General features: G+C 54.1%; 55 protein-coding genes (2 of these 55 cut by a window edge). 23 read left to right on the top strand and 32 right to left on the bottom strand.

Features of this window, described 5'->3' with window-relative positions; translation table 11 throughout:
* The 3 genes from Q8W22_RS08260 to Q8W22_RS08250 all read left to right on the top strand — a co-directional run.
* Nucleotides 1-459 carry the 3' end of a phosphoglycerate kinase gene (locus Q8W22_RS08260; RefSeq protein ID WP_303433107.1) on the top strand. Its footprint begins 702 nt before the window's first position, so 459 of the gene's 1161 nt are visible here — the last part of the coding sequence; its start codon lies off the left edge, out of view; its stop codon occupies nt 457-459.
* 73 nt (nt 460-532) lie between these two features.
* Nucleotides 533-1597, top strand: a complete 1065-nt coding sequence (gene fba / locus Q8W22_RS08255) for a class II fructose-bisphosphate aldolase (RefSeq protein ID WP_303433108.1) — start codon at nt 533-535, stop codon at nt 1595-1597.
* Between the two features lie 445 nt (nt 1598-2042).
* The gene (locus tag Q8W22_RS08250) at nt 2043-3074 is read left to right on the top strand and encodes a hypothetical protein (protein WP_305452048.1); all 1032 of its coding nucleotides are present in this window, start codon (nt 2043-2045) and stop codon (nt 3072-3074) included.
* A gap of 223 nt (nt 3075-3297) precedes the next feature.
* On the opposite strand, the gene Q8W22_RS08245 is transcribed toward Q8W22_RS08250, so the two are convergent.
* The 3 genes from Q8W22_RS08245 to Q8W22_RS08235 form a co-directional block, all read right to left on the bottom strand.
* Nucleotides 3298-3729 carry a SufE family protein gene (locus Q8W22_RS08245; protein ID WP_303433110.1) on the bottom strand — a complete coding sequence of 144 codons (432 nt, stop codon included), beginning with the start codon at nt 3727-3729 and terminating at the stop codon, nt 3298-3300.
* Between the two features lie 10 nt (nt 3730-3739).
* Nucleotides 3740-4957, bottom strand: coding sequence for a succinyldiaminopimelate transaminase (dapC, locus tag Q8W22_RS08240; protein ID WP_303433112.1), 1218 nt, complete (start codon nt 4955-4957; stop codon nt 3740-3742).
* Between the two features lie 127 nt (nt 4958-5084).
* Nucleotides 5085-5948, bottom strand: coding sequence for a Tim44 domain-containing protein (locus tag Q8W22_RS08235; RefSeq protein WP_305452047.1), 864 nt, complete (start codon nt 5946-5948; stop codon nt 5085-5087).
* Nucleotides 5949-6295: 347 nt separating this feature from the next.
* Between Q8W22_RS08235 and Q8W22_RS08230 the strand changes: the two genes are divergently transcribed.
* From Q8W22_RS08230 to Q8W22_RS08210, 5 genes are all read left to right on the top strand, one after another.
* Entirely contained in the window at nt 6296-8179 is a 1884-nt protein-coding gene (locus tag Q8W22_RS08230; RefSeq protein ID WP_305452046.1) for a TonB-dependent siderophore receptor, read from the top strand.
* An 11-nt stretch (nt 8180-8190) separates the two neighbouring features.
* Complete coding sequence (locus tag Q8W22_RS08225; RefSeq protein ID WP_303433115.1) at nt 8191-8451, top strand: hypothetical protein; 261 nt, start codon at nt 8191-8193, stop codon at nt 8449-8451.
* Nucleotides 8451-8744, top strand: coding sequence for a hypothetical protein (locus Q8W22_RS08220; RefSeq protein WP_303433116.1), 294 nt, complete (start codon nt 8451-8453; stop codon nt 8742-8744). Before Q8W22_RS08225 ends, Q8W22_RS08220 begins: the two co-directional genes overlap by 1 nt.
* Nucleotides 8741-10381, top strand: coding sequence for a PepSY domain-containing protein (locus tag Q8W22_RS08215; protein ID WP_305452044.1), 1641 nt, complete (start codon nt 8741-8743; stop codon nt 10379-10381). Before Q8W22_RS08220 ends, Q8W22_RS08215 begins: the two co-directional genes overlap by 4 nt.
* 207 nt (nt 10382-10588) lie before the next feature.
* A complete protein-coding gene (locus Q8W22_RS08210; protein ID WP_303433118.1) occupies nt 10589-10768 on the top strand; it encodes a hypothetical protein in 180 nt (59 codons plus the stop codon).
* A gap of 42 nt (nt 10769-10810) precedes the next feature.
* On the opposite strand, the gene Q8W22_RS08205 is transcribed toward Q8W22_RS08210, so the two are convergent.
* Together Q8W22_RS08205 and Q8W22_RS08200 are read right to left on the bottom strand one after the other, a co-directional pair.
* The gene (locus Q8W22_RS08205; RefSeq protein ID WP_305452043.1) at nt 10811-11404 is read right to left on the bottom strand and encodes a glutathione S-transferase family protein; all 594 of its coding nucleotides are present in this window, start codon (nt 11402-11404) and stop codon (nt 10811-10813) included.
* A gap of 50 nt (nt 11405-11454) precedes the next feature.
* A complete protein-coding gene (locus tag Q8W22_RS08200) occupies nt 11455-11904 on the bottom strand; it encodes a VOC family protein (protein ID WP_305452042.1) in 450 nt (149 codons plus the stop codon).
* Nucleotides 11905-12017: 113 nt separating this feature from the next.
* Here Q8W22_RS08200 and Q8W22_RS08195 point away from each other — a divergent pair, with 113 nt between their 5' ends.
* Entirely contained in the window at nt 12018-12914 is an 897-nt protein-coding gene (locus Q8W22_RS08195) for a LysR family transcriptional regulator (protein WP_305452041.1), read from the top strand.
* Between the two features lie 72 nt (nt 12915-12986).
* On the opposite strand, the gene Q8W22_RS08190 is transcribed toward Q8W22_RS08195, so the two are convergent.
* The 3 genes from Q8W22_RS08190 to Q8W22_RS08180 form a co-directional block, all read right to left on the bottom strand.
* The gene (locus tag Q8W22_RS08190; RefSeq protein ID WP_370694167.1) at nt 12987-13430 is read right to left on the bottom strand and encodes a CreA family protein; all 444 of its coding nucleotides are present in this window, start codon (nt 13428-13430) and stop codon (nt 12987-12989) included.
* A 98-nt stretch (nt 13431-13528) separates the two neighbouring features.
* Nucleotides 13529-14581, bottom strand: coding sequence for a MalM family protein (locus Q8W22_RS08185; protein WP_305452040.1), 1053 nt, complete (start codon nt 14579-14581; stop codon nt 13529-13531).
* 102 nt (nt 14582-14683) lie between these two features.
* Nucleotides 14684-15565, bottom strand: a complete 882-nt coding sequence (locus tag Q8W22_RS08180; protein ID WP_305452039.1) for a dienelactone hydrolase family protein — start codon at nt 15563-15565, stop codon at nt 14684-14686.
* Nucleotides 15566-16053: 488 nt separating this feature from the next.
* Here Q8W22_RS08180 and Q8W22_RS08175 point away from each other — a divergent pair, with 488 nt between their 5' ends.
* Nucleotides 16054-16743 carry a hypothetical protein gene (locus tag Q8W22_RS08175; protein WP_305452038.1) on the top strand — a complete coding sequence of 230 codons (690 nt, stop codon included), beginning with the start codon at nt 16054-16056 and terminating at the stop codon, nt 16741-16743.
* Nucleotides 16744-16804: 61 nt separating this feature from the next.
* Here Q8W22_RS08175 and Q8W22_RS08170 read toward each other — a convergent pair whose 3' ends face one another.
* Nucleotides 16805-17353, bottom strand: a complete 549-nt coding sequence (locus tag Q8W22_RS08170) for a VF530 family protein (RefSeq protein ID WP_305452037.1) — start codon at nt 17351-17353, stop codon at nt 16805-16807.
* 62 nt (nt 17354-17415) lie between these two features.
* Between Q8W22_RS08170 and Q8W22_RS08165 the strand changes: the two genes are divergently transcribed.
* From Q8W22_RS08165 to Q8W22_RS08155, 3 genes are all read left to right on the top strand, one after another.
* Nucleotides 17416-17577, top strand: coding sequence for a hypothetical protein (locus tag Q8W22_RS08165; protein ID WP_303433127.1), 162 nt, complete (start codon nt 17416-17418; stop codon nt 17575-17577).
* Between the two features lie 69 nt (nt 17578-17646).
* Nucleotides 17647-19635, top strand: coding sequence for a transketolase (gene tkt / locus Q8W22_RS08160; RefSeq protein WP_305414759.1), 1989 nt, complete (start codon nt 17647-17649; stop codon nt 19633-19635).
* Between the two features lie 262 nt (nt 19636-19897).
* Nucleotides 19898-20326 (top strand): hypothetical protein, encoded by a 429-nt coding sequence (locus Q8W22_RS08155; protein ID WP_305414757.1) that lies wholly within the window; start codon nt 19898-19900, stop codon nt 20324-20326.
* A gap of 116 nt (nt 20327-20442) precedes the next feature.
* On the opposite strand, the gene Q8W22_RS08150 is transcribed toward Q8W22_RS08155, so the two are convergent.
* The 3 genes from Q8W22_RS08150 to bioB all read right to left on the bottom strand — a co-directional run bounded on the left by Q8W22_RS08150 (nt 20443) and on the right by bioB (nt 23441).
* Entirely contained in the window at nt 20443-21480 is a 1038-nt protein-coding gene (locus tag Q8W22_RS08150) for an NAD(P)-dependent alcohol dehydrogenase (RefSeq protein WP_303433130.1), read from the bottom strand.
* A gap of 218 nt (nt 21481-21698) precedes the next feature.
* Nucleotides 21699-22223, bottom strand: coding sequence for a Crp/Fnr family transcriptional regulator (locus Q8W22_RS08145; RefSeq protein ID WP_303433131.1), 525 nt, complete (start codon nt 22221-22223; stop codon nt 21699-21701).
* A 138-nt stretch (nt 22224-22361) separates the two neighbouring features.
* Nucleotides 22362-23441 (bottom strand): biotin synthase BioB, encoded by a 1080-nt coding sequence (gene bioB, locus Q8W22_RS08140; RefSeq protein ID WP_303433132.1) that lies wholly within the window; start codon nt 23439-23441, stop codon nt 22362-22364.
* Between the two features lie 332 nt (nt 23442-23773).
* Here bioB and Q8W22_RS08135 point away from each other — a divergent pair, with 332 nt between their 5' ends.
* Nucleotides 23774-24463 carry a fumarylacetoacetate hydrolase family protein gene (locus tag Q8W22_RS08135; RefSeq protein WP_305452036.1) on the top strand — a complete coding sequence of 230 codons (690 nt, stop codon included), beginning with the start codon at nt 23774-23776 and terminating at the stop codon, nt 24461-24463.
* Nucleotides 24463-25698: a gephyrin-like molybdotransferase Glp gene (gene glp / locus Q8W22_RS08130; protein ID WP_305452035.1), complete on the top strand. Its 1236-nt coding sequence runs from the start codon at nt 24463-24465 to the stop codon at nt 25696-25698. Before Q8W22_RS08135 ends, glp begins: the two co-directional genes overlap by 1 nt.
* Before the next feature lie 219 nt (nt 25699-25917).
* On the opposite strand, the gene Q8W22_RS08125 is transcribed toward glp, so the two are convergent.
* The 9 genes from Q8W22_RS08125 to Q8W22_RS08085 form a co-directional block, all read right to left on the bottom strand.
* The gene (locus Q8W22_RS08125; protein ID WP_305452034.1) at nt 25918-26874 is read right to left on the bottom strand and encodes a PDR/VanB family oxidoreductase; all 957 of its coding nucleotides are present in this window, start codon (nt 26872-26874) and stop codon (nt 25918-25920) included.
* A 124-nt stretch (nt 26875-26998) separates the two neighbouring features.
* Complete coding sequence (locus Q8W22_RS08120; protein WP_303433136.1) at nt 26999-27790, bottom strand: phytanoyl-CoA dioxygenase family protein; 792 nt, start codon at nt 27788-27790, stop codon at nt 26999-27001.
* Between the two features lie 38 nt (nt 27791-27828).
* Entirely contained in the window at nt 27829-28644 is an 816-nt protein-coding gene (locus Q8W22_RS08115; protein WP_303433137.1) for an ABC transporter permease, read from the bottom strand.
* A gap of 12 nt (nt 28645-28656) precedes the next feature.
* On the bottom strand, nt 28657-29925 hold the full coding sequence (locus Q8W22_RS08110; protein WP_305452033.1) for an ABC transporter permease: 1269 nt from the start codon (nt 29923-29925) through the stop codon (nt 28657-28659).
* Between the two features lie 63 nt (nt 29926-29988).
* Nucleotides 29989-31002, bottom strand: coding sequence for a polyamine ABC transporter substrate-binding protein (locus tag Q8W22_RS08105; RefSeq protein ID WP_305414747.1), 1014 nt, complete (start codon nt 31000-31002; stop codon nt 29989-29991).
* Nucleotides 31003-31067: 65 nt separating this feature from the next.
* On the bottom strand, nt 31068-32222 hold the full coding sequence (locus Q8W22_RS08100; protein ID WP_305414745.1) for an ABC transporter ATP-binding protein: 1155 nt from the start codon (nt 32220-32222) through the stop codon (nt 31068-31070).
* Nucleotides 32219-33301: an aromatic ring-hydroxylating dioxygenase subunit alpha gene (locus Q8W22_RS08095; protein ID WP_305452032.1), complete on the bottom strand. Its 1083-nt coding sequence runs from the start codon at nt 33299-33301 to the stop codon at nt 32219-32221. The genes Q8W22_RS08100 and Q8W22_RS08095 overlap by 4 nt, the downstream gene beginning before the upstream one ends.
* Before the next feature lie 844 nt (nt 33302-34145).
* Nucleotides 34146-34904, bottom strand: coding sequence for a single-stranded DNA-binding protein (gene ssb / locus Q8W22_RS08090; RefSeq protein WP_305452030.1), 759 nt, complete (start codon nt 34902-34904; stop codon nt 34146-34148).
* Nucleotides 34888-36261, bottom strand: coding sequence for an MFS transporter (locus Q8W22_RS08085; protein WP_305452029.1), 1374 nt, complete (start codon nt 36259-36261; stop codon nt 34888-34890). The genes ssb and Q8W22_RS08085 overlap by 17 nt, the downstream gene beginning before the upstream one ends.
* Nucleotides 36262-36521: 260 nt before the next feature.
* Between Q8W22_RS08085 and Q8W22_RS08080 the strand changes: the two genes are divergently transcribed.
* The 3 genes from Q8W22_RS08080 (at nt 36522) to Q8W22_RS08070 (ending at nt 40835) form a co-directional block, all read left to right on the top strand.
* Entirely contained in the window at nt 36522-37190 is a 669-nt protein-coding gene (locus Q8W22_RS08080; RefSeq protein ID WP_305414741.1) for a LuxR C-terminal-related transcriptional regulator, read from the top strand.
* A 220-nt stretch (nt 37191-37410) separates the two neighbouring features.
* On the top strand, nt 37411-40257 hold the full coding sequence (gene uvrA / locus Q8W22_RS08075) for an excinuclease ABC subunit UvrA (protein ID WP_303433146.1): 2847 nt from the start codon (nt 37411-37413) through the stop codon (nt 40255-40257).
* Nucleotides 40257-40835 carry a tRNA-uridine aminocarboxypropyltransferase gene (locus tag Q8W22_RS08070; RefSeq protein WP_305452028.1) on the top strand — a complete coding sequence of 193 codons (579 nt, stop codon included), beginning with the start codon at nt 40257-40259 and terminating at the stop codon, nt 40833-40835. The genes uvrA and Q8W22_RS08070 overlap by 1 nt, the downstream gene beginning before the upstream one ends.
* A 29-nt stretch (nt 40836-40864) precedes the next feature.
* On the opposite strand, the gene Q8W22_RS08065 is transcribed toward Q8W22_RS08070, so the two are convergent.
* A complete protein-coding gene (locus Q8W22_RS08065; RefSeq protein ID WP_305452027.1) occupies nt 40865-42205 on the bottom strand; it encodes an adenylate/guanylate cyclase domain-containing protein in 1341 nt (446 codons plus the stop codon).
* Between the two features lie 273 nt (nt 42206-42478).
* Between Q8W22_RS08065 and Q8W22_RS08060 the strand changes: the two genes are divergently transcribed.
* The gene (locus tag Q8W22_RS08060) at nt 42479-42649 is read left to right on the top strand and encodes a hypothetical protein (protein WP_303433152.1); all 171 of its coding nucleotides are present in this window, start codon (nt 42479-42481) and stop codon (nt 42647-42649) included.
* A gap of 34 nt (nt 42650-42683) precedes the next feature.
* Nucleotides 42684-43925 (top strand): phosphoserine phosphatase SerB, encoded by a 1242-nt coding sequence (gene serB / locus Q8W22_RS08055; RefSeq protein WP_303433153.1) that lies wholly within the window; start codon nt 42684-42686, stop codon nt 43923-43925.
* 68 nt (nt 43926-43993) lie between these two features.
* On the opposite strand, the gene Q8W22_RS08050 is transcribed toward serB, so the two are convergent.
* Nucleotides 43994-46096, bottom strand: a complete 2103-nt coding sequence (locus tag Q8W22_RS08050) for an EAL domain-containing protein (protein WP_305452026.1) — start codon at nt 46094-46096, stop codon at nt 43994-43996.
* Between the two features lie 211 nt (nt 46097-46307).
* A complete protein-coding gene (gene epmB / locus Q8W22_RS08045) occupies nt 46308-47333 on the bottom strand; it encodes an EF-P beta-lysylation protein EpmB (protein WP_305414735.1) in 1026 nt (341 codons plus the stop codon).
* A 35-nt stretch (nt 47334-47368) separates the two neighbouring features.
* On the opposite strand from epmB, the gene efp reads away from it, so the two are divergent.
* The 3 genes from efp (at nt 47369) to Q8W22_RS08030 (ending at nt 49522) form a co-directional block, all read left to right on the top strand.
* Entirely contained in the window at nt 47369-47935 is a 567-nt protein-coding gene (gene efp, locus Q8W22_RS08040) for an elongation factor P (protein WP_303433158.1), read from the top strand.
* A gap of 127 nt (nt 47936-48062) precedes the next feature.
* Nucleotides 48063-48989: an EF-P lysine aminoacylase EpmA gene (gene epmA, locus Q8W22_RS08035; RefSeq protein WP_305452025.1), complete on the top strand. Its 927-nt coding sequence runs from the start codon at nt 48063-48065 to the stop codon at nt 48987-48989.
* Nucleotides 48990-49087: 98 nt separating this feature from the next.
* Nucleotides 49088-49522: a hypothetical protein gene (locus Q8W22_RS08030; protein ID WP_305452024.1), complete on the top strand. Its 435-nt coding sequence runs from the start codon at nt 49088-49090 to the stop codon at nt 49520-49522.
* A gap of 16 nt (nt 49523-49538) precedes the next feature.
* Here the strand turns inward: Q8W22_RS08030 and asd are convergent, their stop codons facing one another.
* From asd to Q8W22_RS07990, 8 genes are all read right to left on the bottom strand, one after another.
* Nucleotides 49539-50678, bottom strand: a complete 1140-nt coding sequence (gene asd, locus Q8W22_RS08025) for an archaetidylserine decarboxylase (RefSeq protein ID WP_370694166.1) — start codon at nt 50676-50678, stop codon at nt 49539-49541.
* 70 nt (nt 50679-50748) lie between these two features.
* Entirely contained in the window at nt 50749-51573 is an 825-nt protein-coding gene (locus Q8W22_RS08020; protein ID WP_305452023.1) for a sulfurtransferase, read from the bottom strand.
* Between the two features lie 68 nt (nt 51574-51641).
* Nucleotides 51642-52670: a small ribosomal subunit biogenesis GTPase RsgA gene (gene rsgA, locus Q8W22_RS08015; RefSeq protein ID WP_305452022.1), complete on the bottom strand. Its 1029-nt coding sequence runs from the start codon at nt 52668-52670 to the stop codon at nt 51642-51644.
* Nucleotides 52671-52807: 137 nt separating this feature from the next.
* Entirely contained in the window at nt 52808-53995 is a 1188-nt protein-coding gene (gene argE, locus Q8W22_RS08010; protein ID WP_305452020.1) for an acetylornithine deacetylase, read from the bottom strand.
* The gene (locus tag Q8W22_RS08005) at nt 53988-54662 is read right to left on the bottom strand and encodes a DUF1028 domain-containing protein (RefSeq protein ID WP_305452019.1); all 675 of its coding nucleotides are present in this window, start codon (nt 54660-54662) and stop codon (nt 53988-53990) included. Before Q8W22_RS08005 ends, argE begins: the two co-directional genes overlap by 8 nt.
* Entirely contained in the window at nt 54659-55105 is a 447-nt protein-coding gene (locus Q8W22_RS08000) for a RidA family protein (protein ID WP_305452018.1), read from the bottom strand. The genes Q8W22_RS08005 and Q8W22_RS08000 overlap by 4 nt, the downstream gene beginning before the upstream one ends.
* A gap of 13 nt (nt 55106-55118) precedes the next feature.
* On the bottom strand, nt 55119-56363 hold the full coding sequence (locus Q8W22_RS07995) for an NAD(P)/FAD-dependent oxidoreductase (RefSeq protein WP_303433168.1): 1245 nt from the start codon (nt 56361-56363) through the stop codon (nt 55119-55121).
* A gap of 153 nt (nt 56364-56516) precedes the next feature.
* Nucleotides 56517-57371 carry the 3' portion of a LysR substrate-binding domain-containing protein gene (locus Q8W22_RS07990; protein ID WP_305452017.1) on the bottom strand. The gene runs 78 nt beyond the window's last position, so 855 of the gene's 933 nt are visible here — the last part of the coding sequence; its start codon lies beyond the right edge, outside the window; it ends in the stop codon at nt 56517-56519.

Raw genomic sequence — 57371 nt, 5'->3', positions numbered from 1 at the left:
GAAGACGAACTGATTCCAGCCGCCAAGGCTCTGATGGAAAAAGTTTCCATCCCGGTACCTAGCGACGTGGTATGTGGTAAAGAATTCTCTGAAACCGCCGCTGCTACATTAAAACCGGCAGCAGATGTCACCGAAGACGATATGATTTTTGATATTGGCCCGGATTCTGCCGCCGCTTTGGCCGAACAACTGAAACAGGCCGGTACTATTATCTGGAATGGCCCGGTGGGCGTTTTCGAATTCGACCAGTTTGGTGAAGGTACCAAAGCCCTGTCATTGGCCATTGCCGAATCCGATGCTTTCTCGATTGCCGGTGGTGGTGACACCCTGGCAGCTGTTGATAAATACGGCATTGCCGATAAGGTGTCTTATATCTCCACTGGTGGCGGCGCTTTCCTGGAATTTGTTGAAGGAAAAGTACTGCCTGCGGTTGCGGTACTGGAACAACGCGCCAAATAAGAATCACAACATATAAACGGACTGACCTGATGTGCAGGTCAGTCAGCATAATCAGTTAGAAGGATAGTAATTTATGGCACTTATCAGTATGCGTCAGATGCTGGATCACGCCGCCGAATTCGGCTACGGCGTACCGGCGTTCAACGTCAACAACCTGGAACAAATGCGCGCCATCATGATGGCCGCCGACAAAACCGATTCGCCAGTGATCGTGCAGGCATCGGCCGGTGCACGTAAATACGCAGGTGCTCCTTTCTTGCGCCACCTGATTCTGGCCGCGGTGGAAGAATTTCCACACATTCCGGTGTGTATGCACCAGGATCACGGCACCTCGCCAGACGTATGTCAGCGCTCCATTCAACTGGGCTTCAGCTCCGTGATGATGGACGGCTCGCTGGGGACAGACGGCAAAACCCCCACCAGCTATGAATACAACGTTGACGTTACCCGTCGTACCGTTGAAATGGCGCATGCGTGTGGTGTGTCGGTTGAAGGTGAGCTGGGTTGTCTGGGTTCTCTCGAAACCGGTCAGGCCGGTGAAGAAGACGGTATTGGCGCAGAAGGTATTCTGAGCCACGACCAGATGCTGACCGATCCGGAAGAAGCTGCCGATTTTGTCAAGCAAACTGGCGTGGATGCTCTGGCTATCGCCTGTGGTACTTCACACGGTGCCTACAAATTTACGCGTCCACCAACAGATGACATTCTGGCCATCGACCGCATCAAGGCGATTCACCAGCGTATCCCGGGCACTCACCTGGTGATGCACGGTTCATCGTCTGTGCCGCAAGAATGGCTGGCCATCATCAACGAATTTGGTGGTGATATTCCAGAAACCTACGGTGTGCCGGTTGAGCAAATCGTTGAAGGTATCAAGTATGGCGTGCGCAAGGTGAATATCGATACCGACCTGCGTCTGGCTTCTACGGGTGCGATTCGTCGTTTTATGGCGGCCAACCCGAGTGAGTTTGATCCACGTAAATACCTGAAAGAAACCGTTACTGCGATGTCTGACATTTGTATCGCCCGTTACGAAGCCTTTGGTACCGCGGGTAACGCCAGCAAAATCAAGGTGGATTGCCTTGATGTGATGTATGAGCGTTATTTGACCGGCGAGCTGGATCCAAAGATCGTTTGATCTGAAGCCCAGCCCTGGCTGGGTTTATGATGAGCTGATGGTGGGCCGTATCCTTGCGGCGCGCCAATATCAGCAGCCATGCTGGCAGTCAGGGAGGTGTTTGAGCGCCTTGACTGTCAGCGGCGTTTGCATGATTGTCCTCTGAATATTTATCTTTCCCGCTTTGTATCACTGCTCGTATTGCTCCTGTCGATTACCCCTCACAACTGCCAATCACAACTCTCGATAGCAACTGCCAATAACGACCGTAGCCAGCTTTCTTCCTGCCGCAATTCGGGGAAGGTGTGATCCTCTACGCATAAAACTGTATTTATTTGGTAATGAATTGTATTGATATGTAATTACTGGTTATTATTTGGCCACCATAAACATTGGAATATATCCCCATTTACCGGTGCCCAGGCCCAAATAAAGCACCCTGTGATTAGCAAAAAGGAATCAAATCATGAACTGGACACATTCATTGACGAGCTGGATGTCTGTCGCTCTGCTCAGTAGTACGTTGGCCATCACTGGTTGCGGTGGTAGTGATAGTAGTGGCAGCAGCAGTGACGACAACACATCAGATGCAACATTGGAAGGTACGGCGGCCACCGGTGCGGCGATTGACGGTTTTGTATATGTCACCGATGCCAGTGGTACCGAGGTCAATGTCGCGACCGAAGATGATGGCAGCTACACCATTACCGTTACCGGCATGACAGCCCCTTTCTTGCTGCGTGCTATTCCTGATGATGGCTCGGACGTACAGTATTCGTTTGCCGCAAGCGCCAACAGCGTTGCCAACATTACACAGTTGACGACACTGGCGATGTTCCTGGCCAATGGTGAAATCAGCCTGGAAGTGCTGCAGCAACGCTGGTCTGATGCCGCTGCCAGTTTCTCCAGCGATGATCTTGAGGATGCCCAGGCGCAGGTTAATGCCAATTTCAGCGAACAGTTTTCTGACAATGGCCTGAATGCCGACAGCTACGACTTTTTTACTGCGGAGTTCAGCGCCAACGGCACTGGCTTCGATGCGGTACTGGATCTGATCAGTATTGATATCAACTTCAGCACCGGTTCTTTCACCGTGGCGGTGGATGGTGTGGTGTATGACTACGACATGGATATTGATGCAGGTACGGATAACGGCGGCATCGTTATTGGCGGTGATGACAGTGACCTGGATGGCGAGTGGACGTTGACCTTCAGTGGTACATTCAGGTCTGGGGTAACGACGACGGTTATTCCTGAGGTTACTATCGATGGGCTGGAGGCACCGGATTCCCTGCCTGAAATTGAAGATCGGGTCAGTGATAGCTTTGAGACATCTGGTTCTGAAATCAGCAATCTGGAAGTCACCACGCTAACCGATACCGATACACGCAAGACCTTTACGCTGAGCTTTACGCTGACAACAACCGTCGATGTTGGCGGCTCTTCTGTGGATGTTCTCTCCGACTACGATATGACCTACGACTATCAGCTTGACTGATACTCGCAGCAGAGCATGACTATTGGTAAAGGGCGCTTCGGCGCCCTTTTTAATGGCTGGTGGCCAGTCAGTTTTGGTGTTCTGTGGATAATCAGGCATGCCATACGCCATACCGTCGCAATCACCGCAATCACCGCCGCCAGTGTTGGCATGAAGAAGACAGACACCCCTTGTGGCAAGGGGTGTCTGTCGAGTCGATATGATTTTGTGGATGTGTACTGGCTCAGGCGTTTGCCGCAATCTCTTGAATCCGTTGCACCATGGCGCGGATACCGTTACCTCGGGTGGGGCTCAGGTGTTTGATCAGATCAATGGCGCCAAAGTAGCCGTCGATATCAAAGGCGCTGGCCGCTGCCGGGGTTTTGCCATTGTAGGCACTGAGTACCACGCCAAGCAGGCCTTTGACGATATGGGCGTCGGAGTCAGCTTCCAGTACCAGCTTGCCGTCAATGATATCGGAGTCAATCCAGACCTGGCTCTGGCAGCCACGAATCAGATGCTGTTCGGTTTTCTTGTCATCGGGCATTGGCGGTAATTGTTTGCCAAGCTCGATGATGTATTTGTAGCGCTCTTCCCAATCGTCAAAAAAGCCAAGGGTGTCAAGAATATCGTCGGTAGTAATCTCACTGCCGAAGGGATTCGGGGTCAGGCTCACGGTGCTCTCCTCAGGCTGATTCAGCCAGCTCGGCGTTCAGTGTTTCGATAAAGCTGCGGATACGTTGGGCGGCTTCACGGCATTCTTCGACGCTGGCGACCAGAGCCATACGAACACGACCGGCGCCGGGGTTAATACCTTCGACGGTGCGGGAAATATAGGAGCCGGGTAATACCGTGATGTGTTGCTCGGCAAACAGGCGCTGGGCGAACAGGTCGTCGGCAATCGGGGTTTTTAACCACAAGTAGAAGCTGGCATCGGTTTGTTGAATATCGATCACCGGCTCGAGAATCTCGATAAAGGTTTTGAATTTCTCGGTGTACTGGCGGCGGTTTTCTTCCACATGAGCTTCGTCTTTCCAGGCGGCAATAGCGGCCATCTGGGTTTGTACGGGTTGCGCGCAACCATGGTAGGTGCGGTACAGCAGAAAGGGCTTCAGCAGTTTGGCATCACCGGCAATAAAACCGGAGCGCAGGCCGGGCAGGTTGGAGCGCTTGGACAGGGAGTGGAAGACCACACACTTGTCGTAATCGTCGCGGCCCAGTTCCGCGCAGGCTTGCAGCAGCCCGGCGGGAGCTTCTTTGCCATCGACCCAGAGCTCGGAGTAACACTCATCAGAGGCGATAATAAAGTTGTACTGATCGGCCAGGGCAATCAGTTCCTTGTATTGGGCAAGGCTCAGGGTCGAGCCGGTCGGGTTGCCCGGAGAGCAGACAAACAGCAGTTGGCAACGCTGCCAAATGTCAGCCGGAACAGATGCATAATCGGCATTAAATCCCGTGGCTTCGAGACATGGCAGAAAATAAGGCTCGGCACCGGCCAGATACGCTGCCCCTTCGTAAATCTGATAGAAGGGATTTGGGCTCAGGACCAGCGGCTGTGGCTGGCTGCGATCCACAGCGGCCTGGGCGAAGGCAAAAATGGCCTCGCGGGTGCCGTTAACCGGAATAACCTGGGTTACCGGGTCGATGGCGTTCAGCTTGAAACGGCGGCCGAGCCAATCGGCACAAACACTGCTGAGCTCTGGCAGACCCTTGGTGGTGGGGTAGTTTTCCAGTGACCGGATGCTGTCGATCATGGCCTGTTGGACAAAGACGGGCGAAGGGTGTTTGGGTTCGCCGATCGACAGGGATATGTGCTCCAGAGCCATATTGGGGCTGACAGCAGCTTTCAGTTTCGCCAGTTTTTCGAATGGGTAGGGCTGGAGTTTGCTCAGGTCTGGATTCATGTGACACCAACAAAGACAACGACAGGCAGCCACAGCTGCCGTGAAAAAGTGCAGGTGATTATACCTGCTGACATCGGAAAGAGCAGGTCATTATGACAAAAGTATGGCGGTGGCTGCGGTATGGCGATTATTCGCTGGCTTCAATCCCGGTGATCAGCCAGGGGGCATCGTCAATCGACATATCCCGTTCCAGGTGCCAGGTATCGCGAATACGGTCTTCGCTGTGGTCGCCATGATCCCGGCTATGGCCACGAAACAGCAAGCTGATCTTGCGTACGGAACCAACCTGGCGTGCCAGTACTATATCAGCGGCAAGATCGAGGACTTCCGTCTGGGGTGGTGCTGCCGCCATGGTGGCCCGTTGACGGGCCAGCAAGGTGTACAGCTCGGCAACGACGTATTCCCTGAGGGTGCGCATGTCACCATCATTCCAGGCCTGTTGTACCAGTCGATAGTGATCCAGCGCCCGCTGGACAAAGGCTGTGCGGTCAAAGTCCTGAGGCAGGTTGATCGGAGGTTCGTTGTTGATGGTTTGGTTCATTATCACGCTGAGATCCTGGCGCGGGTGATGCTGAGAGCCAATGGTATCGGCGACCGAGGACAGGAAGGTGCCGTGGTGTTGGTCTGCACCAGGAGGGTGTGCAGGTTGTCTGCGAAACAGTTTCAACAAGACCAGTCCGGTTAATACCAGCCACAGGATATCGATCCATTGGATGCCATCAAAAGCGCCGTTGGCAAACAGAAAAGCAAACAGGCTGCCACTGAACAAGCCATTCAACAGGTCTTTTATCAAGCTGCTTGTACTTGTTTGGGTCCACGGTCCTGTAGCGGCATCTGTCTGGCTGGCCAGGAGTGCCGACTTGGCTGGAACCGCGGCTGTGAAGGTGTGATGGGTAAAGCTGCCACTGTCTATTTGGGGGGCTGCCTCGGCAGATTGCATCAGGGCCATTAATAGAAAGGCTGTCGCAAACAGGGACCAGAAGAACTTCATAATAACCTCTGTGAATGTCATCTTTGTCAGAGCGGCCGCCACTGTAACAGAATTGGCCGGCTTCAGAGGTCGGAAATATCAGACAGGCCAGAGCAGCCACGGAGAGGTTGTGCCGGGAGGAAGCACGGGGTGAACGCTAGTGCAGAGAATTGTAAGGTGCTGTCAGTGGGTGTATTTACCAGAAGACAATACAAATGATAGGTAATATCATTTGTGTTTGATAAGGACGTCGACGTCTAACCACCCACTAAGAGTAGAAATATATGCCCAAGTTCCGTTCTCGTTCTGTCTTTTCTCAAGGAGCCCACAGTTGGCTAACGCCTGCTTGTCTGACCCTTGGTTCTTGCTTGTCTGCTACTGCGATGGCTGATGATTCATCGAACATCGAACTCGAGTCCATGGTGGTTACGGCCACGATGAGTGCACGGCCAATCGAAACCGCACCGGCTTTTACAACCGTTTTGAGTGCTGAAGAAATTGAATCGGCTCCGGTTGATAGTTTGGGTGACTTGCTGCGAGCCAATGCAGGGTTGAATAATCTGACGGACAGTAATGGTCGGGATGATATCCAGATCCGTGGTTTGGACAGCGATTACACCATGATCCTGATCAATGGCAAGCGGGTGTCATCCGGCGGTGCATTTGCCAAAGGCAGTGATGTTGATTTCAACTCAATTCCTGTGTCCTCGATTGAACGCATTGAAGTGATTCGTGGGCCGATGGCGGCCTTGTATGGTTCTGATGCCATTGGTGGGGTGATTAATATCATCACCAAAAAGTCCGCTGGCGAGTGGCGCGGCAGTGTCAGTGGTGAATACACCGTGGTCGACTCTGGTGAAGATGGCGGCCGTTACCGTTTGGGCGGGACGGTTATGGGGTCTCTGAATGACAAGGTCAGCCTGTCAGTATCGGCGGACCAGTACAGCCGTGATGCCTGGTACGCCAATGATGCTGATGAGGTACCGGAGCAGGAAGAAAAAACGGCCAGCAATCTGACGTCAACGCTGACCGTGGATCTGGATGAACAGCAAAGCATCGATATTGACCTTGGTTATAACCATGATGATCGTCCCTATCAGCTGTACGGCACCAGCTCGTACCGCGATCAGACCATCAATCGTTATGACCTGGCACTGACTCATACGGGTCAATGGAGCAATGCTTCAACCACCGCTTATATCAAATATGAGCACAGCGATGTTGACGACTACAACACCAGTTATGACATCCCCCAGCATCACACCAAGGAAACCAACCTGTACGCCAAGGCCTATGGCCATACCTCTCTGGGAATGAACGACCTGGTAGCCGGGTTCGATTTCCGTCATCAGGAACTGGAAGACCCGGTCAACTATGTGGAAACCGGCAAATACAGCATCGATCAGGCTGGTGTGTTTGTGCAGGATGAACTGGCGCTGACGGATCAGCTGACCCTGACGCTGGGCGGCCGCTGGGATCATCACGAAATTTTTGGTGGTCACTTTTCTCCGAAAAGCTATCTGGTTTACCAACTGAATGATGCCGTGACATTAAAAGGGGGCGTTGGCAAGGCGTTCAAAGCCCCGGATGGCCGTAAGTTAAGCCCGGAATACAACGAAATCAGTTGTGGTGGCAGCTGCTACATTCCCGGTAATCCGGATCTGGAACCAGAGACCAGTATCACCAAAGAGCTGGGGGTGGAAGTACGCCAGCCTTATTGGAGTCTGAGTGCGGATGTGTTTGATACCGAGGTCAAAGACAAGATCGAACGGGAACTGGGCGAAGCCGATGAGGATGGTGTGTACTCCCCGGTCTGGGTCAACCTGAGCAAGGTCACGTCGAAAGGTTATGAGGTAAGCGGTGATCTGGACCTGACCGATAGTTTGGTGGTTACCGGTAATTACACCCGACTGATCGTCAAGGACGAAGACGACGCCGTGATTGAGTATCGTCCTGAGCATCAATCGAATCTTGGTATCAAAATGCAGGCGACGGATGCCCTCAGCGCCAGTCTTAATGTCAATTATGTAGGGGGTATGACCTATTCCTACTGGGCCGACTCCCAGACCAATGTGCGTAAGCTGTCGTATTACCGCACGGATCTGGGTTTCCTGATGGATATGAGTGAAGCGGTACAGCTCAAATTTGGCGTCAACAATATCGGTGATATCAATCTGACGGATATGGATGACAATATTTCCACCGTCGAGCTGGGCCGTAACTATTACTTTGGCGGCACTTACTACTTCTGATGGATGTTCTTATGACCACAATCACCTTGCTTATTGGCCTGACGACGCTGGCGGTGGCTTTGTTGTACCTGAGTTTGCCTAACCAGCGCTGGCTGGCACGGCCGCTACCGGCCAGATATCGGCCGTTGGTGCTGGCAGCACAGGGAGTGCCGTTACTGGGGTGGCTGCTGTCCGTGCCGCCACTGACTGCAGTCCTGGCCTGGCTGGTGGTGGTCATGCTTGCGCTGGGGTTACTCCCGGCGCTGTTTTTACTGTGGTGGAGGGCCGACTGATGGCAGCACGGGATTTTCGTTATGACTGGTGGTCAAAAAGCCTCAGCGGCATCATCGCCGGATTTTTGTTGGCACTGGGCATCAGTGGTCTGTTTGCCTGGTGGGGGCCGGGAGGGATTGATGCCACTAACAAGGTGCAATTCAACATGTGGTTGATCGTGCTGGTCTGGGTACCCTTGCTGGCAACCGTGTATTTGTTTCGTAATGGTGTCCGGGCCTGGCTGGTATTAGGGAGCCTGGCGCTGATCAGTCATACGGCACTGTATTTTGTTCGCACCGGAGGTATGGCATGAAAAACGGATTCAAGGTGCGGGGCGACATTCTGAAAATGTACAAGACCCTGCATACCTGGGTTGGTATCAGCTCTGGCATCTTGCTGTTTATCTGCTTTTTTGCCGGTGCACTCACCATGTTCGAAGAGCCAATCCAGCAGTGGTCGGAGGCGGCCAGTGACAAGCTGCAGCCGACATCACAGCTTTCTCCGGTTGAGCTGGACTCGCTGGTGGATCAGGTGCTGGCGCAGTATCCGGCAGCCCACCGGGGGATGACGCTGCAGTTGGGGGAGCATCCACAAGGCAATGCACCGCTGTTCTGGCAAGGAGGAGGGCGGAGCCGCGATTTGAATCTGTCGGCGGCACGCTGGCAAGCGAGTCTGGATAACGACGGGCAATTGCAGGTCCAGCAGCAGACCCCTGGTCAGCTGGGGGAATTGATTGATCTGTTACATCGTACTGCCGGAATACCGGGACAGTGGGGCCATGGCTGGATTGGCCTGTATCTGATGGGCGTGGCATCGTTGCTGTACTGCCTGGCGCTGGTGTCGGGCATTGTATTGGTATTGCCCACACTGATACGGGATTTTTTGATTGTGCGGCCGGAAAAGAGCCGCAAGCGTTTCTGGCTGGACAGCCATAACCTGATTGGTATTACCAGCCTGCCCTTTCATCTGATGATTGCGGTGACGGTGGTGGTGTTTGCCTTCCATGACGAGCTTTACGATGCCTTGCAAGAGGTAGTGTACGGTGACAAATCCATGTTTGGTGTACGGGTGGAGGCGACGGAGCAGTCGGTCACCGAGCTGCCAGCGATCAGTCAGCTACTGGAGCAAGTGCAGCAGCAAGCTCCGGGGTTTGAGGTCAAGGCAGTCGAGCTGATGAATCTGGATTCGTCGCGAGCGATTGCCCGGGTTGCGGTTACTCATGACAGCTACCTGACCCGTGGCGCACGGGAAGGCTATGTCATTCTTGATCCTTATACCCTGGAGGTGATCAACACCAGTGTTTTGCCTGGGCAACAGGATGACTGGAGTATGCTGGTGAGCAGCTTCTTTGGTATGCATTTTGGCAGCTTTGGAGGCACCGGAGTGAAGTGGCTGTATTTTGCGCTTGGTCTCAGTGGTGCGTTTATCTTCTACAGCGGCAATGTGCTGTGGATCCAGAGTCGGCGCAAAAAATCCGGCAAGGCGGCATTAGCCATGGCAGAGCAGCCACGCTCGGTACGCTGGATGGCCAATGCCACGACCGGGGTTTGTCTTGGCAGTATCGCCGGGGTTGCGGTAGCCATGGCGGTGAGCAAGCTGTCGGAGGGGATGCTGGTTGAAAACAGTGAAGGCAATCCTTCGAATATCCTGCTGTTATGGGGGTATTACCTGACCTGGCTGGTCTGGTTGTTATGGGCCTGTGTACGGGGCAGTGAACGGGCCGGTAGCGAGTTGCTGCAGGCCACGGCGGTGAGTGTTTTGCTGATTCCGGCTTGCAGCATGTTACTGGTGTTGTCGGGGGATCTGGATATTGCGGCAGTGACCGGGGCAAGCCTGGCTGTGGATCTGGTGGCATTGCTGAGTGCAGGGCTGATTCTGCTGCTGGACTGGCGATTACGTCGACGGGCAGTGCCGGTCGGCGCGGCGCTGGCTGATGCGGTCACCAGCTGAAGTGAAATGAATCGCCAGTGGGGATGGATAGCCAATGAAGATTGATAGTTGGTGATGGCGATAGTTGGTGATGGATTAATAGCTGATGAAAATTGATAGTAATTTATTGATTGTCAAAGGCTATTAAAGCAAGAGATATATGCCATTGTTAATGATAGAAAATAGCGATTAATCTGACTGTGTTGATAGACAAACAGAGGATTCGTTATGAACAGTATCTTGCGTTATATCTCCGTGGTGGCCCAGCCCGAAGCCAATCTGACAGCTGTAACGGCAACATCGCCAACCACCACTTCCCCTAAGGTTGACCGCCCGTCGCGTCAGGGGTGTAACTACAGTGACAACTATTACGGTGATCAGTGCTGTGGCCCTCATCACCGTTGTTGAATACACCATCAAACCCTTGCCCGCCATGGGCAGGGTCTGGGTTTAGATACCCGGCATCGGAATAAATTTGGGCAACGCCTTGATACGGGCGATCCATTGGTTGATGTGCGGGTAGCCTGACAGATCAATGCCACCTTCCCAGGCAATGGCAACGTATGGGAAAACCGCACATTCAGCAATGGTTGGACGTTGCAATGCCAGCCAGTCATGGGTTGTCAGGTGCTGCTCCAGCAAAGCCAGAATACGGTTGCTGGTGTCCAGAGTCTGTTGCTTGTTCAAAGCATAACCAAACTTGTCGACCAGTCGCGCGGAGTTGGGTCCATGCTGGATTTCGTTGGCTGCCGTAGACAGCCATTGCATTACCTCACCTTGTTGGGCCGCACCGTCTGGCCACCATTGATGACCGCCATATTCCCGGGCCAGGTACACCAGAATGGCCTGGGAATCACGCAGCGTGACATCACCATCGACTAATACCGGCAGTTCTCCCCAAGGGTTCAGATCCGTTACAGGGGCACGCTTGTGGGCTCCATCGAGAAAATCAACGGCGATCAATTCCAGTGGCAGATCGATCAGTGCCGCAAACAGCCGCACCTTGTAGCAGTTACCGGATGGTTCCAGATCATAAAGTTGCATGAGGTATTCCTTATTGTATTTGTTGTTGGGGTCTTGGGGCTGTGATGCCGTTACAGTACGGCATCGGAGTCACTGTCAGGCACTGCCGGCAGCAATTGGTTAAATTCAAGCACATTGCCATCCGGGTCCCGGATAAACAGCGTAATTCGCCGTGGGCCAATGCGATGGATGCCTTCGGTAATGGCGATGCCTTCCGCCTTGAGCCAGTCTTGCAGGGCATAAATATCTTCGATCACAAACGCTGGGTGGGTGATGCCGGGTAATTTCACCGGTTCATCCAGCAGTGGATTGCGACCATGATGCAGTCGGGTGGCGTTAAAAATCAGGTTGATTCTGACGCCGCTGGGGGACTCCATCTCATTGGCTTCATGGTGCTCGAACAGGGCGGTTTGCCGAAACCCCAGTCGTTCATAAAAATGCACGGAACGCTGCTTGTCACTCACTCGTATGCCGACGTGGTCGTATTGCAGAACGGGTTGCGGGTTGCGGGCATTTATCAAGGTGTCGACCTGTCTTATGACGTGGATGCTGTTCAGTAAACACTCTTCGATAATCGCAATAAATAGGATTATCCTGATATGTTTATTACGTTTTTTGCACAAGTGGGACAAGCATGGATAAATTCAGAGCGATGGCGACTTTTGTGGCGATTGTGGATAACGGCAGCCTGACCGCCGCTGCCAATACCATGAACCGCTCTCCTGCGGCGATTGTCCGGGCGCTGGCGGAGCTGGAAAAATATCTGGGAGTACGGTTGTTAAATCGCAGCACCCGCCGCATTGCCCTGACCGATGAAGGGCGTGAATATTTGCAATATTGCCGCCGGATTCTGGCAGATGTTGAAGCCGCCGAGTTTCGTTTGGATGTACGTAAAACCACGCTCACCGGCTCAATCCAGATTACGGCTCCGGTGATGTTCGGGCGTTTGCATCTGGCGCCATTGCTGAACCAGTGGCTGGTGGAACATCCGGGTATGGCGGCAGAGCTGGTCCTGCTGGACCGGATGGTGGATGTGATTGAAGAAGGGTTTGATCTGGCCTTGCGCATCGGCCATCTGGCGGACTCCTCGCTGATTGCATTGCCGCTGGGTATTACTCACACACGCATTTGCGCCAGCCCGACATTGATTCAGCGGCTGGGCCAACCACAGCACCCGACTGACCTGGTCAATTGGCCCGGGATTCTGTTTGCGCCGCAGGGCAATCAATGGCGTTTTATTGATCATGAGAAACTGGTTATCCAGGCTGTTACCCCGGTCCTGACCAGCAATCAGGTGGATGTGGTGCTGGCTGCTGCGGTGGATGGTCTGGGTGTGGCTCGGGTAATGTCGTATCAGGCACAGGGGGCGATCCAGAATGGGCAGCTATTGTCGCTGCTGGAGCCATATGCTCCGGCTCCTTTTCCGGTACAGTTTGTCTACCCGCACAATCGTCTGGTGTCGCCCCGGGTACGGCAATGTCTTGACTGGATGGTGCCGCGCTTGCGCCAGCGTTTACAGGACCCATCTTGATACATAGCCCCGGTATAACCCCGGTGTCGGGTTTATGACGTCTGCACCGAGGCGTCCTGACTCGTTGTGCTATCAGTCTTTATAACCGGTGGTGGTCGGAGCGTGCCATTCCTGGATCGGCACCGTCGAAATACTGTTTTTGGGTGAGCCATCGACCATTTTGTCGGAGTAGACCAGATAGATCAGTGTGCTGCGTTTCTGGTCAAAAAACCGTACCACCTGCATGCTCTTGAACAACAGCGAGGTACGCTTGGTGAACACCTTGTCGCCGTCTTCCAGATCATCGAGAAAACGGATTGGACCAATCTGGCGGCAAGCGATAGAGGCGTCGGAGGTATCTTCTGCCAGTCCCAATGTGCCGCTGATGCCACCGGTCTGGGCGCGGCTCAAATGGCAAGTGACGCCGGAGACTTTGGGGTCATCAAAGGCTTCGATCACAATCTTGTGGTTCTTGCCGATCAATTTGAAGACGGTATCAACTTCTCCGACAACTTCGGCCTGGGTCATGGCAGACATCAAGGGAATCAGGCCCAGCAGGGTGGTACGTAGAAACGTGGTCATGGTTGGCACTCCAATACAAAATATAGTGATCCATCGGGTTCAAACACACGCATTTAATAATAATGGTATGTCATTGCTACCCCGATGGCGTCGCGGTTCTGAACTTCCCAGCCGGTTTGAGCCGCGATGGATCGATACGCCAACTCGAACCGTATGGCCCGACTGGCCTTGTATTCAATAAACAGTCGTGGGCTGAGTGTGTTACTGCGTATCGGGCGGCTATCATCCCTGCTCTGGTGGTGATGGGCAATGTCGAGCTGCAGGCCGACACCGGCTGACCAGTCGGGTAGCTGGTAACTGCTATCAAATTGCATCATCAGCCCCCGATGACGGTTATCACCACTGGCATAACGCATACCAAGCCTGGCCCTGGTTTCAATACGCGGGTTGACAGGCATGGCATAGCCACCATAGAGCAGCAGGCCGGGGCTGTTGCCCTGGTGGTTTGAATCCATTCCCAGGCCGGCTTCCCAGCCGTGATGCAAGTAGTTGGGGGCGGTATCGGTACGGGCTGGAATCGCCAGATCCAGTAGTGGGCTGTCGGTGGTGAAATAACGATCCCGGTAAAGGTGGTGATATTGTGGCCGGTAGGGCTCACCCACCGCCAGCAGCCGGCTGTCTTCTTGGATCAATAGTAGCCGTCCCAACCAGTCAGCCTCGGTAAATACCACCAGATAACGGTCGCCCGGGGCGATTTCCAAAGGGAGATACACCGCCTCTGTGCGAGTCCGGGTCGGATTGGCCAGCACTGGACTGTTGTAGATGCTAACGGCGTTAAACTGCGCATCGAGCACCAGAACAGAGGGATAAAAGACAGTGTATTCGTCGATTAATGAGTGCAGGTCGATACGGACCGGGTGATCGTAGTGTGGCAGCTCCAGCCCGGTGGCGAGTACCTGATGCTGGCCCAACAAGAGTGGCTCGGTGGTCGGAATCAACTCATCCTGAAAGCCATATTCGAGCCGGTGGTAATGCAGTGTCGGCAAGCTGGCCAGCCAGTCCAGAGGAGAGGCCTGCGGCGGTGTGGGTGTCAGGGGAGCCGCCAGTACCGTATGGCTGAACAGCAGGCTCAGTAACAAGGTACAGAAAGAAAACGCATACGTCATTCAGGCTCCTGATCTGCCAATAATCGATAACGCTCGCGACTGTAGCGCAGAGCGTTATCCCGGAGCCAGTGGAATCAACCTGGCTGAGCTGTGGAATATGCCTCAGGTCAGCTGTTGCTGGAATAAATCCAGAGTGCGTTCCCAGGCGAGATCGGCCTGTTGCTGATTAAAACGTGGGGTGGAGTCGTTATGAAAACCATGTCGAGTACCTTGATATTGGTACATGGCAAAGTCTTTGTTATTGGCCGTTAATGCGGCTTTATAGTCCGCGCTCATGGCATTGATACGCGGGTCATCTTCGGCAAAATGAATCACCAGCGGCGCTTGAATGGCCGGGACATTCTGGCTATTGGCCGGGCGGCCGTAAAAAGGCGCGGCTGCGTTCAGGTCACCCCTCATGGTCACCGCCAGCTGATTCACCACGCCGCCGCCATAACAGAAACCGGTGGTTCCCAGCTTGCCAGTGGAGAGAGCGTGACGTTTGACAAAATACGCACTGTTAAGCATATCGGTAAACAGTTTGCCCTGATCCAGGCTGGCTTGTAGCTGCTTGCCGTCATCATCATTTCCGGGATAACCGCCAACCGGTGATAGACCATCCGGAGCCAGGGCGAGGAAACCGGCTACCGCCAGACGTCGGGCCACATCTTCGATATAAGGGTTCAGCCCCCGGTTTTCATGAATAACCACTACCGCGGGGAATGGGCCGTCGCCGCTGGGCTGCACCAGATACCCCCGCATTTTGCCCGACGTACCACCAGGGGAGTCGTAGTGCACATAGTTGGCCTTGATACGGTCGTCGGTAAAGGAAATGGTTTCGGCTTCGGCGTAGCGGGGGAGCAACGACTGCGCCATTATCAGTCCGGAGCCTGCGGCCAGTGTGAGGGCGGCAGCACGGGAAAGGAAGCTGCGGCGACTCATGTCGGAGTGGCAATACTCATCGTATAAATCGTAAACCTGTGGATCGATCGGATCGTTACTCATTGGAATATCCTGTGCGGGCTGTGGTGGTCGTTACAAGACAAGGGGGGCGTCTATTTAATCCTGCACGGCGGCAACACTCGCCCTTCGGGGGCTGCCGGATGATTTTGACTCGGTGTCGCCGACGTTTGACTTGACCCGTCAGGCCTGCAAGTCGGCTTCGTGATTCGCAACCATCCGGTAGCCCAGAGTGAGCGCCGGATTAAATAGATGTCCCCAAGGGTTGACCACAAAATACAAGATTTGTGGGTAAAAGCCAGACACGATGACGATGTAATGATCGTTGGTCGATTGTGCGGTATGAGAGGCATAAAACAGAATGACTGCACAATGTTCGGATTGCGCTGGTTAAAACCATTATTTTTATGTGGATATTGGAGTTGGGCAAAACAGTAATCATTGATGTGCTAGGGTGAGGCACCACAAGCCTGAACTGCCACACTCTGTGCCGGTTTTGATTCGCGTGTGCCATCTGTCTCACCGGATCACTTATGAGTAAACGTAAAACCGCCAGTACCGGGCAGGATAACCAGGCCTGGCTGGCGATGTGGCGTAACGACCAGATCGAGTTTCATCAGAAAATAACCAGCAATTTGTTGGTGCGGCACTTTCCTGAGCAGACAACGGCGGGGAGATGCCGGGTTTTTGTGCCCTTGTGTGGCAAAAGTCTGGATCTGCTCTGGCTGGCACAGCAGGGATATGAGGTGATCGGAGTTGAGCTCAGCCAGATTGCCGCCAAGGCTTTTTTTGTCGAGAACCGGATCGATTATCACCGCAGTCGTGAGGGCGATTTTATTGTTTGGCGCAGTGAACATATCACCATACTCAGTGGCGATTTTTTCCAGCTGACCATGGCGCAGTTAGGAGTGATTGATCTGGTGCTTGACCGGGCTTCGCTGACAGCATTAAACCCGGCGATTCGTCCACTTTATGTACAGCACATGCACGACATTCTGCCAGCCGGGCAATGTCCGGTGTATTTACTGACGGTAGAAGACCCGGATGAGCACGAACAGCTGTTTGATATCGACCAGGAATTGCTGGGGTTGTATCAGGCAACCTTCGATATAGAAGTTATCGATGCCGAGCGGTGTCAGGTCGTGGCGTTGGCGGATATTGTAACCACCGATACCAAGCTCTATCGCCTGCTGCCGCACCAGCTAACCGCAGACCTTTGTTGATCTGATCGGTTGATTGCGCAGGAACCAGAACAGCTCGAAACAGAAGGTACAGACACCAGGCCTATTCGAACTTGTTGCGTGCCTTGGCCCAAGGATCCGGCTTGCTGTTACTGTCAGAACCACTGGAAGGTTGAGCTGAAGAAGCCGGCGGTTCAGCCGATGTCGCCGTGCTGTGTCGATAGCTGCTTGAACGGGCGTGGTTGCTGGTACGTTTGTTGTCCGAACGTGGTTTTTTGCCGTGTTCCGCCGCCTGTTTTGCTCGTTTTTCCCGTAACCGTTCCGCATCTTCCAGACTCAGAATCGCCGGTTCACCAGGTTGCTGGTGGGCTGGAATAATCCGGTCTCGGGGTGGCAGGGCAAACTGGGTGGACGACGCTTTGGGCAGATTCTTGAACTGATACAAGTAAAAGACTTCCACCTTCTCACGAGCCCAGGTGGTTTTTTTCAAAAACTTCACACTGGCGTCGATGCTGGGGTTGGTTTTGAAACAGTTGATGTTCAAGTACGCAAACAGAATATCAAAACCATAATGGCCGACCAGCTCAACCAGCATCTGTTTTAATCCCACGCCATGTAATGGGTTGTTCTTGTAATTGATATCGTCGCTCATGAACCATCCGCAAAAAAAGTGAAGGCCGTGATTGTACCTGTTGCTGTCAGGAAAACACACGAATGAAATACTTGAATCAAACGGGACATCAGAGCGGTGCCACGGCTTTTTATTCTGTAAATAAAGGTCAGCGCACACGGGATAGAGGGATCAGCATTGCCCTTGCTGTAGCTCTGCGCGACAATGCGCGCCTTTACATGCCAGAGCAATTGTCAGGAGAGTGATTCCCATCGCCCGACGACCCGTCTGCTATCCTGTGCTGGCTAACCTTGACACAAACCAGGAGTCGTAACATGACCTCTCGTACAGAACTGGCTAACGCCATCCGCGCATTAAGTATGGACGCAGTCCAAAAGGCCAAAAGTGGCCACCCCGGTGCGCCAATGGGCATGGCTGATATCGCTGAGGTGTTATGGAACGACTACCTGAAACATAACCCGGGCAACCCCGAATGGGCTGACCGCGACCGTTTTATCCTTTCCAATGGTCACGGCTCCATGTTGATTTATTCCTTGCTGCATCTGACCGGGTACGACCTGTCGATCGACGACCTGAAAAATTTCCGTCAGCTGCACAGCAAAACACCGGGTCATCCGGAATATGGTTATGCCCCTGGCATTGAAACCACCACCGGACCTTTAGGTCAGGGGATTGCCAACGGTGTCGGTATGGCCGTAGCCGAAAAAGTGCTGGCTGCCCAGTTCAACCGTCCAGGGCATGAGATTGTTGACCATAACACCTATGTCTTTATGGGTGACGGCTGCATGATGGAAGGCATCTCTCACGAAGTGTGTTCACTGGCCGGCACTCTGGGGTTGGGCAAGCTGGTTGCCTTCTACGATGACAACGGCATTTCCATTGATGGGGAAGTCGAAGGCTGGTTTACCGATGATACCGCCGCTCGTTTTGAAGCCTATGGCTGGCAAGTGATACGTCATGTGGATGGACACGATGCGGAAGAAATCCGTATGGCTATCGAGACAGCTCGTGCCAACACCGAGCAACCGACGCTGATTTGCTGCAAGACCATTATCGGTTTTGGCTCACCCAACAAGGAAGGCAAGGAAGATTGCCACGGCGCCCCATTGGGCGATGACGAAATCGCGTTAACCCGTGCTCGCCTGGGCTGGGAACATGGCCCATTTGATATTCCGGCTCATATCTATACCGGCTGGGATGCCAAAGAAAAAGGTGCCGCGGTCGAACAATCCTGGAAGGAAACATTTGCTGCCTATGCGGCTGCCTATCCGGAATTGGCAGCTGAGTTTGAACGCCGTATGAAAGGCGACTTGCCTGCGGATTTCAGCGAGCAGGCCACAGCCTACATCGCCGAATGTCAGGCCAATGGTGCAACGATCGCATCCCGTAAGGCTTCCCAGAATACGTTGAATACCTTTGGCCCCTTGCTGCCAGAATTCCTGGGTGGTTCGGCGGATCTGGCGGGTTCCAACCTGACCCTGTGGTCGGGCGCCACTGGTATCAGTGCTGAGGATGCCAGCGGTAACTACCTGTTTTACGGTGTCCGTGAATTCGGCATGAGTGCCATGATGAATGGCGTGGCATTACACAAGGGCTTTATCCCTTACGGTGCGACCTTTTTGATGTTTATGGAATACGCCCGTAATGCGGTGCGCATGGCATCACTGATGAAGCAGCGTGCTATTTTTGTGTATACCCATGACTCCATTGGTCTGGGTGAAGATGGCCCGACTCACCAACCGGTCGAGCAGGTTGCCAGCCTGCGTAATACGCCAAACCTGGAAACATGGCGTCCATGCGATACCGTGGAAAGCGCGGTTGCCTGGAAGTCGGCAGTAGAGCGGGTTGACGGCCCATCGGCGCTGATCTTTTCACGTCAGGGGTTGCCTCATCAAGCACGTACTGAAGACCAACTCGCCAATGTGGCACGGGGTGGTTACATTCTGAAAGACTGTGATGGCACACCGGATGTGATTGTAATTGCCACCGGTTCAGAAGTTGGTTTGGCGATGGCAGCAGCAGAGCAAGTGACCGATAAAGCCGTTCGTGTGGTTTCCATGCCGTGCGCTGAAATATTCTGTAAACAAGAAGCTGGTTATATAGAGTCCGTATTGCCTGCTGCAGTAACAGCACGAGTAGCTGTTGAGGCGTTGCACAAGGATTACTGGTATAAATTTGTTGGGTTGCAAGGTGCTATTGTCGGGATGGATACGTTTGGCGAATCCGCTCCGGCCGCTGATTTGATGGCTCACTTTGGCTTTACCGTAGACAAAGTGGTTAATTCCATCGCGACGGTTGGCTGAAAAACGGCGGGATCTGCGGGATACTTGCAGGAGCAGATCCCTGATCATCAGACTTGGCGTTAAATGATGGGCACTTGGCTGCTGATTTGCATCAATGGTGTTATAAACATCAGACTGTATTCCGAAATTTCTACAATGTAATATGTAATCTGTCAGTAAGTGTTGCCGCGTTTCCCCTCTCAGGACCGGTAACACTTACTGGCTACCTCGCCGCTTTATAGGCACTCCGTATTGTAAGCCCCGTAAGCTGTAAGGATGCGTAATGGAAGAATCGACAGTCCGCTCACCGGCTCAGGCCAGACAAGGAAGCCACACGTTTCAGTTTGAAAAATTCAGTATTCGTGGTGCGACGCACAAAAACACCCAGCTGACTGTGTTCCCTACCGGGGAATGGAAATCCGTTAGCAGTGTCAGTACTCATGTAGCTTCTTTTAAACCCAGAATCAGTCTGTCCGTGGAATTTTTCCTGCGTGACGCTGGTATGGTCATACCGGTTGGTAATGTCCCTGAGGACTGGAGTCCCAAGCATTTGTGGAGCACCACCTTCGCCAAACTGGAAGACCGTGTTATTCACAGCTCCGGTAAAAGTGAATTTATAGCCAATCAATTTGAGACCCTGGTCCAGCATGCGGAAGGCAAGTTGAAGTTACGCTTGCAGCATAAACAAGGTTTTCTGGGGCGCTTTTTCTGAGCCCTGATCTCGCCTGTTATCCTGGCCAACGGCCAGCGACAATAAAAGCCCTGTCAAAAGCCCTGCCAGATGAACGGCAGAGCCTCTCAATATTCGCCGCCAGGATTGGCCCGGCATTATGCGGAAGCTGAATCCAGCCCGGATATCACATCGGGTTGGACAACGTCCTGTTGCAACACAATACGGTAACGTGGTTTACCAGCCTCCAGATGGCTGAGTGCCTGATTGATGGCACTCATTGGCATCACTTCTGTTTGCGGTACGATGCCGTGGCGGGCGGCAAAATCAAGCATGGTCTTGATGGTGCCCGGACTGCCCACTTCCGATGCCATCACCGCCCGTTGGCCAATCAGGCTGATATCCAGTGGCTCCAGCAACACCCCCAACAAAACCAGCTTTCCTTTAGGCTTGAGCGTGGCGATATAACGTTGCCATTCGAGTTTGACATTGACGGTCGAAATAATCAGATCGAAGTGGTTGCGGGCGGCCTTCAGAGCGCTGCTGTCGCGGCTGTTGATAATTTCATGAGCGCCAAAACGACGCGCTTCTTCCGCTTTGTCTGGTGATGAGGTAAAGGCAGTGACCTCACAGCCCCAGGCTTTAAGAAACTGCAGCGCCAAATGCCCCAAGCCACCAATACCAATCACAGCAACTCGGGCAGTAGGAGATAACTGCTGCTGCATCAAGGGGTTAAAGGTTGTTACACCGGCACAAAACAATGGCCCGGCCTGTTGCAGCGGAATACCGGGCGGGATCGCAACCACACTACTGGCTGCTGCCCGAACACGGTCGGCAAAACCTCCGTGGCGGCCAACAATGGTTTCTTCAACGGAGTAACACAGGTTGTGGTCACCGTTCATGCAGCAATCGCAGGTATGGCAAAAGCCGGATTGCCAGCCCAAGCCAACGGCATCCCCCACCGTAAACTGTGTGACCAGTTCACCAACCGCAGCAATGCGGCCAACCGCTTCATGACCAGGAATAAAAGGGTATTGGCTGACACCCCAGTCGTTATTGATCATGCTCAGATCACTATGGCACAGGCCGCAATATTCCACGGCAATCTCAACCTGATGGCTGCCTAATGGGCCGGGGTCGTACTGATAGGGGCGTAATGTTCCACCGGCTTCAAATACCGCATAACCTGTAATCATGATCTGCTCCTGGCGAATATTGAAACGGCTATTGTGACCTTAATCCGGCATCGGGCTATCAGAGAACGGCAAGTTTTTGCCGCGTGCTGGCGAGATTGGTTAACCGGGATCGCAAAAACCGACAGACCGTATGGCGCCCGGCAAAAGTTGTCTTGGGTAATCTCCGGATCATTCCAGGCGGGGATGGCAAGAAAGAAGTGCGGCCGGGAACCGGACCGCTAGAATTTTGAAGCGGTTTCGAGGATATCCGGGTGAGTGGCGGCTAACTTGGCATTAAGGAAGCGCAGGCGGCGGCTGATTTCCCTTAGCATATTCATTTGAATCAGGGTGAACTGTTCGAGATCGTATTGATACAGCTCATAGAGTGCTGCTGTGGGTAACTCAAGGGCGATACAGTCGGTAATTGCCCGCACGGTTGCACCGCGAGGGTTCATGTCGACAACAGCCATTTCGCCAAAACTGTCACCCGGCCCAAGTTGCCGCAGCTGGCGCATCTCGTCACCGCATTGTTTCATTACTTCAGCACGGCCGGTTTCCAGGATGAAAATAGAGCTGGCCGGATCGTCTTCGTAAAAAAAGACTTGTTGTGCCTTGAGTTGTCTCGGGATACAGCGTTGTTCGATAAAATTGATGGCATCAGCACTGAGAGCGCCAAAAATTGGACGATTCTGCAGTAACTGCAGACGTTGTGGACTCAGTCGGGCAGTTGTGGAGGAGCGGGGACTGGCAGAGTCAGGAATCATGGCGATCACTTGTGACTGGAACCTGATTCCCATGGTACTGCCAAGCAGCATATAAAGGAAAGCAGAACCATGTTCCGGGCGGTGATGGCCTATATGCTGGCAGATTCTGCCAGCACTATCGGTCTCAGTGGGCGCTGATCAGGCGCCTAAACGTTCGTATAATTCCGATTCATCCCGGGGTTCTGGAATCAGGTCATCCAGTTGCTGTGGTGCCTGGGTGACCTTGTGTTCCGAGTTGATACCCAGTTTGCGAAACAGCTGCTGGTCTTTGTTGGCAGCAGGGTTGGGTGTGGTCAGCAGACATTCACCGTAAAAAATGGAATTGGCACCGGCAAAGAAACACATGGCCTGCATTTCTTCGCTCATTTCTTCACGTCCGGCACTTAACCGCACATGGGACCTGGGCATCAGGATACGGGCCACGGCAATGGTGCGGATAAAGTCGAGTGGGTCAACGTCGGCTTCATGTTCCAGTGGCGTACCGGCGACTTTCACCAACTGGTTAATGGGCACGGAGTCCGGGTGTTGTGGCAGATTGGCCAGCTGGCGTAACAGACCGGCACGGTCCCGCTGGCTTTCACCCATTCCCAGAATCCCGCCAGAGCAGACTTTCATACCGGCTTTACGGACGTTATCAAGAGTTTCCAGACGGTCGCCATAGCTGCGGGTGGTGATGATTTCACCGTAATAGTCGGGTGAGGTATCCAGGTTGTGATTGTAATAATCCAGACCGGCTTCGCCCAGACGGTTGGCCTTGTCGGCATCAAGCATGCCGAGGGTCATGCAGGTTTCCAGACCAAGCTCCTTGACGCCTTTTACCATGGCCAATACGTAAGGCATGTCTTTTTCACGCGGCGAGCGCCAGGCGGCTCCCATGCAAAAGCGGTCGGAACCGGCGGCTTTGGCGGCCTTGGCTTTTTCCAGTACCGCTTCCACTTCCATCAGGCGTTCTTTTTCGAGGCCGGTATCGTAACGGGCACTTTGCGGGCAGTAGGCACAGTCTTCCGGGCAAGCGCCGGTTTTGATCGACAGCAGGGTGCTGACCTGTACGGCGTTGGGATCAAAAAACTGGCGGTGTACGGTTTGAGCCTGGAACAGCAGGTCATTAAACGGCAGATTCAGCAATGCCTGTACCTCGTCCAGAGTCCAGTCATTGCGGATGGCCGCGTTGTTTGGCTGCGAAGAGGACGGAAAGTTGGCTGCTACGGCACTGCCCATGGCGGTCTCCATTTGCTGATACAGGAATATAAAGGTGAATACTGCAGCCTGCCGAGGCAACAGGCAATTTGGGGCCAGCCATTTGCTGACTATTGTTTAAAAAACGTTCGATAGTCAGCTGCCAAGGTCGGGGGCGTCAGTCGGAACAGGCCGCTGAAACAAACCGCCGAAATAGTCAGGAGTCATGGCGGCAACCAGGACAAAGAGCGCTGTTGCAACCACTGAATGGAACACGGGTGGCTGGAGCGGGTTCGGTATCGGTGCTCATGGTCGGTTTTAGGCGATTTCGCGTTATAGTAGCAGCTTGATTTTGCTGTCAGTCGAGGTTTGCCGTGTACTACCCATTTCTGAATGATGCACCCTTTGCGTTTGCGACAGGCAAGGCTGTCTGTGTGGGTCGCAACTATGCTGCTCATGCCGCTGAATTAAATAACCCCATCCCGGAACAGCCGCTGCTGTTTATCAAGCCCGCCGATGCGGTGGTCGCCATGGAGGGGGACCTCTCGATCCCCGACGGTATGGGGGCCGTGCATCATGAACTGGAAATTGCCTTGCTGATTGGAGAGACACTGTCCCAGGCCAGTGCCGATGAGGCTCTGGCTGCCATTGCCGGGGTGGGCCTGGCTCTGGATTTGACCTTGCGCGATGTACAAAGCGGGCTCAAAAAGAAAGGCCACCCCTGGGAACGGGCCAAGGCATTTGATGGTGCTTGCCCGGTATCCCGTTTTATTGCCGCAGAACAGGTGAGTGACTGGAGGGATCTGGAGCTGTCCCTGACGCGAAACGGTACCTTGCAGCAGCAGGGCAACAGCAAGGCGATGTTGTTTCCAGTGGCGGATCTGCTGGTCGCGATCAGCCAGCAATTTACGCTTAACCCCGGGGATCTGGTGCTGACCGGCACCCCGGCCGGAGTTGGGCCGCTGGAAGCAGGGGATCAGTTGACTGCGACCTTGCAGGACTGGTTGTCGGTCTCATGCCAGGTAGAGGCTCGACCGTCCAGTGCCATACAAGGAGGTCAATAATGGCTTCTTGTGATGCCCCGGGCCTGCAAAGCCTGGATGAGGCTCTGGAACAAATCCTGTCGTCGCTGACGCCTCTGACCGAAGAAGAGTGGGTGCCACTGTCCCAGGCTGACGGCCGCATATTGGCTGCCGATGTGCAAAGCTGTCTGGACTTGCCACCGACCGATAACTCCGCCATGGACGGTTATGCCGTGCGGGTAGAGGATCTGACCGAATTTGATTGGCTGGACGTTAACCAGCGTATTCTGGCGGGAGATGCCACAACCCAACCGATATTACCCGGAGAATGCGCGCGTATCATGACCGGCGCGATGCTGCCGGAAGGCGCCAATACCGTCATCATGCAAGAAGATGCCGAACTGGATGACGACGGCAAGGTGCGCTTTCTGGCGGCGGTCAAACCATCAGCCAATATTCGGCGGCGCGGAGAAGAAGTGGCTGTTGGTGATATCGTTCTGGCCGCGGGTCGGCGTTTACGGGCGGCTGACATCGGATTGCTGGCCAGTCTTGGTATTGACCAGGTAGTGGTACGCCGTCGGGTACGAGTTGCCATTATGGCCACCGGTAATGAACTGGTGACACCGGGGCAGTCGTTACAAACCGGGCAGATTTATGAGTCCAACAGCCAGGTACTGGCCGCCTTGCTGGTACGGTTGGGCTGCACCGTCATTCATTTCGGCATTATCGCGGATGACCCGCAGGCATTACGGCAAGCCTATCAGAATGCCGACAGTCAGGCGGATCTGGTCATTGCTTCTGGCGGCGTCTCAGTGGGGGAAGCGGATTTCAGCAAGCAGGTGCTGGATGAACTGGGCCAGATGGGATTATGGAAACTGGCCATCAAACCGGGCAAACCGTTTGCCTTCGGTCGTTTGCCAAACAGCTGGTTTGCCGGTTTGCCGGGCAATCCGGTATCGACCATGGTGACGTTTGATCAGCTGGTGGTGCCGATATTAACAACATTGGCAGGAGACAATACTCCACCACGGCTTGCCCTGCGCGCTCGTCTGACCTGTGGGTTACACCGTCGTCCGGGGCGGTTGGAGTTTCAGCGTGCCGTAGTCTCAACGACCGAAGACGGAGTGCTGCAAGTCACACCATTGGCACGTCAGGGATCTGCACTGCTAAGTACCATGTCGGCAGCCAACGCGTATATTTTGCTGGATGGCGATAGCTCCAGTCTGGAGAAAGGCCAACCTGTCCGTATTGAGCTGTTTGATGGGCTGTTATTGTAGGGAGCGTTATTGTAGGGGTTGGCACTGTGCTGATTCCTGATCGGCGCAAGCACAAACAGCAGAGTGAGCAGGGCAGGCAAGGTGTTTTACAAGGAAAGGTAAGCTGGTTGAACAGCACTTCCAGAGATTGGCTGTCGATGCTCTGTTGGAGATCGTCATGATGTTGGGTACAGCAATGATCTGGCGGACAAACACAAAAAAGATGTCCGCCTGATATTTTTAGAGATCGAGCGTTAATTTGGCACTCTTGCAGCCCGAGACACAGACCATCATGGTGGTATTTGTTGACTGTTCGCTGGGTGACAAAACACTGTCACGATGATCCACTTCGCCGTCGATAACGGTCACTTCACAGGAACCACAGAGCCCTTCCTGACAGGCAAAACCAACATCAACGCCAGCATCCAGAAGGCGATTCAGCAAATTTTCTCCAGCCTGGATCTGCAACGTTTGGCCGGATTGGGCCAGTTCAACCTCATAACTTGTCCGAGCATCCGCTGACGCTGCTATCTCTGCTGCTGTGAAGCGTTCGATATGAACAAACTCATAGCCCAGTTGCTCACAGGCAGCGTGAAAGGCATCCAGCATGGCTACCGGGCCGCAACCGTAAAAATGGCTGTCTTTATCATATCCGCGCAAGAGCGCCTGAAGGTCTGGAGTGGAGCCGGACTCATCGTCGAAATGATAATAAACCTTGCCACCCAGAGCCGTGATTTCGTCCAGCATGGCTGCTTCTGCCCGCGACCGTGCGCAATATATCAGCACTGGGGAACTCCCCTTCAGAAGCAGCTCCCGGTACATACAAAAGATAGGCGTTATGCCAATGCCGCCTGCAAGCAGTACATTTTTCTGCGCTGATGCATCCACCGGAAAGTGATTACGTGGCGCTGATATCACCAGCTCAGTACCGACCCGCAACTTGTCATGGATCCACGCTGAACCACCGCGACTGTTCTGGTCTCTCAATACCGCGACCACATAGCGATCCAGAGTGTGCGGTGAACCCAGCAAGGAATAGCTGCGGTTAATACCGCAAGGCAAGTGCAGATCAATATGCGCTCCCGGCTCAAATGAAGGGAAGACAGCATCAGCCAAAGGGCGCAGTTCAATACTGATTATCCCTTGTGCTTCATAACGAATCCCATGCACCAGTGCGACTATATTTTTATCAGCCATCGGTTTTCTCATTTAAAGATTGAAGTGGGCCAGTCTCTGGCCCGGGGTGTCAGTTCCTCCCTTGCAGGAGACGGTATCCCCGGTGGTTGTGGCTACCGTGTCTCCTGCGATACCAGCCAGGGTTTTAGAGGATAAAAGGGAACTCGTCCTCTGGCAGAGGATCACCGTTTTTCAGGCGGCCGATCAGCTCTGGAAAGGGGGGTGAGGTTTCACCTCCGCGGTCGACATAACAGGCGTTGTCGCCGAGCCAGCGGGTGGAAATAACGCGTCGTGACGTGTCTCTGGATGCGTTACCCGGCGCACCGTGTACCGTCAGGTAGTCAAACGCGATTGCGTCACCAGGCTCCAGATCCCAGCCCAGAATCGTGTAGTCGTCCTTGTTGGCTTCAATATCGGGCATGACTTCGAGGTTGGTTGCCTTATGGTCATAATCCACCCCGGTAAACTTGCGCGGACGAAACAGCTTGCCCCAGCGATGGGAGCCAGCAACAAATTCAACACTGGAGCTGCGTGGTACCGGGTCAAGAGGCAACCAGATGCTGACGGTTTGATCGGCTTTGGTACAGTAATATGGCTCATCGTGGTGCCAAGGGGTCAGTTTGGTATTGCCCGCCTCCTTGATAAGCACGTGTTCATGGAAAATCCGTACCTGCTTCGATCCCATGACCTGCTGGGCTACACTTGCTGCTGGTCCTTCCTGTACAAATTGGCGATAGCCCGGGTTATTTGCCCAATTACAGTAGTCTGCGATGAAGCGCCCTTTGCTCTGGTCTGGCGTGTAGTTCTTGAAGAAAGGCCCTGGGTGCGCCAGGTTGTAATCGACCGCTTCCCGCAGCGGTTCAATCCAGTCTTTGAATAGCCCGCGAATGACCACGGCGCCATCACGGGCAAAATCCTCACGTAATGTCTTGTTCACAGTTTGCTCCTTGGTTCTGATCATGGTTTCAGGTTTTCTTACGGCATCTCGTTCCGGTGACGATTGCTCAGCCAGCTGGCACAGCCGTACAGCGCCAGAACAAAGAGGATGAGCAATGTGGCAACCGCGAGGATTGACGGGTCAATCTGGTCGCGGATGCCGCTCCACATCTGGCGTGGCACGGTGCGTTGTTCGGCACCGCCGATAAACAGCACGACGATCACCTCATCAAATGAGGTGGCAAATGCAAAGATGGCTCCGGTGGCAACGGAGGGGGTAATCAATGGCAGGGTGACGCGGCGAAAACAGACCCAGGGTGTGGCACCAAGGCCACTGGCGGCGCGGGTCAGGCTGTGGTCGAACGACTGCAAGCCGGCACACACGGTAATCACCACAAACGGCGTGCCCAGTACGGTATGAGCGAGAATTACACCCAGATACGAATCCACCAGGCCGAACGGCGCAAAAATGTAGTAGAAGCCGGCGGCCACCACCACAATGGGAATAATCATCGGCGAGATCAGTAGCGGCATGATTAACCCGCGCAAGGGGAATCCGGGCCGGGTCAGCCCCAGTGCTGCCAGTGTCCCCAGTATGGTGGCCAGCAGTGTGGAGGCAAAGCCAATCCCCAGGCTGTTCAGCAAGGCCCGCTGCCATTGATCGTCAAACAGGGCAGCCTGGTACCAGCGCAGCGATACACCATCCATCGGATAGGAAAAGTAGGTGCTGGTATTGAACGACAAAGGGATGATGATCAGGATCGGTGCGATCAGGAAAAACAGCACCACTGCTGTGTGCACTCGAACCCAGCGTGCACTCCAGCGCTCAAGGCGCGACCAGTAATGAGATTTCATAAATTTCTCCGGTTAGCCGAAGCGCAGGCGGTCAATACCGACCAGGCGATTAAAAATGAAGTAAAAGATGGCGGTGAAAATCACCAGGTAAGCCGATAATGCTCCAGCCAGGCCCCAGTTCAGCTGCTGGTTCGTCTGTATCGAAATCAGCTGGCTGATCATTTCATCACCTGCGCCACCGAGTAGCGCTGGCGTGATGTAGTAGCCCAAGGATAGAACAAACACCAGAAAGCAGCCGGCACCGACACCGGCAAGGGTTTGTGGTACGTAGACCCGGATAAAGGCGGTCAGTGGCTTGGCACCCAACGACTGGGCAGCCCGTAAATAGACGGGTGATATGCCTTTCATGACCGAATAAATGGCCAATATCATGAACGGCAACATAATATGCGTCATGCCAATCAACACGCCGGTACGGTTGAAGACCAGCGGTATGGGCTGGCTTACCAGTCCGAGACCACTGAGCAGGCTATTGATTACGCCATTGGGTTGCAGCAATACATACCAGGCGGTGGTGCGTACCAGTAGCGATGTCCAGAAAGGGATGATGACCAGCAGCATCAGCTTGCGGCCTTGACGTGCGGGCAAATTCGCCAATAACCAGGCCACTGGGTATGCCAGCAGCAGGCACAGCAGGGTCACGCTGGTACTGATCCAGATGGTCCGGGAGAAGGCGGCGAGGTAGACCGACTCTTCTGGCGGCAGACTGGCCACACTCCCGGTCTTGTCGACATAGCTGTCTACCGCATTGAGCAGGTAATCAGGGGTCGGGGATTGTCCGGCACGCTTGAGTACGCGCCAGATTTCCTTGTCACCCCAGCGGGAATCGCTGGCCAGTAACGCTGCCTGAAGATCATCGCGTGAATCCCGTTTCAGTTTTCGTGCTGTTTTCAACAGCAAACTGCGCATGGCCGGGTTGTAAAAATTCATGCGTCGGGCAACCCGCCCCAGCTTCCCCTGTTTGCTGGCCTGCACCAGGTCCTGTGCCATCGCGGCATAAATATCAGCGTCAGGCATTGCGGCCTCATCCCAATGCTGTAACAGCTTGGTGGCCTCTGGCAGCGCCAGCGGCACTTCTGGATTTTGTACGCTGCGCAGAAGCAGAGTGCCGATAGGAGCAATAAAGGTAATCAATAAAAACAGCAGCAGAGGGGCGGCCAGCAATAAGGCTTTGCGTGATTCCTGCCGTTTTACTCGGCGATACGCCTGAAGCCGTTCGGCATCATTCAATGCGTCGGGTGCAGCCAGGCCACCCTCTGGCGTGGGTATAGTCTCATTCATACGGAACTCCGGGATAATGCAAGCATCGGTGCTGGCCACCGATTGGTGGCCAGCCGAGGTCTGTCAGCGAGCTAGCCACACCTGGAAGCGCTTGTTGATGACGTCAAAGTTATCGACCCAGAAATCCACATCAATCTGGACTGCATTCTTGAAGTTGGCATCAGCCGTTGGCAGGTCTTCGAGAATATCCTTCTCAATCAATGGCAAAGCATTTTTGCGCGGCGGCGCGTAAGAGATGTAACGGGAGAGCTGGGAGGTGACATCCGCGCGAGATGCATAGGCGATGAACTCAAATGCCTCTTCAGCATTCGGGGCACCAGCCGGTACACCCCACCATTCATAATCGTAGATCTGTCCGTCCCAGACCGTGACAAAGGCACTGCCATCGTTTTTCACGGAATCATGAATACGGCCGTTATAGGCTTGCGTCATCACAACCGCGCCATCGGCAAGCAGTTGAGGAGCTTGTGCGCCGGATTCCCACCAGATGATATCCTGCTTGATGGCATCGAGTTGACGGAATGCACGGTCCAGCCCTTTTTTGGTTGCCAGGACGTCGTAGACCTTGTCTTTACTGACGCCATCAGCCAGCAGAGCCCATTCCAGCGTGCCTTTGGGGCTTTTGCGCAAGCCACGTTTGCCAGGGAATTTGTCCGTGTCAAAGAAGTCGCTGATCAGAGTGGGGCCAGTGGCCAGCGCCTCTTTGTCATAGGCAAATACGGTCGACCAGATCATGCTGGCAACGGCACAGTCGCCAATGGAGCCGGGAATAAAATCACTGGTGTCTCCCAGAATGGATTCATCCAGTGGCATCAGCAGTCCTTCATCGCAGCCGGCAACGGCGTCGTTGGACTCCAGATCAATAAGATCCCAGCTGGTATTATTGGCCTGAACCATTGCAGCCAGCTTGGCCAAGCCGCCGTCATAGGCTTCAAGACTGAATTCAGTTCCTGTCGCTTTTGCATAAGGCTTTAAATAGGCTTCTTGCACAGCGTTCTCAAAGGCACCACCGTACGTGACCACCGATAACGTTGTCTCTGCATGGAGAGGCCCGGCAGCGAGTAAAGTGGCTAGCATTGAAGCGCCTGCCAGGAAATTGGTTTTGGGCATGGTTTTCATATCAGTCCTTCTATCAGTTAGGGTTAACAGGGAGAGGAGGTGCTTTGATGAGACGCAAGCAATGGGGATAAAACCTTGCAATCATCGATTCGCCAGGTGACGTTCACTGTACTTCCGGCAATTGGCAGGCAATGTTCCCGACTATTGGGGAGCTTACACAGTAGTCGATCCGACTCACTCAGACGCAGATGAACACGATGGTGATCACCGCAGTAGACGATATCTTCCACCAGTCCTTGCACGCGGTTGCCGAGATTGAGGTCGCCATCCGCGATGCGAACTTGCTCCGGGCGAAGAAACAGCATTCCCGGTGTGTCCTGTCGCAGGTTCTGGCTGACGCCACCACGAATTTTTGTGCCGTTTGATAACGTCAAAGTGGCTGTGGCGTGATCGATCTCAGTAATCCGGCCATCGAGCCCGTTATTTTCACCAACGAAGTTGGCAACGAAGGCATTGTGTGGGGACTCATATAATTCATGGGCCGGCGCAATTTGCTGGATACGACCATCGAAGAACACGGCAACACGATCGGACATGGTTAATGCTTCGGATTGATCGTGTGTCACATAGACGGTGGTGAGCCCCAACTCACGGTGCAAACGCATTATTTCGTACTGCATTTGTTCGCGCAGGCGCTTGTCCAGCGCTCCCAGGGGTTCATCCATCAAGACCAGACTGGGCTCGAACACCAGTGCCCTGGCCAGTGCAACCCGCTGCTGCTGGCCACCGGAGAGCTGCGACGGGCGGCGGTTCGCCACATGGGACAGCTCCACCATATCGAGTGCCTGTTTGACCCGGGTTTTGATCTGCTCGCGTCCGACCTTGCGTACCGACAGGGCAAAACCTACGTTTTCCGCAATCGTCATATGAGGGAACAAGGCGTAGTTCTGGAAAACCATACCGATATCGCGGTTATAAGGCGGCAGATCATCCAGACGTTTGCCCCCCATACGTATCTCGCCCTGGCTCGGCGTTTCGAACCCGGCCAGCATCATCAGGGTGGTGGTCTTGCCGGAGCCTGATGGCCCCAACAGTGAGACAAACTCGCCCTTGTTGATGGTCAGATTCAGGTCATACACCACATAGTCTCTGCCGTCGTATGACTTGCAGACATCGCTCAGATTGATAAAGGCTTGTGAATCCTGAGGCTGGTCGGCATGGTTCATTGCTACACTCATGCGCTGCCCACCTGCTCGCTAATATAGCGGGCGAAATCATAGAGCGGACGCTCCAGATGACTCAGTTGTCCGGCCTTGGCCAGCGGTGCGCGAACCCCACGCATTACCGCTTCAACCCCTGTGCGATCTTCGGCATTGACCACATCCAGCATGTCTTTCAGAGCGCTCAGATACTCGGCGGCTTTGGGATCATCGATGTATTCCGGTGCCATGCCGCCGCCAAAGCTTATGCTTACCTGATCAGCGCCGCGGGGTTGCAACACCAGATACCAGAAATATCCCGGCGTCAGGGTAATCAGATGGCTTGGATAGATAGAGATTAACGCCGATGTCTTGCGCCAATGGCCTTCGAGGTGGTGGTTGTCGGGATGGGCATTACCGATTGCCAGGGTCGCTTCCTTGGTAAACCAGTGATAATTGAACGTCGGGTGTCCAGGAGGGCATTCCACTTCACTCAGGCGTGTATGTGGTCCCACGGTCGCCTTGTGCACAATGGGCAAGTGGTAACTTTCCATGAAGTTTTCAGCCAGAATTTTCCAGTTGCAGTCCCAGACGTGCTCTTCGTGGAACGCCTCGACATAACCTTCCATATGGTAGTGTCCAACCAAATCGGCCAGCGCTGCGAGCTGCTCCTTGACCGGTGGCAGTGCTTCATTCAGGGTGATGTAGATCCAGCCTTGCCATTCTTCGCAACGCACAGCGGGCAACTGATAGTGACTTTTGCAGAAACCATTTTGCTGGTTCATCTGCGGGGCTCCCCGTAGTTGCCCTTCAAGGTTGTAGCCCCAGGCATGGTAGGGACATACAATTGAGCTGACGTTGCCTGTGCCTTGCAACAGCTCGGACATACGGTGCAGGCACACATTAGAGAGCGCACGTATGTGCTCGTTATTGTCACGCAGCACCACGACTGGTTGATCGCCAATAGTACTCGTCAGGTAATCCCCGACATTCGGCAAGCGCGATACGTGGCCAACGCACAACCATTGCTTACGGAAAATATTGTTCTGTTCCAGATCGGTAAATTGCGCAGATGTGTACACCTCTGGCGGCATGGCTCGGGCATTCGTAAAATCCAAATCGCAATTCTCACGGAGAGCAGCAACAAGCTCACCGACTGGCTTTGGACTGTTCAACTGCGTCATTAGAGGCTCCTTGATTTAGAAGTTGAAATAGGCAACGTGTACCTCCAACACGTACAGCACCGGTGTGGCTTATGTGTCTGGAGGGAAGGCTTGAAATGAATAGTGTCCGACTGGAACTGATAAATAAAATATTAAAAATGTTCTTATAACATTTGAAAATAGTATTCAGATATGCGCCATTAATGTGCTCGTTGCGCCATTTGTGTGCATAATTAAAACAAGACTGGAGGATATTAAAACCCATGATCAATGTTGTTGATTAAGCAATCAGCCAACGGATCTCAGGCTGTATTACAGTTCCCAGACAAGGCGGAAGCTTGATAAAAGAGAAGGCTGCTCCCCTGAATATAGCGGGATTCAGAACAGCGGAGCTGCTTCACTGACAAGGGTTGTGTTGTGGCCAATGTAGCCAGGATATGCTTTCAGATTAATATCATTATTTAATAATTATCGCCGTTACAGGCTATTAAATATGAGGTGCAGGTCCATGCGGGCAGCCAGCCCATAACAACGATATGTCGCGCTGCTGCTATCAAAAAACGGATGTTATTGCATGATAAGTTCATGATTCAGCGTGCGATGGATATCGATATGTCTGGTTGTCGGTTTTCGTATTTATGGCAGTTTGTCAATCAGGGACGGCTGAATTTATTTATCAGACCGTACACCAGATAATACCCAATGTTTACCCTGGCTCCTGTGGAAATAACAAAGCCCTGTGGTTACAGGGCTTTGGGAGAGTTATTCAGCGTTATAAACAAGAATTAATTTATGTCATTCAGAACGGAATATCATCGTCAAAATCATCAAAGCTGTTGCCCTGTTGTGGTGCCGGTGCTGCTTGAGGTGCAGGGGCTTGTTGATAACCACCGGGGGCTGGCTGCTGTGGAGCCCGTTGTTGGGGCTGTTGCGGTGCCTGCTGTGGTGCTTGTTGTGGCGGCTGTTGCATTGGTGGTTGTTGAGGTTGGGGAGCCGGTTGTTGATACGGCTGCTGATACCCACCCTGAGGGTTGTTATGCATGGGGGCTTGTGGTGCTGGTCGCTGTGCAGGCTGTTGCGGCGCTTGCTGTGGTTGCTGGCCATAACCCTGACCTCCCATACCACCCTGGGCTGGTGGAGTCGGGTTCATCATGCTTGCAGCCCCTTGTGGCGGGTAGCCAGCACCAGCGCCCATGCCGTTGCTCATGTCGCCACCATTGCTGTTGCGGCTGTCGAGCATCATCATGTCGTTACAGATGATTTCCGTGGTGTAGCGTTTGACGCCGTCTTTTTCCCATTCGCGGGTTCTCAAACGACCTTCAAAGTAGGCTCTGGAACCTTTTTTCAGATACTGCTGGCAAATTTCTGCCAATTTGCCGTACACGGTCAAACGGTGCCATTCGGTTTGTTCTACCTTTTGGCCGGTTTGTTTGTCGTTGTAGCTTTCATCGGTCGCCATCGTCATGTTGGCAACGGCATTGCCATTCGGCATGTAGCGTACTTCCGGGTCTCGGCCCAGAGTACCAATCAGTGTCACTTTGTTAACGCTGCGACCCATGAGATTCTCCTGTGGTATGTGTAATGGCGCGTGCCAGTTCCTGATCAAACTCGCTGGCAGTCACTTTTAGATAAACAGCCTGCTCTTCTGGTAATTCGGTGAGTTCGGCGACGCCGTTGAGCGCCAGCAAAGCCCGGTGCTGATACTGGGATAATGGGCTCGGCAGAGTGATTCGCACACTGCTGAGGTGACGCGGAGCAGGTGTCATCAGCATCAATAATCCCCATAACAACACGGCGGCAGCAAAAATGGCAAATACACTGCTTGCCCCCCAATGAGACAGCACCCAGCCACCGATAGTGCCGCCGGCGAAGGCACCCAGGAATTGCATGCTGGAATAAATCCCCATGGCACTGCCTTTGGAACCAGCCGGGGCAATTTTACTGAGCCAGGATGGCAGGCTGGCTTCCATCAGATTAAAGCCGAGGAAGTACAACAGCATCAATACGGCCCAGTGCCATAACGAAACTGCTTGTATCATCAACAGTAGAGCAAGCAGAATCAGAGCGGCAGCGATCAGTACCACATTTTTCATCTGACGGCGTTTTTCCGCAATAATAATCAGTGGAATCATCAGGCCAAAGGCCAGTATCAGTACCGGCAAATACAAGTAACTATGGTGCTCTGGTGGCAGATCAAGATTGCTGAGTTGCAACGGGATGGCGACAAAAATAGCCACCATCAGGGCATGTAACACAAAAATGCCAATATTTAATGGCCAGAGAGACTTGTTGGCGAGCTGCAGCCGCACTTCACTGAGCACGGCGACGGAGTCACGGTGGCGGGTTCGTGGTGGCGAAGGAATCAGCAGCAGGGTGACAGCAATACCGCCCAGCGCCAAAACACCGGTTAGCGTAAAAATCAGTGACAGTCCGCCGATACCGGCCAGCCAGGGGCCAACGACCAGTGCGACCGAGAACGACAAGCCAATACTGGCACCAATAAAGGCCATGGCTTTCATGCGGCTCTGTTCATTGGTGAGATCGGTGACCAGTGCCATGATGGCACTGGCAATCGCGCCGCCTCCTTGCAGGGCGCGACCAATAATCAGGCCATAGACACTCTCGGCATTGGCGGCAATCAGGCTGCCAGCGGCAAAAATCAGCAACCCGGCGATAATCACGGGTTTGCGGCCAATACGGTCAGACAAGGCGCCCGCAGGAATTTGCAGCAGTGCCTGGGTCAAGCCATAGACCCCCATGGCCAGACCAAGCAGCTCGGGGGTGGCATCTTTCAGCGTCAGGCCGTCCAGCATCAGGACGGGCAGTACCATAAACAGGCCCAGCATACGCAGGGCGTAAAGGGCAGCGAGTGAGGCGATGGCGCGCTGTTGTGCAGATTCAGGTATGGCGGTCATGCGATGTCCAGTGAGAGGAGCCAGCCCTGGCTTCCGGGGTCGGTAACGGCAGTCGAGTTTAAAAAGTGCGCCAGTTTAACAGGAATAACAGCCAGTTTTCAGTAATGACGTAGGGGAGTTCGTGGTTCCGTTGGAATTTTTTGAAAACTAGGAATTGTGTCTGTTTCATGCTCTTTTTTTGAGCGTTTGATTGGGTAGAATTATTCTCAACCGTCATGGGCAGGGTATGCCGGTGGCAAGTCAGGTCAAGGAGAGACGTTATGGATCGGCAATACAGTACCGACAGGCGCTACATCCTGTTATTCGGACGCCAGAATCTGCAGAACGCGATATTGCTGGATTATATTCAGACCCACCTTGGGCTGCATGCCCAGCTGGTGCATAAACTGGCCTGGCCCCCCGCGCATTTTCCTGCTGATGGACAGACTTTGCTGATGTTTGACACCGATGGTGTCCGGCCAGAGCGGCTGGCCAGAATCCTGGATGAGATTTATGAGGCCGATGCCGTGTCGCTGATCGGGTTATTTAATGTGCCGGAGCATCATGCACTGGAAGAGTTTATTTGCTGGCCGCGAGTCAGTGCCCTGTTTTATCGTCATACAAGCCAGAGTCTGCTGCTTGAGGGTATCAAGGCCGTGTTTAATGGCGAATTATGGCTGCCTCGCAAGTTGGTGAATGATCACCTTGAGCGGACGCGGCAGCGGCCACGGGCGCTTGAGCCGCCTCCTGTGTCACTGACGGGGCGGGAAGCTGAAATTCTGCATCTGGTAGAAACGGGTGCCACCAACCAGGATATCGCCGATGCCCTGGAAGTCAGTACCCATACGATAAAAACGCATCTATACAATCTGTTTAAAAAAATAGGCGTCAAGAACCGGGTGCAGGCCATTAACTGGGCCAAGGAGCACCTCAGCAGTATCACTGTCTGATTGGCAGGTTAAGCTGGATGGCTACCGTATTGCTGGGGATTGCTGGCGACTTCCGTTGCATCAATGGGGCATCAATCGTGTATCAATGGCGCATCAATGCTTGATACGAAAGACATGGCAGCGTTGGATGGCGGCTCTGTTGGCCGAATAAACAGATCAATCCTGTATCTGGGCACAGGTTCTATTACAATAGCGCTTTTGCCTTGGTGTAAAGAGCTGCATGGACAAGATTCTGGTCAGGGGTGCGCGCACTCACAACCTCAAAAACGTTGATCTGGATATTCCACGCGACAAACTGGTGGTGATTACTGGCCTGAGCGGGTCGGGTAAGTCCTCGTTGGCATTTGATACGCTGTATGCCGAGGGGCAGCGCCGTTATGTTGAGTCGCTATCAACCTACGCCCGCCAGTTTCTGAGTGTGATGGAGAAGCCCGATGTCGATCTGATCGAAGGGTTGTCCCCGGCGATTTCCATCGAGCAAAAGTCCACCTCGCACAATCCTCGTTCCACGGTGGGTACCGTCACCGAAATCTACGATTATTTGCGCTTGCTGTTTGCTCGTGTCGGCACGCCGCGTTGCCCGGATCACGGGGTTGCCCTGGAAGCCCAAACCGTCAGCCAGATGGTTGATGGCATCCTGACGCTGGCGGAAGACAGCAAGCAGATGATTCTGGCTCCGGTGGTGCGTGACCGCAAAGGTGAGCATGCCAATATCTTCGATAGCCTGCGGGCGCAAGGGTATGTGCGTGTACGTATCGATGGCCGTATCTATGATCTGGACGATACCCCGGATCTCGACAAGCGACGCAAACACAGCATTGAAGTGGTCGTCGATCGCTTCAAGGTCAAACCCGGTCTTGAGCAACGGTTGTCGGAATCCATCGAAACCTGTCTGGAACTCAGTGGTGGCCTGGCGCTGGTGACACCGATGGATGACGACGATGCCGAGCCGTTATTGTTCTCATCACAATTTTCCTGCCCTCATTGTGGTTACAGCCTGTCGGAACTGGAACCCCGGTTGTTTTCGTTTAACAACCCGGCTGGTGCCTGCACCACCTGTGATGGTCTGGGGGTCAAACAGTTTTTTGATCCGGACCGGGTGATTACCGACCCGAGCCTGTCGATTGGCGAAGGGGCCATTCGTGGCTGGGATCGCCGCAGCGTCTATTATTTTCAGCTGCTGAGCGCCGTCGCCGAGCATTATGGCTTTCAGCTGGATGTCCCCTTTGCCGAATTGAGCGTGCAGGCCCAGGAGCAACTGCTGTACGGCAGTGGTGATGAAGAAATCGGTTTTGTGTATGTCAATTCACGCGGCGACCAGATTCGCAAACAGCATCCTTTCGAAGGGGTGTTGCCCAACCTTGAGCGGCGTTATCACGAGACCGAATCACAAACCGTCCGGGAAGAGTTATCCAAGTACCTGAGTGTACAGCCCTGCCCGGATTGTGGTGGCTCGCGCTTGCGCCAGGAAGCCCGCAATGTCTTTATTGAAGACAAGAACATCCATGCCTGTACCAGCATGTCGATTGAAGATGCCCACGCCTATTTTAGCCAGCTGGTGTTGGCGGGTAACAAGGGCGATATCGCCGAGAAAATCCTCAAGGAAATCCGCGAGCGATTACGCTTTCTGGTGAATGTCGGGCTGGAATATCTGAGTCTGAACCGCAGTTCCGATACCTTGTCTGGGGGAGAATCCCAGCGGATTCGTCTGGCTTCCCAGATCGGTGCCGGGCTGGTGGGAGTCTTGTATATTCTGGATGAACCTTCCATTGGTTTGCATCAGCGTGACAACGACCGTCTGCTGCAGACGCTGTTTCATTTGCGGGATCTCGGCAACACCGTGTTGGTGGTAGAGCACGATGAAGATGCCATGCGCAGCGCGGACTATCTGATCGATATTGGCCCCGGTGCCGGTGTGCATGGCGGTCAGGTGATTGCCCAGGGGACGCCGGCACAAGTGGCAGCGGATCCGAACTCGGTGACGGGGGAATACCTGTCGGGGGCACGGGCTATCCAAGTGCCGGAAACACGGACGCCGTACCCACTGAGCAAGGAACTGAAACTCAAGGGTGCTCGTGGCAACAACCTGAACGATGTTGACCTGACCATTCCGCTGGGGCTGATGACCTGTATCACCGGGGTATCCGGCTCAGGCAAGTCGACGCTGATTAACCGGACTCTGTATCCGCTGGCAGCCACGGCCCTGAATGGCGCCACAACACTCAAGGCGTCTGAACACGACAGCATTCAGGGGCTGGGCCTGCTCGACAAGGTGGTCGATATTGACCAAAGTCCGATCGGTCGTACCCCGCGTTCCAACCCGGCCACTTATACCGGTATTTTTACCCCGGTACGTGAGCTGTTTGCCGGTACCCAGGAAGCCCGTTCCCGTGGTTACAAGGCTGGTCGTTTTTCCTTTAACGTCAAGGGTGGCCGCTGCGAAGCCTGTCAGGGTGACGGGGTCATCAAGGTGGAAATGCACTTTCTGGCTGATGTGTATGTGCCATGTGATGTCTGCCACGGCAAACGTTATAACCGTGAAACACTGGATGTGCGCTACAAGGGCAAAAACATCCACGAAGTGCTGGATATGACGGTAGAAGATGCCCGCGACTTTTTTGATGCCATCCCGGCGGTGGCGCGTAAATTACAAACCCTGATGGATGTTGGCCTGAGCTATATTCGATTAGGGCAGGCTGCGACGACCTTGTCAGGAGGCGAAGCGCAACGGGTCAAACTGGCGAAAGAGCTGTCGAAGAGGGATACCGGCAAAACCCTGTATATCCTTGATGAACCAACCACCGGGTTGCACTTCCACGATATTGAGCAGCTGTTGGCGGTGCTGCATCGCTTGCGTAATGACGGTAATACCGTGGTGGTGATTGAGCATAATCTGGATGTGATCAAGACCGCGGACTGGGTGGTCGATCTTGGCCCGGAAGGCGGTTCCAAAGGGGGGTATATCATTGCGGAAGGTACGCCGGAAATGATCGCCGCGAGTGAACAATCCTACACTGGCCGTTTCCTTGAACCATTGCTGGACGTGGCCCGGCAACGCCAGAGCTGATGGCCGGGCGGTTGATTTGTCGCGCTTGTGAACGCCCCGTCAGCGTCTGTTTGTGTGAGGCGCTGGTGCGGCGGGAAGCGCCACTGGATCTGGTGATCTGGCAAGATCCGAATGAAGCGCGGCATCGTTTGTCGACGGCGCCACTGCTGCATAAAAGCATTATCAACAGTCGGCTGGTGGTGGCGGACCGGTGTGACCCGGTCGCTTTGCTCGGGCAAGACTGGCATCAGAATACGGTGCTGTTGTTTCCACTGGAGGGCAAGCCTGAATGCCCGTTAGACCAGGCTCGGCAGTGCCGGCAACTATTGATACTGGATGGTACCTGGCGCAAGGTCAGGCGCTTGCTGTTGTTAAACCCCTGGCTGACCCGTCTGCCACATTTGCAGCTCACTCCGGCAGAGCTCAGCCGTTATCACCCCATTCGTAAATCCCCCCGGCCGGATGGCCTGTCAACGCTGGAGGCTGCGGTGGCAGGACTGAATCGTCTGCAGGGGACATCTGGGTTTGATGACGTGGTGGGGGTACTCGACCGGTTGGTGGAGTTGCAGTTAGCGGCCCGGAAAACACCGGGCCAGTAAGTGCGGGCTAATCCGAGTTCAGTGGCACGTCAGGCTTGCCCTGCCATATTGGCAATTCGTAAGATCTGGCGATCAATCAGAGCCTGACTTTTTTCAGGTAACGTTGTGAGCCAATAGCCCGGTTGGTTATCACCATTCAAATCCGGTACTGCGGCGCCGGCTTCCCATTCCAGCCCGTATTCGGGCGGCAATGCACTGATCAGAGCCTGACTGGCCAGCAGCCGGAATGCTTCGCTGCGGCGGGCCAGGGTGGATGCCCAATACAGGCTATCACCGACCAGCCGGTGGCCATGGCTGTCGTCAGCAGAATCGGTCGGCGTGAGTAAGACCGGCCCCCAGTGCGCCGCTACCCGAAAACGGATATCGGCCAGTTGCGGGTTTTTCTGGCTAGCGTTACGCATCAGTCCCAGGCACAGTTGGGCCGCGTAGACGCAGTGCAGCGTGTCACGTTCGCTTTCATCGTTGAGACCAAAAATCATCACAACACCGTCGTCCTGATAATGATCCAGCTTGCCGTTATAGAGTTTGGCGGCCTGATTTAACAAACGATGATATTCATTCAGAAGCTGCACCAGCTCATCCGTATCGAGCTGGGCCTGCAGGGTCGCCAGTTCGGTCATTTCGATATAGATCAAAGCGCAGTGCTGATAGCACAGGGTTTGGCCTGATGGGGGAGTACCCTGATAACGAAACTGGCCGAGGGCTTGGGCCATGGCCTGACGGTGACGCTGGTCGTCGCGCAAGACTGACAGGCCGCCGTGTAACTGCTCAAACTCCTCTATCGCTGCCGGTGGTGGAGGTAGCTGCAGCGGCTGGTTGTGACGGCTGTTTTTCAGGGCTCGGGACAACTGCTGTAAATAATGGGCGATCTGTTCTGCCAGAAAATAGCCCGCCAGCCCGGCCAGCATGGCACCAAGGCCGGTTGCTATCAGTGCCAGGGACAAATAATGGCCGCTGTCTCGGCGAGCAGGTGCCAGGTTGATATCCGCCTGGATAATCCCGACCACCTGATTATCCTGAGTGATGGAGCGGCTGATATTGATACGGTCGTCCAGGGTTTTACCTATTTCGGCAATAACCACGCCGTCGGTATCGAGCACTCGCAAGGCACTGATTTCTTCACCACGATGCCATTCTGTCAGCGCCAGATTGAGGCTGATCCGGTCACGTTGAATCAGGCTGTGGGCCAGCGTCATGGCGAGGCGTTGGGTTTGCTGGGTGGCATCCTGTTCCAGTCGCTGTTCCAGCTGATTGCTGAGATTGCTATAGGTCAGAAATGCGAGCAGTAGTCCGAATATCAGTACTTGTGTGGCTGCGGCGCAACCGCAGAGCAGGCTGAAATGAAAACTACAGGGCAACTTGAGCTGCATCGGGTCCGCCATTACGGTCTTGGAATTGGCTCTGACCGGAGATCACTGACGATAAGGGGGATGAGGTTACAACCGGGAGGTCGTACCGGTCGTTACCAACGCGGGTAACGTTGGAAATATTTCATCGGCCACAATCAGTACCATCGCAGTGATAGTCAGAGGTGTCTGAGGTGGTATTATAGGCGCCGCCCGATAGATGGCCAGAACCGAGCGGCCGTGATGCCAATCCCGTCGGGCTTCGGACGACCCATACAGAACCCAAGAGGAACCGCCATGAGCGACACCAAGCAATCTCTGCAAGAAAAACTGGAACAGCTGGAAAAAGGCCTGTTTCTGATGAGTGTTGACCGCCACCGTGCATTGTCTACTCATGAAACTACCGATCTGATTGAAGAGCTGCGTATCGTGCTGGCTGCGGCCAAGACCGATTTGGGCAAGCTGTAAACCGACAACCGCCTGAGGGCAACAGGAACGCATTGTGACTGAATTGGTTCTTATCCGGGTAACCGGTGCTGACAAACCCGGCCTGACCGCCAGTATCTCCGCGATTCTGGCCCAGTATGGTGTCACCATACTGGATATCGGCCAGGCTGAAATTCACGATACCTTGTCTTTGGGTATTCTCGCGGCGATTCCTGACAGTGCAGAATCCGCTCCGGTATTAAAAGATGTGTTGTTCAAAGCACACGCGCTGGGGCTTTCTATCCGCTTTACGCCGGTCACCGCCGAAAGTTACGAACACTGGGTGGCTGGTCAGGGTAAATCCCGTCATATCATTACGCTGTTGGCCCGTACCATTGAGGCCGATGCCATTGCCAGTGTGACCGCGATTGTGGCTGAGCATGGCCTGAATATCGATCAGATCAGCCGACTGTCTGGCCGGGTACCGCTGGATCAGGCAGAAAGTTGCCACGACAACACCCGTGCCTGTGTCGAATTTTCGGTTCGGGGCGAGGCTGACCAGAGTGAATTACGCGCCCGCTTTTTGGATATCGCGAATGAGCTGGGGGTCGACGTGGCGTTTCAGGCTGACGACGTGTATCGCCGTACGCGCCGGTTAGTGGCTTTTGATATGGATTCCACCCTGATTGAAACCGAAGTTATCGACGAGCTGGCCCGTGCTGCCGGTGTGGGTGATCAGGTTGCCGCCATCACCGAGCGGGCAATGCAAGGGGAGCTGGACTTCAAACAAAGTTTTGCCGAACGCATGGCGCTACTGAAAGGCCTGGATACCCGTGTACTGGATGGTATCGCTGAGCGCTTGCCTATCACCGAAGGGGCCGAGCGGTTGATCTACAATCTGCGGGCGCTGGGTTACAAGACCGCTATTTTGTCGGGTGGATTCAATTATTTTGGTCGCTATCTGCAACAGCGTCTGGGCATTGATTATGTCTTTGCCAATGAGCTGGAAATAGAAGATGGCCTGGTTACCGGACGTGTGATCGAGCCGGTGGTGGATGGTCAGCGTAAAGCCGATCTGTTACGGGAGCTGGCCAAAAAAGAAGGTATTCGTCTGGAGCAGACAATCGCAGTAGGGGATGGTGCCAATGACCTGCCGATGCTGAGTATCGCTGGTCTGGGCATTGCGTTTCGCGCCAAACCTCTGGTGCGGAAAAACGCCCGCAATTCGATCTCGACGCTGGGGCTGGATGGCATTCTGTATCTGCTGGGTTATCGGGATCGGGATATTGCTGAACCCGGTACGACTGAACAGGTATAAACACCGCCGTTACTGCTTATGTGGCTGACCCCATCGTTGGGTTGGCGAGCTTGCCAGGCAGCTTCTGATCAGAAGCTGCTTTCTTCTTCGAAGTTGTAATTCATGCTGCTTTGTGGCGCTTGTACATAATCCCCTTGCACAAAATGAACCCCCATTTGCCATAGACTGGCCAAGGTTGAGGCGCTGTCGACCATCGGGATAACGGTTTTCTTTTCTGCTTCGTGCAAAGCGGTTAACAGGGTTTGCAGCTGTTGCTGATTTTCCGGGCTTTGGCCCAGCTCACTGGTATAAGAGCCATCGAGCTTAACGTACTCAACCGCCAGATGTTGCAATGTACGTAAGGGGTTCAGAGAGCAACCAAAGTGATTGAGCGCAGTGGTAATACCGCTGGCATTCAGTTCGGAAACAAAGTGTTGGGCCTGCTTCAGTACGCGGGTAGCACTGTCTTCGGCCAGCTGTATGACCAGTGAGCCTTTTGGCAGGCGGGCTGCTCGCATCGCAACACTGATCCAGTTGGGCAGGCTGTCATCCTGGATGGACGGGGTCGCCAGATTAACAAAAACACGGGAGTTGTGACCCTGTTGTCGATGTTCTCCCAGCTGCTTGAGGGTATTGAGCAAGACCCAGCGATCGACCTTGCGTTTCAGGCCCTCATTGATATCCGGGTTGTTCATCAGCTCATCAGAGCTGATACAGCGACCATCGGCCAGAGGCAGTTGCATCAGCGCTTCGTAATGTTCAACGTCCTCACCACGCAGGCTGATTTTGGGCTGAAACAAGAGCTGGAAGCTGTTCTGGCGCAGAGCGTCGGTCACGGCTTCTTCGATACTGACATCCGCGACGACGACATCTTCAGGGATGTCCGGTACAAATAACATGACACCATTGCCACTGTGATGATCTGGCTGTTGATGTACTTGTTCACTGGCGGTGTGGGCATTTTGCAGCACATCTTCCGGGCGTGAACAGGTGTCGTTGATCAAGGCGACACCGATACTGGTGGTGACGGTGATGGTACGATCGCCAAGATCGATAAGCAGGCCTTCTACATGGCTGCGCAGTTGTTCTGCCAGTTTCATCGCCTGGTCAGAGCTGTAGCCAGTGAGGATGGTGGCAAAAATATCTTCGCTGATGCGGGCCAGACTGTGATCGGAGCCAATGGTTTTCTTGAGTGATTGGGACAGTTCGGACAGTACGGTATCGGCACGACTGATGCCAACCTCACTTTTGATTTTGCCAAAACCATCGATGTTCATATAAATAATGGCGCCGTTGCTGCCTCCAAGTACGGCATTATCGACAGCAATTTCCAGCTGGGCGATAAAGTAGGGCTTGTTGTACAGGCCCGTCATCATGTCGATATTGCTGACTTTGCGCAGCTTGTCTTCGAGAGCTGTATTCTTGGCGTGGGAGTGAATCGTGACCATGGTGCAACGTTCTTCGGCATAGCTCGCAGGTGAAAAATTCATTTGCATCGGAAACAGCTGCCCATCGCCGTCGACCCCAAGCGTGCTGAGCTCGGATTCTTTATGAGGGGCGTTGAGGTATTTTTTGAAGAAGCGTTTAAAGTCACTCTGACCAGAGCTATCGACCATATCCATCAAGGGCATGCCTTCCAGCTCATCGACGGATGAATAGCCAAACATGGACAGATAAGACGGGTTGGCAAAAATATGCATGCCGTCATGGACATAGGCAACGGCATCGCGAGAGCTTTCCAGCAGGGCCTGGGCGCGTTTTTCGGCGTCACGCAGGCGCACTTCGATGGATCGTAATTCCCGGCGATGTTTCAGATGACGCAGTTCACGCTGAATGGCCAGTACCATCAGGTTGCTTTCATCCCGGGGGACAACACTGCAGACACCGTGTCTGAGCGCGTTTTCCATGGCAATCAGATCAATCTCTTTACTGATCAGAATAATGGGCAAGTCTTTGTTGAGGCGGCGAATGCGCTCTTGCAGGGATGGGTAATGAACGCCGTTGGCGCCATCCTCGGCAATCAGCAGATCCCAGGATTTTTGTTCCAGCTGTTCGTCAAGGTCTTCCAGCGAGCTGATCTGGTGCGCGCGAGTGGCATTGCCTGAATTTCGTAGCAGGCTGACAATACCCTCTGCATCATTCTGGGATTGGGTATGAATCAGCAGGTGTAGTGTCTCTTGGTTGGTCGCCATGACTCGGGTCACTCAGTCTTATTGTTCGGGTCCGACGTTTCCTGTCAGTTTTGCCCAAATGGGTTATCAAAGCCGGTTTTGATCAAAAACCGGCGAAGGCAGTACAAATAGCTGTTTGTGCGCATTTTGTGACAATAAACAATAATAACAGACAGATATTGTCACAATCATGATTGTAGCGGTATATGACCATTAAAGAGGGAAATGTCTGTCAAAATTTGTCATTAGTCATAATTAGAGACTTGCCAGCTTTGCCAGCTTCCTCCCGTACCAGCCTGGGAAGCAGGTAGCCGGGTAATTGTTGATGCAGTTGCTGGTAAATAGCCAGCGCCTCGGCAGTCGGAGTATCAAACTGGTGTGTGCCTGTGACCGGGTCGAGCAGATGCAGGTAGTAAGGCAGGATGCCGGCATCAAATAACGACTGGCTCAGTTCGATCAGGGTAGCGGCCTGGTTGTTGACGCCTTGCAGCAGTACCGACTGGTTCAGCAAGGTGATGCCCGCCTGGCGCAGTGTCTGGAGGTGTTGACGAAACAGCTCGTCGATCTCATTGGCATGGTTAATATGTAATACCACACTGATCGACAGGCGGCTGTGGCCGAGCAACTGCGCCAGGGCCGGGGTCAGGCGCTGGGGAATCACCACCGGCAAACGGGTATGAATACGCAAGCGTCGCACGTGAGGTATCTGCCCGATGGTATCAACCAACTCTGCCAGCGCCTCGTCTTTCAGCATTAATGGGTCGCCACCACTCAAAATCACCTCACTGATGGATGGGTCATCACGAACATAATCCAGCGCACTTTGCCATTGCCGGCGGCTGAGACGATTGTCGGCATAGTCAAAATGACGGCGAAAGCAGTAGCGACAGTTAACTGCACAGCCCGTCGCCGCCAGTAACAAGAGCCGGCCCTGATATTTGTGAACGATACCGGGGGTGATATTGGCGTGTTGCTCATCCAGTGGATCACTGACATAACCCGGCATGGCGATAAGCTCTTCAGCGTCTGGCAGTACCTGGCGCAGCAAGGGATCGTGGGGGTTGCCAGGTTCCATTTTTTGCAGATACGGCGCAGGAACGAGCACCGGAAACGTACTGGCAGCCAGCTGTCGGTCGCTCAAATGAGTCGGAGCAAGATGCAGTGCCGAGAACAATTGTTCGGGGCTGCGAATGGCGCTGGCCAGAATCTGTTGCCAGTCTTGCTGCTCAATGGCAGCAGATCGCGTTATGATGTGCACTTTATAACAATGTCCTACTCTAATTGGATTGCGAAATGGCGAACTATTCTACCAACGAATTTAAACCCGGTCTTAAAGTCATGATGGATGGAGAGCCGTGCTCCATTATTGAGAACGAATATGTAAAACCCGGCAAAGGTCAGGCGTTTAACCGCGTCAAACTGCGCAACTTGCGTATTGGCCGGGTGATTGAAAAAACCTTCAAGTCCGGCGAATCACTCGAAGGTGCCGACGTGATGGAAGTCGACATGGAATACCTCTACAACGATGGCGAATTCTGGCACTTCATGGCCACCGATGGTTCTTTTGAACAACATGGTGCCTCTGCTGAAGCGGTTGGCGATACCGTCAAATGGCTGAAAGAGCAAGACCAGTATGTCGTCACTCTGTTTAACGGTGCCATCCTGACCGTTGCGCCAGCCAACTTTGTTGAGCTGGAAGTGGCAGAAACCGACCCGGGCATGAAAGGGGATACGGCACAGGGTGGCAGCAAGCCGGCGACGCTGGTGACCGGTGCGGTCGTGAAAGTCCCACTGTTTATCAATATCGGCGACATCTTGCGGATTGATACCCGCTCAGGTGAATACGTCAGCCGTGCCTGATCGATAACCGTGACTGATCCAAAAGGAGCCTGACGGCTCCTTTTTTTGTGTCGGCGTCTGGTGCGGCTGGCCGATAGTCTGACCTGACTTTATCATTTCATGACTGGATACATGCATAGAGAATCTTATGACCAAATGCTGGACCCCGACGGCTTCCCTTGCCGCGCTTCAAGCCAGAGCCTTGATGTATCAACAGATCCGTCAGTTTTTCGCCGAGCGGCAAGTGCTGGAAGTAGAAACTCCGCTGTTGGCCCAGGCTCCGGTGAGTGATCCGAATATTGAACCCATGGCCACAGCCGATGGCCGTTATCTGCATACCTCGCCGGAGTATGCGATGAAACGGCTGTTATGTGCCGGTAGTGGTGATATCTACCAGATCTGTAAAGTTTTCCGCCGGGGTGAAGCCGGTCGCCGCCATAACCCGGAATTCTCCATGCTGGAATGGTACCGGTTGGACTGGAACGAGCATCAGTTGATGGATGAAGTAGCGGATATTGCCGTCCTGATGCTGGGACTGCCATCAACACCGCCCCGGGTGATGCTGACTTATCAGCAGGCATTGTTGCAGTACGCCGGTCTGGACCCGTTGCAGTGCCGTGATGTGACGATTGCTGAGTGTGGCCAGCAGCTGGCTGGGCAAGATCTGTCGCTGGATCGGGATGGCTGGCTCGACGTTATCATGAGCCATGCGGTTGAACCTGCCTTGCCACGGGATACCCTGGTATTTGTTTACGACTTTCCGGCATCCCAGGCGGCACTGGCTAAAACCCGCCGGACGGTCGATGGTCATGATGTGGCTGAGCGTTTTGAGCTGTTCTGGAACGGTGCAGAGTTGGCCAATGGTTATCATGAATTGACGGATGTTGCTGAACAGACGCGCCGTTTTGAGCAGGAAGCTAACGGTCGTCCAATCGATAAGCGGCTGTTGGCGGCACTGGGTTCTGGCTTGCCGCCATGTGCCGGGGTAGCCATGGGACTGGATCGGTTATTGATGCAGCGGTTACAGGTCTCCACAATTGCTGAGGTATTAAGCTTCGATTGGCTGCAGGCCTGACATTTTCGCGCAAACATTTTCAGTAACTTACCGCTTGCCAGACCTGATTGACAGAAGGTTATGGTCAGATTTCCCCTCACGTAGTGAGGGTAGATAGGATGACTGGAAAGCAGGCGTTAAGCCGGTTGCTGTTGATGGTGGGGATTGTGACGGGCGCGGTGATGGCCATGCATTCACCGCTGGTGGCAGCTGCAGGAATTGATTGTGAACTGATGATTGCCCGGGTGGGCGTTGGCGGTGGTTTGCAAGTCCGGGTGCCATTAACCCGTATGGTGGCTGAGGATCAGCAAACCCTGCAACACCTGAAGTCGGCTGACGCCGAACAGATTGCCCATTTGATGACGTCACTCAGCCGGGTTATCTGGCCGGGTCATGAGCAACAGAGCGAGCAATGGCGTTTTGCTGATATGCATCTGGATGGTAGTCAGCAGTGGCTGGTCTTGCGTATCCGGCCACAAGGCAGCTTGCCGGATATGCCCGGTGGTTGCCTTGTGGCCAGTCGCACTGATAAAGAGATACCGATAAACCGATAAATAGACGCTGACGTTATCAGGTACGGGGTTTGTCGGTGTCTGACTCCGGGGTGTGTTCATCAACAGGTGACGGTTGGTCGGTACCGTCGGGAGCTTGTGTTTCTTCTTTTTTGAGCTCTTCTGCTTCAATAGCTTCAACGGCTTCAACCGTATCCGTTACCGGCTGCTCTGTTGCCGGTGTCAGGGTTTCCTGTGTTGCTGAAGTGCTGCTTGGGCTGCTGTGAGTGTCTGTTTCTGCTTCAGCTTGTTCTGTTTCTGGCTCTGGCTCTGGCTCTGCTGTTTCCGGTTCATCAGGGCGCAGTGCACTGATTGAGCCCAGTCGGCTACCCATTCGAATCGGGCTACCGGCCTCCAGCTCCTTGCTCCAGTCGACCATGCCATCCGGGAAACACAGCACCACAGTGGAACCAAGGCAGAAACGACCCATTTCTTCACCCTTATCCAGTTCCACCGGTTGCGGATCACGATAATCCGTTACCTTGATCTTGCGCGAGGCCGGGGTGATCTGGCCAGCCCAGACGGTTTCAATGGCCGCCACAATCATGGCACCCACCAGCACCATGGCCATGGGGCCGTGTTCGGTATCAAAAATACAGACCAGTCGTTCGTTACGGGCAAACAGACCGGGAACCCGTTCAGCAGTGGTCTGATTGACCGAAAACAGTGCTCCGGGGACGTAGATCATTTCTCGCAGTTTGCCGGGCATCGGCATATGGACACGATGATAATCCCGTGGCGACAGATACAGGGTGGCAAACTGGCCACCGGCAAAGTCTTCAGCGCGCTGACGCGAGCCACCCAGTAATTCAGTCAGGGAAAAAGCCTGACCCTTGGCCTGGAAAATACGCCCGTGCTGAATCCGGCCCAATTGGGAAACCGCGCCGTCAACCGGTGACAACAGGCTGTCAACGGCTTGATCCTGGGGTCGGGCTTCGGGCAGCAGTTCACGGGTAAAAAAGTCGTTAAAACTGCGAAAGTCCTGCGGGTGCTGACGCTGGGCTTCATCCAGACGTACGTCGTACTGACGGATAAAGCGGGTGATCAGCTGGTTTTTGAGCCAGCGGCTTTCACAGGCAGCCAATTTGCCAACCAGACGAGACAGCCAGTGGTGAGGCAGCACGTATTGGCTGGCAATAAACAGATCATCTTTTAACAAAGGGGGACTCTCTTTTATTAGGCCAGGCACGTCCTTGGCCGGAATGGGTGATCATTACTCGTGTGTCGACTCAGGGCTGATCGCCAGTGGTCACCGGGGTGTTGGGGTCGTTGCCCCACTCAGACCAGGAACCAGGGTAGGCTTTGATATTCAGCCCCAGAATCTTGCCCACCAAATAGGTATAGCCAGAGCGGTGATGAGTCTGGCAATGGGTGGCAATTTCCTTGTCGGCAGTCAGTCCCATGTCTGACAGCAGTACACGGAAGGGTTCCAACGGGTTGATACGCAAACCATTTTCCGGGTCCATTCCCCGCGTCCATTCGTAGTTGACGGCACCGGGGATATGGCCACCTCGGCTGGAAATAACCTTGTCGCCGCAGTACTCCGCCTGGGAACGGGCATCCCAGATGGCAAAGTCTGGCTGGCCAATACGGGCGAGGATATCGTCTTTGCTCAGCGAGAAACCATCGCACAGCTGTTCGACCTGATAGCTGGAAGGCACAGGGGTTACATTACCGGCTTCTGTGGGCAAGCCATCCTGCAACCAGGCCTTGATACCACCATTCAGATAGCTGTAATGACGATGGCCAATCATATCGAGTACCCAGATCAAGCGACCAGCCCAACCGCCACCCTCATCGTCATAAGCAATAACGTGGGTGTCCGGGGTTAACCCCAAGGCGCTGAAGACTTCAGACAGTTGTGGTAACGAGGGCAGGGCACCGGGTGTTGGAGCAATGCCCAGCTGCAGGCGCTTGAAGTCCAGGTGTACGGCTCCAGGAATATGATGCTGGAGATAGCTGTCGAGTTTGCTCTGATCAATGATCAGCACGTTATTCAGCGGCAATTGCTCAGCAAGCGTTTGAGCTTCCAGCAGCAGTGGCAGTGGACTCATGAATAATACTCCGGATAAACAGGTCGCAAAGAAGCAGTGTATCCAAGCCGGAGACCGCTGTCAGGCGTTCAGAGCTCCGACAGGGTCTCGACAATCCGTTTGTAGCTGATAAAGCGTTCCTGACTGATCAGTTCTTCATCGACGGCTTGCAGCAAGGCACAACCGGGTTCGGATTCATGATGGCAATCACGGAAGCGACAATGTCCCGCCAGTGCCCGTAACTCACGGAAACCGTACAGCACGTCGTCTTCGCTCATATGCCAGAGACCAAACTCACGGATTCCCGGGGAGTCAATCAGGTCGCCACCGGCGGGAAAATGATACAGCCGGGCGGTGGTGGTGGTGTGTTTGCCTTTGCGGGTATTTTCCGACAGCGGCCCGACCTTGAGTTCTTCACCGGGTAACAGGGTGCCAATCAGGGATGACTTGCCGACCCCGGATTGGCCAACAAAGACGCTGACGCGATCGTTAAGGAATTCTTTTAATTCCCCAAGGCTTTCCGGTTCATTGGCACAGACTTGCAGTATGCGATACCCCAGATCGGCATAACGCTGTAGCAGTGGCTCCAGATGGAACAGACTGAGGTCGTCCAGCAGATCGGTTTTGTTGAGCAGAATAATGGGTTCGATGTGGCAGTTTTCGGCGGCCACCAGATAACGGTCAATCAGATTGGCGTGCGCGTGTGGTTCGGGGGCAATCACCAGCACAATAAAGTCGATATTGGCGGCTACCGGCTTGATCTCGTTGTACGGGTTGGGGCGTGACAGCTCGGAGTCACGTTGCTGCACCATTTCAACGACGCCCTGATTGACTCCCTGGGCATTGGCCGGTGCCGGGCGGAAGACAATTTTGTCGCCAGTGACCAGAGAGCCAAGGTTGGCCCGCAAAAAACAGCGGTAGGTATTGCGGTCGTTGTCTTCCACTTCTACCTGGGCACCAAAGTGGGCGATCACCTGGCCGTGCATCTCGTCACCGAGTTCACCGGCGTTGAGCTGGTCGGAAATCACCGCCTCTTTTTGCTGGGCGCGCTGGGCTTTTTCTTCCTGAATCTTGGCAATACGCCAGGATTGTTTTTTGGTGAGATTTCGTTTGGCCATGCATTACTCAGAGTGTCGGTTCGGCCGTCATTCTCCGTGCTGGCTGCAGGAAGCGCAAGCGTTGGCCAGCGGTGATTCTGGCCAGAGTCAATGCACCGGCTGCACAATGGCTGCCGGTGCCTCGTTATCCGGGTGGCTCAGTGGCTGACCATCCAGTTACGCAAGTTTTCCAGCATGTCGCAACAGCGCCCAAGCTGCCCGATCGTGACGAACTCATCCGGCTTGTGCCCTTGATCCATACTGCCAGGGCCACAGACCAGCGTGGCCACACCAGCCTGATCGAACAGTCCACCTTCGGTACCAAAGGCGACGGTGGTGAAGTCATGGCTGCCGCTCCATTCGCTGAGCCATTGGGCAAAGCGGGATTGCGGATCAGTGAGTAACGGCGGGTAGGATGCCAACATCTCAAAATGAATCCCTGCGTCCGGGTGCACGGTTTGCATTGCCGGCTGCAGGGTTGAAGTGGCAAAGTCCTTCAGCTTGTCCAGTGTTGCGTTGACATCGGTATCGGGCAGATAGCGCATTTCAAAATCAAACTGGCAGGCTTCCGGTACGATATTGAGCGCCACACCGCCCTGGATCTTGCCCGTTTGCAGCGTGCTGTAAGGGGGATCAAAACGGCGATCCTGTTGCTGCTTCAGCGGCTCGGCCAGATCCGTCAGCTTGCCGATCAGCCTGGCTGCATACTCAATGGCATTGACTCCCTCGGGCGCGTAGGCCGAATGGCAGGCATGGCCCTTGACCTTGCAGCGCATACCGACCTTGCCCTTGTGACCATAAACCGGCTGCATGCTGGTTGGCTCGCCAATAATGCACATGGCAGGATGGTCCGGTGATGACTGGATATGGTCAATCAAACCGGGTACGCCAAGGCAGCCGACTTCCTCGTCGTATGAGAAAGCCAGATGCAAAGGCATGGTCAGGGCGGATTGCTGAAAGCGGGGAACCGCCTCCAGTACACAGGCAATAAAGCCTTTCATATCGGCGCTGCCACGGCCGTAACAACGGCCCTCGTCTTCGGTCAGCTGGAAGGGTGGGTAAGACCATGACTGGCCATCCACCGGCACCACATCCGTATGGCCGGATAACATGACGCCGCCGTCCCCAGCCGGGCCAAGCCGGGCATACAGGTTGGCCTTGGTGCGCTCTGGGTTGAAGATCAACTCTGATGGGATACCGAGTTGATCGAGGTAGTCCCGGATTGATTCAATCAGCGCCAGATTGGACTCGCGGCTGGTGGTGTCGTGGGCCAGTAGCATGGCCAACAAATGGCGGAGTTCTTCGCTCAGTGTTGGCCTGGCTTGGCTGGTGGTCGGGTTATTCATCGCCGGGAACGCCATAGCTGGGGGCGTCGCGGGGGTCCAGTGCCCGAGTTACATAAGCCTGCATTTGTGGTTCATAGTCTTGCCACAGTTGTTCGAGTACGCCAATGGGGTTCTCGTCTGCCCAGTCGACACGCAAGTCGACCAGCGGCCAGATATAATCATCGACAACCTTGACGGCCGCAGAATGCACCGGCCCGGCTTCGCCACCCTGGGCAATCCCGGCCGCCAGCGCCTGGATCAGGCGGCCGGTCAGCTCACCGGAGGAGGCTTCAAAGGCATTGATCATGGCATCGATAACACCGTCATTCGCGAGCATGTTTCCCGCTGCAACACAGTGCAGGCCTTGTTTCATAGCGGATGTGCCGAGGGTTTCGGTACCACTGAAACAGGCGCTGACCCCTTTGTTGTCGATCACTGTCACCTGGCGATAGGCACTGAAACGGTCGTCGGCCAGAGCAGCTTTCAAGGCCTGTTCGGACGACTGGTTTTGCTCCAGTCGGGCGAGAATGGCAGGCCCCAGTGCGGGCAAGGTGATGTTCTGGCTGGAAACCGCGCCAATGCCTGCTTGCAACCAGGGGCAGCGGGCGCCAACGGCAATACTGGATGAACTGATTGCTACGCCCAGTTGGCCGGTTTCCGGGCAATAGGCGGACAGGGAGACGGTCATGCTGGCTCCTTGTCTGCTGGTTGGCTGAATGGCTGGTCTGGAATCACGGCGATGACGTCGATTTCCATCAACCACTGAGGCTGTGCCAGACCGGCCACTACCAGTCCGGTAGAGATAGGGTAAACCCCTTTGAGCCAACGACCCACTTCCCGGTACACCGGCTCACGGTAACGCGGGTCGGTAATGTAGGTCGTGGTTTTGACGATATGACTTAGGTCGCTACCGGCTTCTGCCAGTAGCTGTTTAACGTTTTTCATTGCCTGCTCGGCCTGGGCTTGCGGGTCTCCCAGGCCAACCAGATTACCTTCGAAGTCGGTACCGACCTGACCACGAACATAGACGGTATTACCCGCTCGTACCGCCTGGCATAGATCGTTATCCAGTGTCTGGTTCGGGTAGGTTTCTTTGGTGTTGAACATGCGGATACGGGTATGCGTTACCATGATGATTCCTGTTTCAGCTGTGACGGTAGTACTGGTATTGACGTTGGATAACGATCTGGTCAGCGATGTATTTGGCGTCATGCCATACGCCCCAGATAAAGGTTGAGCCGCGGCGGGAGAGCCATGGCAAGCCGAGGAAGTAGACACCAGGCTCGCTGGATACGCCGCGATGATGTTTGGGTTGTCCCTTGTCATCAAAGGCATCGACCTGCAGCCAGCTGTAATCGGTGGCATAACCGGTCGCCCAGATAATGGCGGTGATACCTGCTTGCTTGAGATCCAGCTCCAGCGTCGGTTGGGTCATGCACTCCGGGTCGGCAAGGAATTCCCGAGCCTGTGGTTCTTCGGGCAAATCCAGTCCGTGACGGCTGACGTAGGCATCGGCGCGGTCGAGTAACGATAGATAATTGGCGTCACCGGCCTTGATATTGTCGGCCAGGTCGTTGCGGAAGCAGGCAACACCGTTGTCGAAAGACTCAGTACGGCCAACCAGGTTCAGGCCCTGTTGTGCCAGCTGGCGGAAGTCGATGGTTTGGCCACCGTGGGCACCACTGACCGCAATGGTAACGTGTTCCTTACCGGGTTCGTTGGCAGCGGCATCCCACAAACCCAGCACACCCAGCCACCACACAAAGTCGCGGTCGCGGTAGCTGCGGGGTGGACGGTCGTGAGGTCCGACCGACAGATATACTTTTTTGCCTGACCGTTGCAGCTCGTCGGCAATCTGTACGCCGGATGAACCGGCACCAATTACCAGTACCCCACCTTCTGGCAGCTGTTCCGGGTTACGGTAGTGGGCGGAATGAATCTGCAATAATTCCGGGTCTTGCGGGGCCGCGGCAGGAATCACCGGAATCTGGAAGGGGCCAGTGGACGATACCACCCGCTGGGCCTGGATAATGCCGTCGGATGTCGTGACGGTAAAACCGCCAGCGCCTTCGTTGCGCACGACGCTCAGGACTTCGACGCCGGTACGAATCGGCGCGTTGAATTTTTCTGCATAGGAGACAAAATAATCAGCCACCTTGTCTTTGGGGACAAAGCTGTCAGCATCGGCTCCGGGAAAGGTCATGCCCGGGAAACGGTCATGCCAGGCTGGGCCATTGGCGACCAGAGAATCCCAGCGAACGCTGCGCCAGGCTTCAGCAATACGATTCTTTTCCAGAACCAGATGAGGTACCTCCAGGCGCGTCAGATGCTCACTCATGGCGATGCCTGCCTGACCAGCCCCAACGATAAGGGTATCGATGTTTGTCATATTTTCTGTCATGTCTGCATGCCTTCTAAATGCCAGGCTTTATTACCTTGGGATGAATAAAGCTAGGTTATGGCAGACAATAAATTCAGTAAATTATTATAAATATACGATCTCGATAGAAAAAATATCTCGCACCAGCAGTGATCATTCAGGTTAATAATTATTAGCTGTTTTTATGGTGGATTCGCCCAGATTGTAATTACGGCAATAGTCCATAAACAAGCGGGCAGGGTGAGTGGGTTCATTGTTTTTAAGATAAGCCATAATCAGGGTAGAGCTTTCCATTTCACCTTCAATCTCCACATGAGCCAGCTCCTGGCCGTCGTAGGTTGTATTGGTCAGTGGCCGGGTAACCAGTATTGAAAACCCTTGTCCCTGACCCACCATACAGCGGACCATTTCAATAGAAGGCGAAGCGTAGGCGACTTCCGGGTGGAGTCCTTTTTCGGTAAACAGGCTTAAAAAATAGTTTCTGCTGGGAATGACATCCAGCAACACCATAGGCTCCCGGCTCAGTTCGGTCAGGGTCACTGATGGCTGCTGGGCCAGCGGATGGCCGATGGGCAGCAGGGCATAGGGGCGATGGGGCGCATTCAGGGCTTCCCGTCGGATGGAGTTGTCCAGCTCCAGGTCGTACAGAAACGCCAGGTCAAACTGGCCCCGGTGCAAACCGATCATCAGTTCGTGCTGCTCGCCATCATGCAGTTGTACATCGATGCCCGGGTACACTTTCTTGAATCCGGCAATCAGCCGGGGAATATACAGCGGTGCAACGGATTCAAAGCTGCCAACCGTGATTTTGCCTGAGGTCTGGTCACTGCTGGCCAGTGAATTTTGCTCAAATTCATAGGAGAGGCGCAGGAGCTCTTTGGCTTTTTCATAAAAGCGGCGACCTCCTGGTGTCAGCGACACCCCTTGGGCATGATGCCGTATCAACAGCTGCTGGTCGAAGGTGTCTTCAAGGTTCTTGATGGCGATAGATATAGACGGCTGGGCAATGTGCAGCCG

The organism is Oceanobacter sp. 1_MG-2023 (genome assembly GCF_030689025.1).
In the GTDB taxonomy this organism is placed as follows: domain Bacteria; phylum Pseudomonadota; class Gammaproteobacteria; order Pseudomonadales; family Oceanobacteraceae; genus Oceanobacter.
This window is presented reverse-complemented; position numbering and strand designations above follow the sequence as displayed.

Excerpts from the sequence above, each read along its gene's own strand:
- fba (WP_303433108.1), top strand. The coding sequence starts at position 533 with ATGGCACTTATCAGTATGCGTCAGATGCTGGATCACGCCGCCGAATTC.
- Q8W22_RS08250 (WP_305452048.1), top strand. The coding sequence starts at position 2,043 with ATGAACTGGACACATTCATTGACGAGCTGGATGTCTGTCGCTCTGCTC.
- dapC (WP_303433112.1), bottom strand. The coding sequence starts at position 4,957 with ATGAATCCAGACCTGAGCAAACTCCAGCCCTACCCATTCGAAAAACTG.
- Q8W22_RS08235 (WP_305452047.1), bottom strand. The coding sequence starts at position 5,948 with ATGAAGTTCTTCTGGTCCCTGTTTGCGACAGCCTTTCTATTAATGGCC.
- Q8W22_RS08225 (WP_303433115.1), top strand. The coding sequence starts at position 8,191 with ATGACCACAATCACCTTGCTTATTGGCCTGACGACGCTGGCGGTGGCT.
- Q8W22_RS08220 (WP_303433116.1), top strand. The coding sequence starts at position 8,451 with ATGGCAGCACGGGATTTTCGTTATGACTGGTGGTCAAAAAGCCTCAGC.
- Q8W22_RS08215 (WP_305452044.1), top strand. The coding sequence starts at position 8,741 with ATGAAAAACGGATTCAAGGTGCGGGGCGACATTCTGAAAATGTACAAG.
- Q8W22_RS08210 (WP_303433118.1), top strand. The coding sequence starts at position 10,589 with ATGAACAGTATCTTGCGTTATATCTCCGTGGTGGCCCAGCCCGAAGCC.
- Q8W22_RS08205 (WP_305452043.1), bottom strand. The coding sequence starts at position 11,404 with ATGCAACTTTATGATCTGGAACCATCCGGTAACTGCTACAAGGTGCGG.
- Q8W22_RS08195 (WP_305452041.1), top strand. The coding sequence starts at position 12,018 with ATGGATAAATTCAGAGCGATGGCGACTTTTGTGGCGATTGTGGATAAC.
- Q8W22_RS08190 (WP_370694167.1), bottom strand. The coding sequence starts at position 13,430 with ATGTCTGCCATGACCCAGGCCGAAGTTGTCGGAGAAGTTGATACCGTC.
- Q8W22_RS08185 (WP_305452040.1), bottom strand. The coding sequence starts at position 14,581 with ATGACGTATGCGTTTTCTTTCTGTACCTTGTTACTGAGCCTGCTGTTC.
- Q8W22_RS08180 (WP_305452039.1), bottom strand. The coding sequence starts at position 15,565 with ATGAGTAACGATCCGATCGATCCACAGGTTTACGATTTATACGATGAG.
- Q8W22_RS08175 (WP_305452038.1), top strand. The coding sequence starts at position 16,054 with ATGAGTAAACGTAAAACCGCCAGTACCGGGCAGGATAACCAGGCCTGG.
- Q8W22_RS08170 (WP_305452037.1), bottom strand. The coding sequence starts at position 17,353 with ATGAGCGACGATATCAATTACAAGAACAACCCATTACATGGCGTGGGA.
- Q8W22_RS08165 (WP_303433127.1), top strand. The coding sequence starts at position 17,416 with ATGAAATACTTGAATCAAACGGGACATCAGAGCGGTGCCACGGCTTTT.
- tkt (WP_305414759.1), top strand. The coding sequence starts at position 17,647 with ATGACCTCTCGTACAGAACTGGCTAACGCCATCCGCGCATTAAGTATG.
- Q8W22_RS08155 (WP_305414757.1), top strand. The coding sequence starts at position 19,898 with ATGGAAGAATCGACAGTCCGCTCACCGGCTCAGGCCAGACAAGGAAGC.
- Q8W22_RS08150 (WP_303433130.1), bottom strand. The coding sequence starts at position 21,480 with ATGATTACAGGTTATGCGGTATTTGAAGCCGGTGGAACATTACGCCCC.
- Q8W22_RS08145 (WP_303433131.1), bottom strand. The coding sequence starts at position 22,223 with ATGATTCCTGACTCTGCCAGTCCCCGCTCCTCCACAACTGCCCGACTG.
- bioB (WP_303433132.1), bottom strand. The coding sequence starts at position 23,441 with ATGGGCAGTGCCGTAGCAGCCAACTTTCCGTCCTCTTCGCAGCCAAAC.
- glp (WP_305452035.1), top strand. The coding sequence starts at position 24,463 with ATGGCTTCTTGTGATGCCCCGGGCCTGCAAAGCCTGGATGAGGCTCTG.
- Q8W22_RS08125 (WP_305452034.1), bottom strand. The coding sequence starts at position 26,874 with ATGGCTGATAAAAATATAGTCGCACTGGTGCATGGGATTCGTTATGAA.
- Q8W22_RS08115 (WP_303433137.1), bottom strand. The coding sequence starts at position 28,644 with ATGAAATCTCATTACTGGTCGCGCCTTGAGCGCTGGAGTGCACGCTGG.
- Q8W22_RS08110 (WP_305452033.1), bottom strand. The coding sequence starts at position 29,925 with ATGAATGAGACTATACCCACGCCAGAGGGTGGCCTGGCTGCACCCGAC.
- Q8W22_RS08105 (WP_305414747.1), bottom strand. The coding sequence starts at position 31,002 with ATGCTAGCCACTTTACTCGCTGCCGGGCCTCTCCATGCAGAGACAACG.
- Q8W22_RS08100 (WP_305414745.1), bottom strand. The coding sequence starts at position 32,222 with ATGAGTGTAGCAATGAACCATGCCGACCAGCCTCAGGATTCACAAGCC.
- ssb (WP_305452030.1), bottom strand. The coding sequence starts at position 34,904 with ATGGGTCGCAGCGTTAACAAAGTGACACTGATTGGTACTCTGGGCCGA.
- Q8W22_RS08085 (WP_305452029.1), bottom strand. The coding sequence starts at position 36,261 with ATGACCGCCATACCTGAATCTGCACAACAGCGCGCCATCGCCTCACTC.
- Q8W22_RS08080 (WP_305414741.1), top strand. The coding sequence starts at position 36,522 with ATGGATCGGCAATACAGTACCGACAGGCGCTACATCCTGTTATTCGGA.
- uvrA (WP_303433146.1), top strand. The coding sequence starts at position 37,411 with ATGGACAAGATTCTGGTCAGGGGTGCGCGCACTCACAACCTCAAAAAC.
- Q8W22_RS08070 (WP_305452028.1), top strand. The coding sequence starts at position 40,257 with ATGGCCGGGCGGTTGATTTGTCGCGCTTGTGAACGCCCCGTCAGCGTC.
- Q8W22_RS08065 (WP_305452027.1), bottom strand. The coding sequence starts at position 42,205 with ATGCAGCTCAAGTTGCCCTGTAGTTTTCATTTCAGCCTGCTCTGCGGT.
- Q8W22_RS08060 (WP_303433152.1), top strand. The coding sequence starts at position 42,479 with ATGAGCGACACCAAGCAATCTCTGCAAGAAAAACTGGAACAGCTGGAA.
- Q8W22_RS08050 (WP_305452026.1), bottom strand. The coding sequence starts at position 46,096 with ATGGCGACCAACCAAGAGACACTACACCTGCTGATTCATACCCAATCC.
- efp (WP_303433158.1), top strand. The coding sequence starts at position 47,369 with ATGGCGAACTATTCTACCAACGAATTTAAACCCGGTCTTAAAGTCATG.
- epmA (WP_305452025.1), top strand. The coding sequence starts at position 48,063 with ATGACCAAATGCTGGACCCCGACGGCTTCCCTTGCCGCGCTTCAAGCC.
- Q8W22_RS08030 (WP_305452024.1), top strand. The coding sequence starts at position 49,088 with ATGACTGGAAAGCAGGCGTTAAGCCGGTTGCTGTTGATGGTGGGGATT.
- Q8W22_RS08020 (WP_305452023.1), bottom strand. The coding sequence starts at position 51,573 with ATGAGTCCACTGCCACTGCTGCTGGAAGCTCAAACGCTTGCTGAGCAA.
- rsgA (WP_305452022.1), bottom strand. The coding sequence starts at position 52,670 with ATGGCCAAACGAAATCTCACCAAAAAACAATCCTGGCGTATTGCCAAG.
- argE (WP_305452020.1), bottom strand. The coding sequence starts at position 53,995 with ATGAATAACCCGACCACCAGCCAAGCCAGGCCAACACTGAGCGAAGAA.
- Q8W22_RS08005 (WP_305452019.1), bottom strand. The coding sequence starts at position 54,662 with ATGACCGTCTCCCTGTCCGCCTATTGCCCGGAAACCGGCCAACTGGGC.
- Q8W22_RS08000 (WP_305452018.1), bottom strand. The coding sequence starts at position 55,105 with ATGGTAACGCATACCCGTATCCGCATGTTCAACACCAAAGAAACCTAC.
- Q8W22_RS07995 (WP_303433168.1), bottom strand. The coding sequence starts at position 56,363 with ATGACAAACATCGATACCCTTATCGTTGGGGCTGGTCAGGCAGGCATC.